Here is a 46,900-nt window from a genome sequence, read left to right as displayed (position 1 = left end):
CCGAGGGGCGCCCCCGTCGTGCATTCCCCCCGCCGGCCCGGGGTTTGGGGGCCCCGCGGCCCTGGGCCCCCGACGTGAACGCCCCCCCCCGTGCACCTCGCACGGGGCGGCTCTTCCGGTCCCTGGCGCGGGCGTCGAACCGGCCTGGCGTTTCCCTTGGTCCTGGCGCGGGCGAGTTGCCGCCCGGGCTCGCACCGGTCGGGTCGTGCGGACCGGCGGCGAGCGGTCCTCGGCACGGAGCCCGGTGCGCCTTCATCGTGAGCCGGTGATCCACGTCAGGTGACCTGGACCGGCGACCGGCGCGGGTTGGTCCCGCACCGGCCGACGTGCCGTGTACGCCAGGCCCGGGCGTCGCCCCGGGACGACGGGCGGCCCGATGCGCCTGTGTCAGCCCAGCAGGAGCGCCGCGGGGGCGGCCAGGGCGAGCGGCAGGGCGACGCCCGCCGTGAAGTGCACGAAGCGGGACGGGTAGTCGTAGGCGGCGACCCGGTGACCCACCACGGCGCACAGACCGGCCACCGCGCCCAGCAGCGCGCCCCTGAGCCCGTCGCCCACCAGCGCGCCCGCACCGGCCGCCACGGCGACCGCGAGGACCATGCCGGCCGCCGGCGGCTTGGCGACGACGGCGCGGACCAGGATCGCGGCGGCCACCGCGACGCCGCCGGTGGTCACCGCCTCCGGGGCGGCGGCGAGGTGCCCGGTGGCCAGGATGGCCAGCGCGGCGGCGGCGAGGGCCGCGGTGAGGCCGTACATCCGCTCGTCCGGCTCGGCGTGGCTGCGGAGCTGGAGGACCAGGGTGAGCAGGACCCACACGCCCAGCGTGCCGAGGACCGCGCCGGTGCCGTGCTCGCGGCCGACGGCCAGGACGGCGACGTCGGCGGCCAGCGCGCCGAGGAAGCCGAGGGCGATGCCCTGGCGGGCCGGCCACATGCCGTTCAGGCGGAACCAGCCGGCCGCGGTCAGGCCCTGGAGCACGACCAGCGGGAGCAGCAGCGCCCAGGTGCCGAGGGCCGCGCCCCCGGCCAGCAGCAGGGACAGCGCGGCGGTCAGCGCGGCGGGCTGGATGCCGGGGTCGATGATCGGGGAGCGGCCCTCGGCGCGGGCGCGCTGGGCGTCCGTCACACGGGTGTTGCCGCCGACGGTCGCGGGGCCGTAGCCCGCGAGGTCGGGACCGCCCTCGGAGGCGCCGCCTTGGGGGGCCCCGCCCTGGGAGGCGCCGGCCGGGGCCGCGCCGCCGGGCGCCGCCGAGGCGTGCCCCTGCTGGACGCCGTGCCCCGCCGACGGGTCCGCGGGCGCGGCGTGCGGGGCGGCGGCCTGCGGGGCCGGCGCCTGTGACGCCTGCGGCCCGGCCGGGGCGTGCGCGCCCGCCCGCGCGCCGTCGTACTGCCCCGGGTACCCGCCGCCGTACCCGCCGCCGTGCGTCCCGGGAGCCTCGGCGCCCGGCATCGGACCGCTGGAGTGCGGGTACGGGACCGCCGCGCCGGGCTGCGCCGCCGGCGGGAGGTACGCCGTGCGCGCGGCCTCCGGCTCGTGGGCGGGCGAGGCGCCGAGGTGCGGCTGCATCTGGGAGTCCCAGGTGTTGCCCTGCCATTGCTGGGTGGTCTCCGACGGCGACGGCGTCTGCGGGTAGCCGTCGCCGGGGCCGTGGTGCGGCCCCGGGTACGGCTGCTCGTACTGGTTGCTCATGCTGTGGGGGTCACCCTCCTGCGAACGGCGGGAGCACCTCGACCGTGCCGCCCGGAGCCAGCCGTACGGTGTCGTGCCCGCGGGTCCCCACGGGATCGCCGTCGATCAGGAACGAGCAGCGCCGCAGTACCTGGGTGAGTTCCCCGGGGTGCCGTGTGCGGACCGCGTCCAGCGCGTCGGCGAGGGTGTCCGCGTCGAAGGACTCCTCGGCGACGCCGGCCGCGGCCTTGGCGGCGGCCCAGTAGCGCACCGTGACCTGTGCCATACCGTTCCTCGGCTGAGTGAACTGATGTGTGAACACGGTCAGGCTAGCGGCCCCGGCGGGCGGCGTCGGCCAGCCAGGCCCCGAGCCGCCGGGCCAGTGCCTCGTCGACCGCGTTCTCCGCGTGGCCCATCCCCTCCTCGAGCCAGAACTCGGCGTGCCCCCCGGACGCCTCCACCAGCGAGCGCGGATGGTCGAGGGGGAAGTAGGGGTCGCTGTCCCCGTGCACCACCAGCAGCGGGACCGGAGCGATCAGCGGCGCCGACTCCACCGGTGAGGGCGGCACCGGGTCCCAGTCCCGGTGGTGGATGCGGGTGCGCAGGGCGAGCCGCCCGACGAGCCGGCCGGCCGGCCTCATCACCACCCAGTGCAGCCGCCGCATCGCGGCCGTCCCCCGGTAGTACCAGCGGGCCGGGCCGCTGACCGTCGCGACCGCGTCCACGCCGGCGTCGGGCAGGGCGGCGTGCCGCACCACCACCGAGCCGCCCAGGGAGAAGCCGGCCGTGGCGATCCGCCGGTGCCCCAGCTCCCGTGCCCAGGCGACCGCCGCGGCCAGGTCGAGGACTTCCTTGTCGCCCACGGTGGAGTGCCCGCCGGACGCGCCGTGGCCCCGGAAGGAGAAAGTGATCACCGCCGCGAAATGTGAAAAGGAACGCGCTATTCGCCGCACGTGGGGCCTGCTCAGATCTCCGGTGAATCCGTGCGCGATCACAATCACCGGGTGATCGGATTCCGCTCCCGGTGGATCGTATACAGCCGTGCCCGGCTCGTACGCGGCGTGGACGCTCACCCCGTCGGCCGTACGCAGAAAGGCTGTTCGGGGGTACCGCCGTTTTGTCTCAGCCTTCGGGACGTCACCCGAATCAGCCGTTTGACCTGCCCTGCCAGTGCTCATGTGGGTTATTCTGCTGGGCAGAGGACTCGGGCGACGCAGCCCCCGGGTCCTTTCGCGCATTAGAGCGAGCTGTATACGAGTCTGAAAGCGCAGGTGCACGGGACTTCTCCAGCACGACGCGGTGCGGCGAGAGGGCCCGGGGGCGACGGAGCCCGCCACGCGCCGCGATGCAGTGCCGCAAACGTCCTCGCGGGGACCCAGGAGGAACCAGACGTTATGGGCAAGCGAACCGTGCACCACCGGACCACCGACAGTGTGGAGAACCGATGAGCTCACTGCTGCTCCTCACCAACGCCCTCCAGCCGTCGACCGAGGTGCTGCCCGCCCTCGGCCTGCTGCTCCACCACGTGCGCGTCGCCCCCGCCGAGGGCCCCGCGCTGGTGAACGTGCCCAGCGCCGACGTCATCCTCGTCGACGGCCGCCGTGACCTCCCGCAGGTCCGCAGCCTGTGCCAGCTCCTGCGCTCCACCGGGCCCGGTTGTCCGCTGATCCTGATCGTCACCGAGGGCGGCCTGGCCGCCGTCACCGCCGACTGGGGCGTCGACGACGTCCTGCTGGACACCGCCGGCCCCGCCGAGGTGGAGGCCCGCCTGCGGCTCGCCGTCGGCCGCCTGCAGCTCACCGGCGACGACTCTCCCATGGAGATCCGCAACGGCGACCTCTCCGTCGACGAGGCCACCTACTCCGCCAAGCTCAAGGGCCGGGTCCTGGACCTCACCTTCAAGGAGTTCGAGCTCCTGAAGTACCTCGCCCAGCACCCCGGCCGGGTCTTCACCCGCGCCCAGCTGCTCCAGGAGGTCTGGGGCTACGACTACTTCGGCGGCACCCGGACGGTCGACGTCCACGTGCGGCGGCTGCGCGCGAAGCTCGGTCCGGAGCACGAATCCTTGATCGGGACTGTCCGCAATGTGGGCTACCGGTTCGTAACTCCTGAGAAGGGCGAACGTCCCGCCGAGGACGCCAAGCGCCCGGCCGCCTCCGGAACCCGCGACGCCCGCCCGGGTGCGAAGCGGGCCGAAACCGGACAGAGCGTCCCGGAAATGGCCGCCGACGCCTGACGCACAGGCCCCGCAGGCACCCGTCGGCCCGCTCCCGGCCCGCCGAGGGGTGGGTGCGGGGTCGACAGCAAAGCGTAGATGTCCTGCCCAGAGGTGTTTCCATACGCGTAGACTCCGCGCGTGGCCAAGGTGACTCGGGACGACGTGGCGCGACTGGCGGGTACCTCGACCGCCGTAGTCAGCTACGTCATCAACAACGGACCCCGGCCGGTCGCCCCGGCCACCCGCGAACGTGTGCTGGCCGCCATCGCGCAGCTCGGCTACCGGCCCGACAGGGTCGCGCAGGCCATGGCCTCGCGACGGACCGACCTGATAGGCCTCATCGTCCCGGACGCCCGCCAGCCCTTCTTCGGCGAGATGGCGCACGCGGTGGAACAGGCCGCCTCCGAGCGCGGAAAGATGGTCCTGGTCGGCAACACCGACTACGTGGCCGAGCGCGAGGTCCACTACCTGCGTGCCTTCCTCGGCATGCGGGTCTCCGGCCTGATCCTGGTCAGCCACGCCCTGAACGACCAGGCCGCCGCCGAGATCGAGGCCTGGGACGCCCGGGTCGTGCTGCTGCACGAGCGCCCCGAGGCGATCGACGACGTCGCGGTGGTCACCGACGACGTCGGCGGCGCCCGCGGGGCCGTGCGGCACCTGCTGGAGCACGGTCACCCCTACGTCGCCTGCATCGGCGGCACCGCCGAGACCCCCGAGGTCGGCGACCCGGTCTCCGACCACGTCGAGGGCTGGCGCCTGGCCATGGCCGACTTCGGTCTGACCACCGAGGGCCGCTGCTTCGAGGCCCCCTACAACCGCTACGACGCCTACCAGGTGGCGCTCGGGCTGCTCGCCGGCCCGGACCGCCCGCCGGCGATCTTCTGCTCCACCGACGACCAGGCCGTGGGCGTGCTGCGCGCCGCCCGCGAGCTGCGGATCGACGTGCCCGGCGAGCTGGCGGTGGTCGGCTTCGACGACATCAAGGAGGCGGCGCTCACCGACCCGCCCCTGACCACGGTCGCCACCGACCGCAAGGCGATGGCCCGCGCGGCGGTCGACCTGGTGCTGGACGACACCGTGCGGCTGCCGGGCAACGGCCACGACCGGCTGCGCATGGTCCCCGCCCACCTGGTGACCCGGCGCTCCTGCGGCTGCGACGAGGAACCGCGGCAGCTCTGACGGGCGTGCGCGAGGCTTGTCACAGCTGGTCGACAAGCTTCCCTGCCGAGCGGCCCACGGCGTTACCGTCGAATCCGAGTACTCCGCCGACCGTCCAGACGCCGTCCAGGTAGGGAGACCCGTAGGTGCGTGCCGTTCGAATACTTCTCGTCGTGGCGCTGCTGCTCGGCGGACTGCTGGTGGCCGCCGACCGGATCGCCGTGAACATCGCCGAGGACCGGACGGCGGAGGGGCTGAAGACCTCGCAGGGGCTCCGGGACACCCCCGAGGTCGCGATCCAGGGCTTCCCCTTCCTCACCCAGCTGGCCGACGGCGACCTGCACGACGTGCGGCTGTCCATCGCCGAGTTCCCGGTCGAGGGCTCCGACGGCAAGAAGATGACCGTCGAGGACCTCGACGCCCGGCTCCGTGGCGTCCGCCTGGACGGCGACCTCACGCCGTCGAAGGCGGCCCGGGTCAAGGGCGACCTGCTCGTCCGCTACGACGAGCTGCTGAAGGCCACCCGCACCGAGCCGCAGCGGGTCGCCCCCGGGCTGACCGCGGCGGTCGTGGGGCTCTCCGACGGCGGCCAGGGGCGGATCAAGGTCAAGGTGCAGCCGGCCCTGCTGGGGCAGAAGCTGCCGGCACTCGACGTGCTCGGGAAGGTCGCGGTGGAGGACGGGAAGCTGCGCGTGCGCGCCGCCTCGCTGCCCGACCTCGGCGTGAAGGTGCCCGAGGAGACGGTGCGGTCGGTGACCGACTTCGACCAGGCCCTGTCCGAGCTGCCGCCCGGCCTGCGGCTCGCCTCGGTCCGACCGGACGACGACGGCGTGCGGGTCACGGTGACCGGCAAGGACGTGGACCTCTCCACCTGGTAGGCGGCGCGTCCGGGGGTCCGTACAGCGAGACGGCCTGTCCGCCGCAGGGGCACCCAGGGCCCCAGGAGGCCCTGCCGAGCCCCTGCGGACAGCCTTGCGGTGGCAGATCGTCCATATGACGGACATTTACGTCTCAGGATGCGACACGCCGGTGACATGTCCGGTTCTCCCTCCTTAGGATCTGGGACATGAAGCGACAGGCGGATCTCACCAAGCGGCGGGCAGTGGACCTGTGCCGCGTGGCCGCCATGCTCTGTCGCACTTCCTGACGGGAGAGCTCTCCCGTTCCCCGCGGGCCCGCTCGGCGGGCCCCCTCGCGTGTGCCCGTGGCGACGAAGACGCACCGCGCCGCATCGTGCCCCGCGCGCCCGCACCCCTGTGTTCGCCAGCTTTCAGCTTCCCAGCCGACACCCCCGCAACTGCCCCGGAGGAGATGGAGCATGAGCCGCAACGACGTCCTGGTCGACGCCGACTGGGTCCAGGAGCACCTGGACGACCCGAACGTGGTGATCGTCGAGGTGGACGAGGACACCGCCGCCTACGACAAGAACCACATCCGCAACGCCATCAAGCTCGACTGGACGAAGGACCTCCAGGACCCGGTCCGCCGCGACTTCGTCGACCAAGAGGGCTTCGAGAAGCTGCTCTCCGCCAAGGGCGTCGGCAACGACTCGCTGGTGGTCCTCTACGGCGGCAACAACAACTGGTTCGCTTCCTACGCCTACTGGTACTTCAAGCTGTACGGTCACGAGAGCGTCAAGCTGCTCGACGGCGGCCGCAAGAAGTGGGAGCTGGACGCCCGCGAGCTGGTCGAAGAGGTCCCCGAGCGCGTCGAGACCCAGTACAAGGCCAAGCCGCAGAACACCGCGATCCGCGCCTTCCGCGACGACGTGCTGGCCGCGATCGGCAAGCAGAACCTGGTCGACGTCCGCTCGCCCGACGAGTTCTCCGGCAAGCTGCTCGCCCCGGCCCACCTGCCGCAGGAGCAGTCGCAGCGCGCCGGCCACGTGCCGACCGCCGCGAACATCCCGTGGTCGAAGAACGCCAACGACGACGGCACCTTCAAGTCCGACGACGAGCTGAAGGCGCTCTACACCGACGCCGACGTCGATCTCGCCAAGGACACCATCGCCTACTGCCGCATCGGTGAGCGCTCCGCGCTGACCTGGTTCGTGCTGCACGAGCTGCTGGGCGTGGAGAACGTGAAGAACTACGACGGTTCGTGGACCGAGTACGGCTCGCTGGTCGGCGTGCCGATCGAGCTCGGCCCCGGTAAGTGAGGACGGACGACCATGTGTGGAGCTAAGGCAGGCGGCCCCGACGCCGCCGTGCGGCCCGGCGAGACCACCATCCAGGGCCAGGTGCTGCACGAGGGCGAGCCGGTGACCGGCTACGTCCGGCTGCTGGACTCGACCGGCGAGTTCACCGCCGAGGTGCCCACCTCGGCCACCGGCCAGTTCCGGTTCTACGCCGCCGAGGGGACCTGGACCCTGCGGGCCCTGATCCCCGGCGGTCTGACCGCGGACCGCACCGTCGTCGCCCAGCAGGGCGGCCTGGCGGAGGTCGCCATCGCCGTCTGACGGCCGGCCGACCCTCTGTGCGACGCCCCTGGCGCCGTCGCGCCGCATGCCTACGCTGGAGGTATGTACGCGCGACGGCGCCACGCCTATTTCGTGCTGATGGGCATCTGCCTCGGCCTCTTCGTCCTGGCCTGGGGCGTGGTGCGGCTGTGGTCCGTGCCGGCGGCGGTGGCCATGTGCGTGGTGGCCATGGTGATTCCGCCCGTCGCGGCGGTGGTCGCCAACCGCCGGGGGCCGGACGACCGCTGGTGGGACGAGACCAGCGGCGACCGGCGGTCCGACGAGTGGTGGGACGAGCTGGACGACAAGCGACGGCGGCCGCCGCGCTGACCGGCGCGTCGGCCGGTCGGCGGTCGCGAGGCGGTCAGCAGGCGATCAGTAGACGAGGGCCTGGGTGTCCTCGCCCAGCGCCTCCTGAACGAACACCTGCGCGCCGGCGATGCGGACGCCCTTCAGCACGTCCGCCTCCGTGATCTCCCGGCGCGTCGCGCACTGCGAGCACAGGGTGACGGAGCCGCCGGCCAGGACCGCGTCCAGCAGGTCCGGCAGCGGGGCGGCGTGCGGCAGCTCGAACTCCGCCGCCCGGCCCGGCAGCGAGAACCACGCCGACTCGCCGGTCAGCCAGAGCGAGACCTCCACGCCGCTGGCGACCGCCACCGCCGCCACCGTGAACGCCTGGGAGCAGCGCTCGGGGGAGTCCGCGCCCGCGGTCACCTTGATCACCAGTTTTTTGGCCATGGCCGGATCGTAACCAAACTCGCTTGCAACCCTGAGGCCGGTCGAAGAGTCTTCCCGTTGGCATGCACGCGAAAACCTCGCGGAGGTGCCCCGAATCCTTACTGGGGGGACGACTCTCTTGTCACACGACACGCCGAGGGAACCCGAGGAGGCCGCACCCGCGCCGGGTGCGGCCCCCGGGGAGCCCCAGGCCACGCACACCGGCGGGCCCGCACCGGAGCCCGCCCCCGCGCCGGAGGCCCTGACCGCGGAGGCCACGCCTGCCGAGCCCACGCCCGTCGAGCCCGCGCTCGCGGAGACCGTGCTCGCGGAGACCGTGCCCGCCGCCGCGCCCGCCCCGCGCCGCAGGGGCCGCACCGCGATGCTGATCGCCGCCGCGGCCGTCCTCGGCCTGGTCGGCGGCACCTGCACCGGCTACCTGGTCCAGGCCGAGCGGGAGCCCACCAAGCTGCCCTCGCTGTCCCAGCCCGAGCTGAGGCAGGCCAAGGGCGAGGGCCCGGACCCGCTTCCGGCCGCCCAGGACCGCAAGGTGAGGACCGACGGCGACCTGCGCAAACTGCTCCTGAAGACGCCGAAGGGCAAGAAGGAGAAGGAGCGCGGGTGGATCGGCGTCGACGAGTTCTCCAGCTTCCACGACGACGACATGTCCTCGCTGCCGGACGAGCTGACCGACGAGTTCCGCCGGGCCGCGACCGTGACCTGGGAGGACACCGACACCCGCTGGGTGACCATCCGGCTCGTCCAGTTCCGCAACGAGTCGGCGCTCGGATCGGTCAGGGCACACCAGGGTCAGATGGGATTCGCCCACGAGGGCGCCCGCGAGTACCCCTTCCCGGGGGCCGAGGACGGCGCGGTCCTGGTGTTGAAGCCCGAGACCGAGCCCGGCTACATGACGTCGTACCAGGCGCACGCGACCGCCGTACGCGGTGACATCGCGCTCCAGATCTGGGTCAGCGACATCAGACCGGTCGGCAAGAAGATGGCCACGAAGCTGGCCGAGCAGCAGATGGAGCGGCTGTGACCGAGGCGAGGAACGAAGAGGCGCGGACCCCCGGAACCGGGGAGACCGCCGAGGGCGCCGGAACACCGGACGCCTCCGCGGCCGCGCCGCCGGAGACGCCGGTGACGGCCGAGACCCCTGAGACGGCGGAGACCTCCGAGACGGCGGGGACGCCGGTGACGGCGGAGAACCCGGCGAGCGCGGCGAAGCCGGCGAAGAAGCCCGGCCGGGGCCGCCGCATCGCGGCGCTCTCGGGCATCGCCCTGGTGACCGCCGCCGCGATCGGCGTGTCCGGCTTCACCTGGGCGACCGTGCGGGACGCCGACCGTGACCCGGGCAAGCCGGTCTGGAAGTACGCCAAGGCGCCGGACAGCAAGCCGGCGTCCGTCGAGGCCGACGGACTGCGCGGGATGCTGCTGCTCTGGGAGGACGACCTCTCCCAGGGGCCGGACATGGGCGAGTACGGCTCCGACGTCGAGCTCAACGGCAAGGAGGCCGCCGCACTCGCCAAGGAGAGCTTCGACGGGCTTCCCCGGAGCCAGCGCAGGCAGCTCGAGCGGGAGATCGACAAGCAGCGCGTCAAGGGCCTCGCGATGCGGAGCTTCACCGTGCAGGGCCGCCACGACGCCTACGTCACCGAGGTCGTCCTCACGCAGATGAGCAACGAGAAGGACGCCAAGTCCTCCGCCACGGGCCGGCGCCAGATCTTCGAGAGCATCAAGGACCTGGGGATCGCCACGTCCGGTCCCAAGGTCCCGGGGCACGCGAAGAACGCCCGCTGCTACGTGATCGAGGCGGACAAGAAGGGCCAGAACGAGTTCGTGCACTGCGTCGGCCACCAGGGCGAGGTGTCGGTCAGCCTCACCGCGTTCGCGCCCCGGCCGGTCGAGAAGAAGGACATCGCCGGACTCATGGGCAAGCAGTTGGACCGCATCGAGACCCCGGGGGAGGCGGTATGAGCGAGCAGACCGTCGATCAGACCGCACAGCCGCAGGAGCCGCAGCAGCCGACGCCGGTGGTGCCGCAGCAGTCCACCACGGAACCGCCCGCGCCGCCCACCGCGCCGCCCGCCGCGCCGCCCGCCGCGCCGCCCGCCGGGCAGCCCGCGGTGGTCGCCCCGCCGGCGCCCGTGACGGACTCCCCGGCCGCCTTCGCGCCGCCGGGGCCCGCCCTGCCGGCGGACGCCCCGGTCACCGGCGCCCCGCCGGCCGGCGCCGGCAATCCCTTCGCCGCCCCCCAGGTGGCGGCCGGCACCGAGCCGGCCAAGCCGGCCAGGGACCGGCGGCGGATGCTGCGGGCCGTGGGACGGTGGACGGCCGCCGTGGTGGTGTTCGCCGCCGTCGGCACCGGCGCCGCGTACGGCATCACGTCCATGGAGCGCACCGAGGTGCCGGGTCTGGCCACCGAGTCGGACGGCCGCTGGGACTATCCCGAACTGGTGCGACCGCCGCTGCCCGAGGGCAGCCCCGCCCCCTTCGCCGACGACAACCCGGCCGGCGCGCACCACGCCGACCTGCGCGAACTCCTGCTGCCGGCGCCCGAGGGCGCCACCGCGGTCAAGGAGCTGGCCGGCGACGAGAACGGCTGGCTGAAGAAGAAGACCTTCCTGGCCGCCTTCGAGAAGGACGGCCGGGAGGATCTGTCGCAGCTGCTCACCGACAACGGCCTGCGGCACATCGCCGCCCGGGGCTGGACCATGCCGGACGGCACCCGCACCGAGATCTACCTGCTCCACTTCAACACCGCCGAGCAGCTCGAGGTCGGTGTCTGGGACTCCATGGCCACGTACGGCGAACCCGGCTTCCTGCCCGCGGGCAGCGAGGCGTGGGAGGCCGACGAGGACTGGCCCGCCAAGGCGGCGGTCGCGGACGTCCCGCTGCTCGCCTACGTCGAGGCCGAGCCCTACGGCGACGAGCAGAGCCGGCACGCCTACCTGAACGCCGGCGACACCCTGGCCGTGATCACGCAGACCAGGAAGGGCACCGCCGCGGCGATCCCCTTCCAGCAGACGGCCGTGCTGCAGTCCCAGCTGCTGAGCTGACCACCGGGTGCGACCGCACCTCGCAGGAAGAGCCGGACCCCGGGCGCGTAAGCTGGGGTCCGGCTCTTGTGTACACCGCTATACCGCGCTCATCTGAGGAGCACCCGTGGAGATCTTCTTTTCGGCCCTGCTGGTTCTTGTCTGCCTCGGCGTTCTCGCCTTCGCTGGCCTGACCGTGAAGAAGCTGTACCAGGGCCAGCGCTGACCCGCGCCACGACCGACCCGTTCACGCCACTCGCGACGACGAAGAGCAACTCATGATCGAGATCCCGTCAGACCTTCACCCGGACCTCGTCCCGCTCGCCTTCCTGCTCGGCAACTGGGCCGGCGCGGGCGTGCACGACTTCCCCGGCTCGGAGAAGTGCAACTTCGGCCAGGAGGTCAGCTTCAGCCACGACGGCCGGGACTTCCTGGAGTACCGCTCCCACACCTGGGTGCTGGACAACGACGGGAACAAGGTCCGTCCGCTGGAGACCGAGTCCGGCTTCTGGCGGATCGACAAGGACCGCAACGTCGAGATCGTGATGACCCGCGACGACGGCGTGGTCGAGGTCTGGTACGGACAGATGGCCGACAAGAAGCCGCAGATCGACGTCGTCACCGACGCGGTCGCGCGGACCCGCGCCTCCGGGCCGTACAGCGGCGGCAAGCGCCTGTACGGCTACGTGAAGAGCGACCTGATGTGGGTCGGCGAGAAGCAGACCCCCGAGGTCGAGCTGCGCCCCTACATGTCGGCCCACCTGAAGAAGGTCGTCACGCCGGAGGAGGTCGAGCGCTGGGCCAAGGCCCTGCCCGACGATATGCCCGACGACGGCATCGCCTTCTTCAAGTGACTCGCTCCTCGGGCGGTCGCCCGAGCATTCTGGCCTTCCTCGCCGGGCTTCGTGCCGCTCTGCGGCTCGAGCTCGGTAGGGAATCCGTGGCTTCCTGCTTCATTGCGCTGTGCCGGGACACGTCCCGGTCTTCCCTGCGCTCGGCAGGCTGACGCCGCCAGTCCGGCGGCCGCTTTCACGTTCTTCGCGGCGTTGTGGTCGCGGTCGTGCACGGCACCGCAGGCCGGGCATGTCCACTCTCGGATGTGGAGGGGTTTGGGCCCGTCCAAGGCGCCACAGACCGAACAGGTCCGGCTGGTCGGCTCGTAACGACCGATCATGATCAGCGTGCGTCCGTACCGGGCGGCCTTGTAGGTCAGCATGCTGACGAATGAGCCCCAGCCCGCGTCCTGGATGGATTTGGCCAGCTTCGTACGCGCCAGTCCTACGACCGACAGGTCCTCCACAGCGATCGCTTGGTTCTCGCGAATCAGCCGTGTGGAGAGTTGGTGATGGAACTCGCGGCGCGCGTCTGCGACGGCCGCGTGGGCGCGCGCGACTTTCAGGCGGGCCTTCTCCCGGTTGCTCGAACCTCTCTGCTTGCGGGACAGTTCACGTTGCGCCTTCTTCAGTTTTTTCTCCGCACGGCGCAGAAGCCGGGGCGAGTCGATCTTCTCCCCGGTGGACAGAACTGCGAAATGCGTCAGGCCGAGATCGATGCCGATGCTCTGGTTGGTGGCGGGCATGCGTGCGGCGTCCACGGCGGGGTCGGTGTCGACGACGAACGACGCGGTGTATCGGCCGGCGCTGTCCTTGACCACGGTGACCGAGGAGGGCGTGGCAGGCAGGCTGCGGGACCATTTCACCTTCACCGGGCCGATCTTCGGCAGGTTGAGTCGTCCGGCCGCATCGATGCTCCAGGCAGCGTTCGCGGTGAACCGGATCGACTGTTTTGTGTCCTTCAGTGACTTCAGGCGCGGCGCACCGAGCTTGGGGCCCTTGCGTTTGCCGGAGCGGGAAGCGAAGAAGTTCCGGTAGGCCGTCTCAGCGTCTCGCAGGGACTGTTGGAGTACGACCGCGGACACCTCGCCCAGCCAGGAGCGCTCCGGGGTCCTCTTGGCCTGGGTGATCAGGCGGACCGACAACTCCCCGAGTGTCGGATAGGGCAGGCCATCCCTGCGAGCGCTCTCACGGGCGCGCACCGCGTCGTTGAACACCACGCGAGCACAGCCGAACGCCTTCGCCAGCGCGATCTGCTGGTGGCAGTCCGGGTACAACCTGAACGCGTAGCGCAGCTGCATGCCGGTGACCATACATACCGGGACGTTAGGTATATGCCGGAGATCGGAATTCTCCTTGCCGGACCTCGTCACGCGTGTTCGTCCTGGCATCGTGACCGCGTTCTGACGCATGTTGCTCGCCGGCTGTCTGGTCCGGGCAGGGGCCGCGAGGGGCGGGGCCTCCAACGCTGGGGCTCGCAGGCTTCGCGCGCGACCGTCCGCGGCGGCCGCTCGAATTTTCACCCTTCCAGTAGGTGGAGTCGTCCCGGCCCGACCTAGACTTTCGGTGTGGTGAGCACCGACTGGAAGACTGACCTGCGGCAGCGCGGCTACCGGCTGACCCCGCAGCGGCAACTCGTGCTCGAAGCGGTCGAGACACTTGAGCACGCGACCCCCGACGACATCCTCGGTGAAGTGAGGAGAACGGCGTCGGGGGTCAACATTTCCACCGTCTACCGGACCCTGGAGCTCCTGGAGGAGCTCGGCCTGGTCAGCCATGCCCATCTGGGGCACGGCGCCCCGACCTACCACCTCGCCGACCGGCACCAGCACCTGCACCTGGTCTGCCGGGACTGCGGCGAGGTGATCGAGGCGGACGTCGCGGTGGCGGAGGAGTTCACCGCCAAGCTCCGGGCGACCTTCGGGTTCGACACCGACATGAAGCACTTCGCGATCTTCGGGCGGTGCGAGCGGTGCGGCAAGGAACCGCCCTCCGCCGCGGGCCCCGCTCCCGCGCCCGAGGATCCCGCTGACCGAGACACGTAGGGTGAGTCGTATGAAGAGTCCCTTGCTGCTGTTGCCCGGCGCCGTCCCCGCCGAGGGTGTGGACGAAGGCGTCGCCGCGCACTACGGAGACCTGTTCCGCGAACAGCGGGCGCTGGCCGACGGCAGGGGCTTCGTGGACCTCTCGCACCGCGGCGTGGTCACCGTCACCGGGGACGACCGGCTGGCCTGGCTGCACCTGCTGCTCACCCAGCACGTCGAGCGGCTGCCCGCGCACCGGGCGACCGAGGCGCTGATCCTCTCCCCGCACGGGCACATCGAGCACGCCCTGTACCTGGTGGACGACGGCGCCACCACCTGGGCGCACGTCGAGCCGGGCACCCAGGAGGCGCTGATCGCCTACCTGGAGTCGATGAAGTTCTTCTACCGGGTGGAGGTCGCCGACCGCACCGCGGAGTACGCCCTCGTGCACCTGCCCGCCGGGTCGATCGCCGCCACCCCGGAGGGCGCCGTGGCCCGGGAGACGCCCTACGGGCGGGACCTCTTCCTGCCCCGTGAGCGGCTCGAGGAGTTCGCCGGGGCGAACGGACCGGCCGCGGGCCTCCTCGCGCTGGAGGCGCTGCGGGTCGAGCAGCACCGGCCGCGCCTGGGCTTCGAGACGGACCACCGGACCATCCCGCACGAGCTGGGCTGGCTGGAGAGCGCGGTGCACCTGCAGAAGGGCTGCTACCGCGGCCAGGAGACGGTGGCCCGCGTCCACAACCTGGGGAAGCCGCCGCGGCGGCTGGTCTTCCTGCACCTGGACGGCAGCGAGGTGCACCTGCCGCCGCCGGGGACGGAGATCCGCGACGCGGACGACGGCCCCGAGGGCCGCAAGCTGGGCTTCGTGACGACCTCGGTGCGCCACCACGAGCTGGGCCCGGTCGCCCTGGCCCTGGTGAAGCGCAGCGTGCCCGTGGACGCCCGGCTGCTGGCCGGGTCGACGGCGGCCGCCCAGGAGGTCGTGGTCGCGCCGTAGGGCCGCCCGCGCGGGCCCTACATCTCCAGCAGGACGGTGAAGGGGCCGTCGTTGGTGAGGGACACCCTCATCTCGGCCCCGAACCGGCCGGTCGCCACCGTCGCGCCGAGCGCGCGCAGCCGCGCGACCACCTCGTCCACCAGCGGTTCGGCCACCGGTCCGGGCGCCGCCGCGTTCCAGGTGGGCCGGCGACCCTTGCGGGCGTCCCCGTAAAGGGTGAACTGGCTGATCACCAGAAGCGGCGCGTCCACGTCGCTGCAGGACTTCTCCTCGTGCAGGATCCGCAGCGACCAGAGCTTGCGGGCCAGCTGGGCCGCCTTCTCCGGGGTGTCGTCGTGGGTGACCCCGACGAGGACGCACAGCCCCTCACCAGTGATCTCTCCGACCGTCTCGCCCTCGACGACGACGCTCGCGCCGTCCACCCGCTGTACCACCGCTCGCATGGGCCCCATCATGCCGTGCCGCCGAACGGTGGTTCCGCCCGGCCCCGGGAGGTTCGGACACCCCTCATCAGGGGACGATCATGGACACTCGCGCACATTGCGGCCACTTGGGGTGGCACGATGCAAGTCCACACGCCGGTCGCGGGCGACCAAGGAGATGCTGGAGCAGATGAGGACACCGGGAACGCACATCGGCGGTCGGGCGGCCGAGCGGGACGGGCAGGCGGTGGCGGGCCGCGCCTTCGCGCAGCGGACGCCCTCGCACGACATGGCGGCCGCCTCCGCGGCCTCGGCCCCGCAGGGCGCGGCCTGCGGGGCCGGCACGCCGCCGGCGCTCGCCCCGGTCGCCGGGCTGCCGATGGCCGAGATCCGCGCGCTGCGGCGCCGGGCGCTGGCCGAGGAGACGGACCTCAGCTACCTGCGGCGGCTGTTGCAGGGCCGGATCGACATCCTCCGCGCCGAGCTGGGCCGCCGGGGCCCGGGCGGCGGCGCCGGGCAGGGGCCGGCCGTCGAGCTGGGGCCGGTCATGGAGCGGCTGCCGGAGATCCTCCGGGACGCCCCCGCCCGCCACCCCTCGTCGGCCCGGCACGTCACCTTCTCCGCCCCGCGGAGCGAGGAGTACCGGCGGGAGGCGGCCGGGATGCTGGACGAGGTCGGCCTCTCCGACCTGGCCGCCCGGACCGACGTGGAGCTGCGGGTGGCCCTCGCCCGGCTGGTGCGGCACGAGCGCGGGGTGTCGTCGCGCCGCCAGGACCTGCAGCGCACCGCCGACGCGTGCGGGGCAGAGCTGGCGCGCAGGTACCGTGAAGGAGAGGCGCAGGTGGACGACCTGCTGCTCTGAGTCCTTCCGAAAGGCCCCGCACCGTGTCCGAGCCGACCTCCGAGCCGACCCGCGTCCTCGCCGACGACCGCCCCACCCCGGCCGCCGCCCGGGCCGACCGGGTCGATCCGGCGGACCAGGCGGACCGGGCCGACCATGCCTCCCGGGACGGCCGGTCGTCCCGGGACGACCGGGCCTTCGCCGCGGCGGCGCCGACCGCCCACGTCGCGGCCGCCCACGCTCCGGCCGCCCCCGCGCAGGCCGCTCACGCCACGGCCGCCCACGCGCAGGCCGCACCCCGCCCGGCCGCTCACGCCGTCGAGCCGGTGCCGCTGGCGGAGGTGGTGCGCTCGGGCTTCGTGGAGGGGCGGCACCGTGGGCACCTGGTGCTGCTGGCGCCGGACGGGTCGGTGGAGTTCGCGCTCGGTGATCCGGGTGTCGCCGTCTTCCCCCGGTCGTCCAACAAGCCCATGCAGGCCGCCGCCATCCTGCGGGCCGGGCTGGCGCTGAAGGGCGAGCGGCTGGCGATCGCGGCGGCCAGCCACTCCGGAGAAACGTTCCACCGCGAGCTGGTGCGCGAGATGCTCGCCGAGTTCCACCTGAGCGAGGAGCAGCTGGGCTGCCCCGTCGACCTGCCGCTGGACCCGGTGGAGGCGGAGGCGTACCTGGCCGCCGGAGGCGTCCGGGAGCGGGTCGCCATGAACTGCTCCGGCAAGCACACCGCCATGCTGGCCGCCTCCGCCCTCAACGGCTGGTCGTTGGAGGACTACCTCGACCCGGGGCACCCGCTGCAGCGGCTGGTGCACACGGCGGTCGAGGAGGCGGCGGGGGAGCCGGTGACCGCGGTGGGCACCGACGGTTGCGGCGCGCCCCTGATGGCGATCGGCCTGACCGGTCTGGCCCGGGCCTTCCGCTCCTTCGTGCTGGCGGAGCCGGGCAGCGCGGAGCGCCGGGTGGCGGACGCGATGCGGGCCCACCCGGAGTACGTGGCCGGAACCCGTCGTCCGGACACCTGGCTGATGCGCGAGGTGCCGGGAGCCCTGTCGAAGATGGGCGCCGAGGCCGTGCAGGCCGTGGCCCTGCCGGACGGGCGGGCGCTGGCGTTCAAGGTGGAGGACGGCGCGACGCGCGCGCTCGGTCCGGTGCTGGCGCGGGTGCTGCGCCTGGCGGGGGTCGACGCCCCCGTGCTGGACCGCATCGGCCACGCGCCGCTGCTGGGCGGCGGCCAGGAGGTCGGGGCGGTCCGCGCGGCCTTCTGAGGCCGGGCCGGGGCTTGCCGTCCGGCGAAGCGCTCGCCGTCCGGCGGTGTGCTCGGTGTGCGGCCCGTCGTGGGGGCCGCAGGGGCCCCGCCCGGTCGGGCGGGCGCCCTGCCGTGAACTCTGCCGGTCGGACCTCCTTCCTGCCCGGTACTCGCCGGCCGGTGGTGGACGGGACTGTGCTGGGTGGTGCATCCGTAGCGTGCTCTTCAGTTGTAGGAGTGCGCTCCCGGCTCCCCTCCGGAGAGGAACGCTGCCGTGATCTCCGGCTCTGACGCCAACCGCCCGGCTCCTGAGCCAGGTTGGAATAGTTGGCGACCAACTCATCTGTAGTTGTATCCATCTCGCCGGGCCGGGTAACCACCCTTGCGCGAACTCCCCGGAAATGGCGTGAAGTTGTACGCTTGCCGGGTCAGACCGCCGGCGAGGTGACGGTCACGGCGAGCACCACCGCACCCGCGGAGCTGCACGTCGGGCTGTTGGCCTTGTGGCCGACGGTGAGGAGAAGCAGGCCGACGAGACCGGCCGTGCCGTACCTCATCTCGACGTACCGCTCGACCATGACGACGGCGACGGCTGCGGCGAGGGCGGCGAGGGCGGGCACGGTGCCTCCAAGGGGTCTCGGTCTCGTGGGGCGGTGCGGTCTGTGGTTCGCTCCCGGTGATGGAAGTGGGGCCAACTCGGTCCAACTCTGCCAAGTGTGGAAGTTGGTTGGAGTTATGTCCAGTTGGCGGTTCGCGAAACCAACCTCCGTAATCTGCACGGAAGTTGTACCGTTTGGTCGTGACTCAGGAGAACGTGGCAGTGACTGGCAACAGGAGACTCTCGTCCCATGAGATCGCCGAGGTGCTGCGCGACCGGATCCAGGCCGGCGAGCTGAAGGCGGGCGACAGGCTGCCCACCCAGGCCGAGCTCGCCGAGGAGTTCGGCGTGGAGCGCGGCGCGGTGCGTCAGGCCCTGCGCACCCTGCAGGAGCTCGGCCTGCTCACCAACGTCAGCAAGGGGAGCCCGCCGCGGATCGCCGAGCGCCGCCCCGTCTCGGGCGAGCCGCGCCCGGCCATGGTCGGCCTCGCGCCCCGGCTGGTGCAGGCGTTCCAGGAGCCCGCGGTGCGGATCGACGCGGTCTGCCTGACCGCCGAGACGCTGATGCTGGCGCTCGCCGAGCCGCTGCGGCTGGTCCACGAGGGCCGGGTCCGGCCGGAGTCCATCGACGTGCGGATCCTGGTCCCCTCCCGGAACATCAACCTCGCCTTCCCGGTCCCGGTCGAGGGGCGCCGCAGGCGGGCCGACGGCGACGTCGAGCCGCCCGACCCGGTCCACGAGTGGTGGCTGGCGCAGCGCAACGCCCAGGGCCACGTCCTGCGCCACAACCTGCGGATGCTGCGCCACTCGCACGGCGTGGACGTCCGGGTCACCTTCCGGGCGCTGCCGTTCACCCCGCCGATGAAGCTCTACCTGCTCAACGGCTCCGAGGCGCTGATGGCCTACTACATGATCACCCGGCGGGAGGAGACGGTCGGGGAGAGCGAGGCGGTGGAGGTGTTCGACGGGATGAGCGCGGAGTCCCTGCTGTTCTCCTTCGAGCGCGCCGGGGCCTCGCGGGACGCGGCGTTCGTGGAACAGTCGCAGAAGTGGTTCGACGCCCTCTGGGCAACCATCACCACTGACCTGACACTGTCCTGATGGCCCCTCATGTGATGACTGCCGAGGCGGACCGCCTCGTCTCCCACGCCCGTGTCGTCCTGCTCGCCCTCGACGGACCCCTGTGCCGGCTCTTCGCCCCCGGCGGCGACGAGGAGCGGCTGCTCGCCGACGACCTGATCGCCTGGCTCGACGGCACCGGGGCGGGCGGCACGCTCCCGGCGGCCGTCCGCGCCGGCCGCGACCCCTACGAGGTCCTCGCGGCCGTGGCCGAGGGCCCCGACGAGGCGGTCGCGACCGCCTTGCGCGCACGCCTGACCGCGGCCGAACTCCGCGCCGTGCCGAAGGCGTCGCCCACGCCGTGGGCCGACCCGCTGGTGCGCACCTGGGCCTCGCTGGGCGTGCGCACCGCGGTGGTGACCCGCCACGACGCCGAGGCGGGGAGCCGTTACGTGGCCGGACGCGGGCTGACGGACGCGCTGCCCCGGGTGTGCGGCCGGGGGACCGGGCGCCGTGAGGAGTTCCGCTACACGCTGGCCGGGGCGCTCGCCTCGCTCGGCGCGGAGCGGGGGGACGCCCTGTTCGTCGGCGAGACCCCCGCCCACTTGGCCGCCGCCCGCGCGGCCGGCGTCCCCTTCCTCGGCCACGCCCGCAGCGCGGCCCGGGAGACCTCCCTGCTCGAGGCGGGCGCCCAGCACCTGGTCGGCTCCCTGAAGTTCGTCCTCGACGCCCTCCAGCCCTGCCCCGTCCCGGCCAGGGCGGACCACGGCGAGGCGTGAGCAGCGGGTGACGGCGCCGGTCGCCGGCGATGCTGTCCGGTCTCGGACAAATCCCGGTAGGGCGGACCCCTGAGCCGCGGTGCCCGGACTTGGGTCAGATGTGGAGTTCGGGCGGGAAGCCGGTCCAGCGCAGTTCTGTGGGCAGGTGCCGCATGTCGTTGTGGAACAGCACGGAGGACGGTCTGCCGGGCGCGTATCGGATGACCGTCAGGGCTGCGTTGCCGTGGTTGAGGCCCATCCAGCGCCACTCGGGTGCGTCTAGGGCAGCCCGGATCAGCCATCCGATGAGGAAGTTGTGGGTGACGACCAGTTCGTGGCGGGGGCGATCTCCGTCGACCGGACCTGTGAATGCTGTGAGCGCTTCCCGGGCCAGTGCTGGACCGCGGTCGCGCTCCTCGTCGGGAACCTGAGCGAGGAAGCTGAGCATGGCTTCGGCCGCATCCGGCGGCAGCTCCTCCTTCGTTGGCAGGTAGGGGACGTAGTCGCCGGCCAGTTCCGACTGGTGCAGGGGGACGGCGTCAAGCTGTGCGCCGATCAGCCGGGCCGTCTGCCGCGCCCGGGGCAGCGGGCCGTGGTGGATCGCCGAAAGCGGGGTGTTCCGGAGCCGTTCACCGAGCAGAACGGCCTGGCGCCGGCCGCCTTCCGTCAGGGTCGTCTCATCTTCCGACGCTTCACCGTGCCGGGCGAGGTAGAGGTATCGAGTGGCTGCGTTTGTCATGTCCCGGGTTTCCGTCGGCCATCAGTGATCTTGCGTGTCGGGATGGACGCGGACCTCGTTGTGCGTAGTTCCGTGGCGGCAGCGACTTTCTCCGACGGGCAGACGTGAACATGTTGATCAGCGCGACGCGCTCGGGGAATCCGGCCGCTGCCGGCAAGGGTCTCGGCTCGGCGGACGAGCCGGTGGTGGCGGTGGGCGAGGCCGGCCGGAGACGACTGGGACGTCAGCTCACTTGCCCGGAGATCTCCGAGACCGCCCGGTCATCACAGAGACAGGACAGACGCGTCAACTCGGTGCGCACGCACCGGTGTCGGCGTGAGGACACCGTCCCGAGAACGACGCGCAAGCCTGTTAGCAGGGCGCTTGCAAAAGTTAGCGCGAGGTGGCACGGTGTGGTCATGGCATCGCTCAACGTCGGTGGTCTCGGGGAGTATCTGCGCGAACAGCGGCGCAACGCCCAGCTGTCGTTGCGTCAACTCGCGGACGCCGCAGGGGTGTCGAACCCCTACCTGAGCCAGATCGAGCGAGGCCTGCGCAAGCCCAGCGCCGAGGTGCTCCAGCAGGTCGCCAAGGCCCTGCGGATCTCCGCCGAGACTCTCTACGTCCGGGCGGGCATCCTCGACGCCGAACGGGGCAGCGGCACTGCGGACGACGGGACGCACGGTCCGGACACCCGGGCCGTCATCTTCGCCGACCCCGTGCTCACCGAGCGGCAGAAGCAGGCGCTGGTCCAGATCTACGACGCGTTCCGCCACGAGAACGGCGCGGACGACGCGGCGGCAGGCGGACCTCGCCCGGCCGACGGCGGAGACACGCCACCGGCACCACCAGACTTCCAGAAGTAAGCGATCCGGGAAGGACCATCGTCATGGCCATCACCGACGACCTGCGCAAGACCCTCAGCGACCCGACGCCCCTCTACTTCGCCGCCGGCACCGCCGACCTGGCCCTGCGGCAGGCCCGGAAGGTGCCCGCCCTGGTCGAGCAGATCCGGGCGGAGGCCCCGGGCCGGATCGAGGCGGTCAAGGCCACCGACCCCGAGGCCGTGAAGGAGAAGGCCGTGGCCCGGGTGAAGGAGACCACCACGGTCGTCCAGGCCAAGGTCACCGAGGTCGTGTCCGGTCTGGAGCCCGACCTGAAGAAGCTCGGCGAGACCGCGCAGGGCCTGGCCCTGCGCGGCGTGGGCCGGGCGCTGGAGTACGCGGTCAAGGCCCGCGAGACCTACGAGCGGGTCGCCGAGCACGGCGAGCAGGCGGTCCGCGTCTGGCGCGGCGAGGCGGCGGACGGCATCGTCGACGCCGCCGCGGCGGTCGAGCCGCGGGCCTCCAAGCCGGCGTCCGCCGAGACCCCGGTGGCGCAGCCGCCCGCCTCCGCCGTCCCGCAGGACGAGCCGGCGCAGGCGAAGACCGACGCGGAGGCCGGTGAGGCCGGCGCCGCGGAGTCCGCCGGGAAGAAGGCCGCCCCGGCCAGGAAGGCCCCCGCCCGGCGCACGGCGAAGAAGTCCACGCCGCCCGCCGAGTGAGCGTCCCACGCGGCCGGCGCCTCGGCCGTGCGCGGTAAGGCCGGGCGCCCCCGGGGTGCCCGGCCCGCCCGCCGGGTAAGGGTCCACGGACAGCCGTAGGGAGCCACGGGCGGGAGACGAGTACCGTGGCTGACAGGACCTCCCCCAGGACCCGCTTCCGGGCCCGGGCGACCTGAGACTGGTGGTGGACGTTGTGCTGATGCAGGGCTTCAGCAACCTGATGTATCTGCTGAACCTGGCGCTGATCGTGTTCAGCGGGTTCGCGCTGGTGGACGCGGCGATCCGCCGCGAGGACGGCTACCGGGCCGCCGACAAGAAGACCAAGCCGTTCTGGCTGATCATCCTCGGACTCGCCTTCGTGGTGAACCTGATCTTCCCGATCCTGTCGTTCCTGCCGATCATCGGCCTGATCGCGACGATCGTGTACATGGTCGACGTGCGTCCCGCCCTGCGGAACCTCCCGGGCGGCGGGCGCAACCGCACCCGGGGCGGCTCCAGCAGCGACGGCCCCTACGGCCCGTACAACGGCGGCCGCTGACCCCCGCCGTCCGCCGCCCGCCCCACACGCACGCCCACGACGCCGGCCCGGCGTCGTGGGCGTCGTCGGTCGGTGGTCCACCCGGTGGGCGGCGCACCCGGGTGCCGGGTGCAGGGCGCGTCCGCGGACCCTCAGCCGCGCTCGAGGAGCAGGACGGCCACGTCGTCGGTGAGCTCGCCGCCGTTGAGCGAGCGGACCTCCGCCAGCGTCTCGCGCAGCAGGATCTCGCCGCTCAGACCGGCCGCCAGGTGGTGCCGGACCAGGTCCGCCATGCCGTCCTCGCCCAGCCGCTCGCCCTGGCCGCCGCCGTCCCGGCCCTCGATCAGGCCGTCGGTGTACAGCATCAGGCTCCAGGCGTCGCCCAGCCACATCTCGGTGCGCGGCCAGCGCGCGTCCGTCAGCAGACCGAGCGCCGGGCCGTTCTCCTCGTAGGGCAGCAGGTGGGCGCCCTCGCCCGGGCGGGCGATCAGCGGCGGCGGGTGACCCGCCAGGCACACTCCGGCGCTGCGCCCGTCCGGCGCGATGTCCACCTGGCAGAGGGTCGCGAAGGTCTCCTCGCTGTGCCGCTCGTGCTCCAGCACCTTCTGCAGGGTGGCCAGCAGGTCGTCGCCGCTGAGTCCGGCCAGGGTCAGGGCGCGCCAGGCGATGCGCAGCTCCACGCCGAGCGCCGCCTCGTCGGGACCGTGACCGGCCACGTCGCCGATCATCACGTGCACCGCCCCGTCCGGGGTGCGCACCGTGTCGTAGAAGTCGCCGCCCAGCAGGGCGCGCGAGCGGCCCGGCCGGTAGCGGGCCGCGAACCGCAGCAGGGAGCCGTCCAGGATGGGCGTGGGCAGCAGTCCCCGCTCCAGCCGGGCGTTCTCCTGGGCCCGCAGCCGGGACTCGGTCAGCCGCCGCTCCGCCGTGTCGGAACGCTTGCGCTCCACCGCGTAACGGATCGCGCGGCGCAGCAGCCGCCCGTCCAGCTCGTCACGGACCAGGTAGTCCTGGGCGCCGACACGGACCGCCTCGGGTCCGCGCCGCTCGGCGTCGCCCGAGCTGGTGAGGGCCAGCACCGCGTGCCGGGGCGCGATTCGCAGCACGTGCTTGAGCACGGCCAGCTCGTCCTCGGCCGCGCCGTCCTGCGACGGGGCGGTCCGGCCGGGGGCGGGGAGGTCGAGGTCGAGCAGGATGCAGTTCACGTCGTCGGTCAGCAGCCGCTCCGCCTCGGTGAGGTTGCGGGCGGTACGGACCCGCACGGGCCTGCCGTCGGAGCCGAGGAGTTCGGTCACGACGGCGGAGCCGCCCGGGTCGGCCTCGATCAGCAGCAGCGTCAGCTGCGCCGGGGCGGGGGCCTTCTCGGCCGCCGGGGCGCTGGACGCGGGATTGTCCGGCGAGGTGTGCTCCTCGTGGTTCGGGGCGGTGGGGTGCGGGTCGTCCGCCGACGGGTTCGCCGATGCCGCGGAGGGGGCGCCGCCGGCGGGCCCCAGGGGGCGCGGGGCCTCCTGGGCGGGAGCGCCGTACGCCCAGGCGCCTGAGTCCGGCGCCGGATCGCTCTCCACGGGCGGTACCGCCCGGGGACGCGGTATGTGCATCGACATGGGTTCGGTTTCCTTCCCTCCCCCCGAAGTGGCGGGACCGAGAGGGTTCGACGCCCGCCGAGTGGGGACCTTAGCGGCTCACCAGGGCACAACGGAATGCCGGACCGCCTGCGGGAAGCCGGGTCCGGCAGCGTCAAATGCCGCGTTCAGGAGCGCTTTCGGACGAGACGGCGGCCTCGGCGGGGATGACGAACGTCACGCGCCGAGGCCGCCGGCAGGCGGGAAGAGGTGGAATGCGTCACTCCGCTACTCCCGCACCGGAAGGGGGTGTTCCGGTGTGTCAGTCCTTCTTTCCGTCTTTCTGTCCTTCGCCCTTCTGCCCGCCGCTCCGCTGCCCTCCGGCCTGTGCGGCCTCTGTGCTCGGCTGCTTCGGGTCGGGCCGCACGACGCCCAGGATCGGCATGGTGCCCGCGCCGGCCACGGTCACCGAACGGCCGGGGCGCGGGGCGTGGATCATCAGGCCGTCGCCGACGTACATGGCTACGTGGGTGGCGTCGCTGTTGTAGATGATCAGGTCGCCCGGGCGCATCTGCTGGACGGGCACCCGGTGCAGCCGCCGCCACTGCTCCTGCGAGGTCCGCGGGATGCCGTAACCGGCCGCGGCCCACGCCTGCGAGGTCAGGCCCGAGCAGTCGAAGGAGTCGGGGCCCTCGGCGCCCCACACGTACGGCTTGCCCAACTGGCCGGAGGCGTAGGCGATGGCACGGCGGGCCGAGTCGGAGGTGGCGTCGTCGAGACCGGCGAGGATGCCGGAGCCCACCCAGGCGGCCTGGGACCGGCGGTCGGCCTCGGCCTCCAGCTCGGCGAGCCGCTCCCGCTCCTCCTTCTCCAGGCGGGACTCGAGCTCCTCCGCCTGCTTCACCTGCTTCTCGATCTTCTCGCGGGCCTTGTCCTTGGCCTTGCGCTGCTTCTCGAGCTTCTCGTACCGCGTGGAGGCTTCCCGCTCCAGCTTCTTGAGGTCTTCCTTGGTCTCCGTGAGGTCCGCGAGCACGCCCTTGGCGGCCTTCTCGCCCTCCCGCACGCGCCGGGCGCCGTCGAGGAAGTCCTCGGGGTCGTCGCTCAGCCAGAGCCGGGCCTCCGGGGGCAGCCCGGCTCCCCGGTACTGGGCGCGGGCGGCGGCCCCGGCCCGCTGACGCAGGTCGTCCAGCCGCTGCTGGACGTCGTAGATCTGGTCGGTGATCCCGGCGATCTCCCGGGACTGCTCCTTCGCCTTCTCCTCGGCCGCGTTGTACGCGTCGGTGGCGCGGGCCGCCTCGCGGTAGAGGGCGTCGAGCTGCTCGCGGACCGCCTCGAGTTGCGCGGTGCTGGCGGGAACGGGCGCGGGGTCGTTCGCCGCACTCGCGGCGGCCGGCACATGGGTGCCCGCGTATGCCACGCCCGGCGCGCCCACCGCGGTGATCGCGCAGACCAGCGCCACGGCCGCGACGATCAGCCCGCGGCGGCTCGGGCCGCGTCCGCCTCTTCCTCTGCCTGCTGCCATGGGTCGCCTCCCACCTGTCTTACCGTCGGTAACATCACTCGTCCCTGGGGGATGCTGCCATGCCGCACGGGCAAAGCGACAGAGGTCGTGCCGAGCCGGCCGGAGTCGGACATGCCGGCCGCCGCCTCGGCCGGCCCCCGGCCGCCCTCGGTCGCGACCGCCTTTCCCTTCTCGGGCGGACGCGCGTGACGATCCCTCAGGTGGTGTGACGAACAGTGCGAAGCGATCGTTCCCGGGGTGCGGGTCCGTTCGGGTGACGTTCCGTCAGGGGGAGCGGCGAGGGGCGGTGGCGCCGGCCGGGACCGCCGTGGCGGCGGCCCGGGCCGGACGTGAAGCGGCGTCACTCCGCCCAGGGCAGGACGATCCTGTCCTCGCCGCCGGGCAGCATCGCCCTGCCGCCGGCCGGCATGGCGACCAGCGCCTGGGCCGGTCCGCCCACCGCCGTGACCTGCCGCACCGAACCGGCGGGCAGCAGCACGGCCTGACCGGCCTTCGCCCGCTCCACGGCGCCCTCGATCTCCACCTGGAACTCGCCCGACAGCGGCATCCAGACCTGCTCGCGGTCGATCAGGTGCACCGGCGTCGCCGCCCCCTCGCCCAGCTCCACCCGCCAGGTGCTGAGCTCCTTGCTCCCCTGGCTCGGAGCCGCCAGCGCGAACATCGCCCCCGCGCCCGTCCTGGTCGTCCGCTGCTCGGTCTCGTCGATCACCGTCATGGAGTACCCCCTCGTGTCTGCGCGTCCGACGGACGCCGTCGTATGTAAAGCCCCTTTACTCACACCTTGAGTAAAGAAGCTTTACATACCTGTGTCAAGATGAATCGATGGAGACCACGCACGACCCGCTGGAGCGGACCGAGCTCACCTTCCTGCTCGGCATGGCGTTCCAGCTGGTCCTCACCGAGTTCGTGAGCCGGCTCGACGGCGCGGGCTACGACGACCTGCGCCCGATGCACGGCCTGGTCTTCCAGGCGCTGCGCGGTGCCGGCGCGACCAGCAGCGAGCTCGCCGAGACGCTCGGGGTCACCAAGCAGGCCGCCGGGCAGATCGTCGACGACCTGGAGAAGCGCGGCTACGTCGAACGCCGCCCGCACCCCGCGGGCGGCCGCCGCAAGCTGGTCGTCCTCACCGCCCGGGCGCAGGAGCACCTCGCGGTGGCGGGCCGGACCCTGCACGGACTCGAGGCCGAACTGGCCGCGCGGCTCCAGAAGTCGGGCCTGCGGCTCCCGCGCGCCGAACTCGCCGCCCTGGTGCGCGTCATGGCGGGCGACTCCCCGCCGCCGCTGCGCCCCCTGTGGTGAGCTGACCCCCGCCCCGGGGCTGCACACGAGGTGACCCGGCCCTCGCAGGGCGGGGCCGACGCCTGCGCGGGGCAGCGCGAAGCCCCCCGCCCGCCGGATCGGCGGACGGGGGGCCGGTGCGCAACGGCGGTCAGGGCGACGTCGGTGACGGCGGCCCCCGCCGCTAGCGCACGGAGAAGCCGAACCAGGCGTCGGTGTAGGCCGCGCCGACGTCCTTGGCGCCGAACGCGTACGCGTTCTTCGTGGACAGGCCGGCCGAGCCGCCACGCAGCAGCCAGACCGCGCCGTTCTCGCTGTTCTCGGCGGTCGTGCCGACGGCGAGGTCGCGGTAGCCGTTGCCGTTCATGTCCAGGAGCGCGGTGGAGACGCCGAACATGTCGCCGGCCTCGCCGACGCCGGGGATCCCGGCGGTGTCCTGGTTGACGGCCTTGGCCCCCGCGCCGGTGACGCCCGCGGCGCTGCCGGGCACCAGGACGACGGCGCCCGCGTCCTCGATCGTGCCGATGTCCTCGCCCGCGACGCCGAGCGCGATGTCGCCGTATCCGTCACCGGTCATGTCGGCGACCGAGACGGAGGAACCGAAGAGGTCGCCCTCCTCCTGGGCGCCGGGGATGCCGGGGGAGTCCTGGTCGAGGAGCACGGTCTTCGCCTCGGAGAGGCCGGTGGCCGAGCCGTAGGAGATCCGCACCTTGTCGGACCAGTCCTCGGCGCCGACCACGACATCGTCGTAGCCGTCGCCGTTGATGTCGCCGATGCCGGTACCGGCCGGGGTGCTCTGGGCCGAGTCGCCGGGCACCCAGCCGCGCTTGAAGCCGGTGGCGCCGCCACCCAGCAGCAGGCGGTTGCCCCAGGTGCCGTCACCGGTGTAGCGCCACTGGACGATGTCGTCGCGGCCGTCGCCGTTGACGTCGCCGACCTGGCCGGTCCTGATCGGACCGGTGATCGAGGCGGGACCGTCCTCGCAGGTGCCGGCGGGGTTGCAGGACATGTCCTCCTCCCCGTACCCCCACCACAGCGACTTGTCGAGGAGCGGCAGCACGGCCGCCGGGGCGCCGGCCCGGGTGACCGGGCCCTTCCACAGGGTCGCCGGGGCGCCCGCGGGGTCGTCGCCCCTGACCTCCTGCTGGGAGAACAGCGCCAGGTCGGCCTTGTGGTCGCCGTCGAAGTCGCCGATCTGCGGGGCGGCCCCGTACCCGGCGACCGCCGTGCCGCCGGTGAGCCCGGAGGTCGAGCCCCACAGGATCACCGACCCGGCGGTACCGCCGCCGATGATCAGGTCGCCGAAGCCGTCGCCGTCCAGGTCGCCCTTGGCGAAGGTGGAGCCGAAGCGCTGGCCGGCGGTGGCCGCGCCGGGGACGCCGCTGGTGGAGCGGCTCACGATCTTCTTCTTCGCGGTGTCGACGCCGGCGGACGACCCGTACATCACCGCGACGTAGCCGGCGCGGGCCGCGCCGGAGACGGTCGCGTTCGGCGCCCCGACGACGAGGTCGGCGTAGCCGTCGCGGTTGAAGTCGTCCTGGACCCCCACGGAGGGGGCGGGGGCGGCGTGGGCCGTCGCCGTGGTCAGCGACCAAGCGCCCAGGCCGCCGGCCAGCAGCGCCGCGGCGGCAAGGGGAGCGCCCAGTCGCGTGGAACGGGCGCCGCCTCGTGCTCGAGACATGGAGATGCCTTTCGGGTCGGTCGGTCGACGCGGGGCGCGAGACGCGCCGCGCGTTCAACCAGTCCGACACCGGTGGGCCCCGCCCGGTTGTACGCCTGAATGTCACGGTGCTGTCCCCGAACCGCAACCGCCCCGCACTCTTCGGCCAAGCTCCATAGGTGAGCCCTGGACCTGCACGGGATCCTAAACTGAGGGCTGACTAGACCACGGAGCCTCGGGACAACTGCCAAATGTGTCTTTCCAGGCCCCCGAGGTTCACCGCTATTTCGGGGCATGCATTGAGCGTTTTCAGCGCGGCCACCGATTGGGTGATGGCCTCGGTGACCGCAACGGACAGGGCTCCCGTGCCGTTGGGTGAGGTGTTCGAAGTCTCAACCTGCCGGTCCAGGAGCCCTGTTGGTTCCCTATCCTGCCGCACTCGACCTGCCTCATGCGCTGGTCGAGTGGGTCACGATGCTCATCGTCACCCGTGAGGGTGACCGACGCTGCAAGCTCCGCCCGCACCAGCGGGCCCTCGTCGCTCTCGCCTACCTGCGCAAGCACGACACCCTCGCCCAGATCGCCGCAGGGTTCGGCATATCCGTCGGCACGGCCCACGCCTACACCACCACGGTCGTGCGACTCCTCGCGGACCGGGCGCCGGGACTGCTCAAGCCCCTGCGCGAGCACGACCCCGAGTACGTGCTCCTGGACGGCACCCTCAGCGAGTGCGGCCGCCTGGGCGACGGACGCACCGACTACTCCCACAAGCATCGACGCCACGGCGTGAACGTGCAGGTCGTCACCGACCCCGAAGGCCGGCTGCTGTGGATCTCACCGGCACTGCCGGGCCGAGCCCACGACCTGACCGCCGCCCGCACCCACCGCATCATCCGGATCTGCGAACGCCAAGGCGTCCCGATCGTCGCCGACCGCGCCTACATCGGCGCCGGCTCCTGGGTCACCACCGCCATCCGCCGCCCGCCCAACAGAGAACTCACGCCAACCGAACGGACGCTGAACCGCGCACTCGCCCACGCCCGCGCTCCCGTCGAACGAGGCGTCGCCCGACTGAAGTCCTGGCGGATCTTCCGCCGCAGTCGCTGCAGCCCGAACCGCATGACGGTCATCGCTGCCGCGGTCCTCACCCTGGAGAGGCAACGCTGAAAACACTCATTGACACGCCTCCGGGCGATCCGTGTCCGTCTCATTTGAAGCGCTTTGACGCGGCAAGCGCCTCGTTGGTCTTCATTTTACGCAGATCTTCGCCATCGCGGACGTAATATTCGTCATCGAAGCTTGAAAGATCTGATTGCGCGGGAATCCTAATGATCACGTATGACCGCCCGGAGTAGGTGACGGTATCCACGTTAGCCAAGACAGCGCTCTTCAGCGGCTCGCTCACGGCGGAACCCTGAATGGCTCCCAAGATTTTACGCGTGTAATCGCTAAGGTGAAGCCCTAGAACTCGGCATTCACGGTCTACACCAACAAGTAGTTGACGTCCCATGCGAAGGGCAACGACGGAATCAAGCTGTTCAACTCGTTCAGCATCCTTATCGGTATCTGCTACGCCGAATACAACGTATCCATCCGCTTCGGGACCGACATTGGCGATGGCTGAGATGATTTTTGGCAGCTTTTCGAGAAATGTTTGGTTTATTTCGCGCCTACCGTACAGCGACGCTATTCCCTGCTTGAATTCGTAACGCGCACTTTCTATTGGCGCTCGTCTGATGATGTTAGGAAACTCAATCTCCATGGCGGGGCCGTGAGTGAGAGCTGGTCGCGGTGCCCTGGCGAAGTGCTTCTCTAGGAGGCCACGAACAATATCGATGTTCTCCTGGCGTTGCTGCTCGGTAGTTGTATTTCTACTAGGGGTCAGTTTAGCAGATACTTTTCGAATAGCGGCAAATGCCGCTTTGGGGTCGGCGAGTTGCTTCTGCTGCCTGACCATGAGGTCATAGAACGCCATAAATATTGCATAGAAGGGCGTTTTGGCGGAAGTGAAGCTACTAGTGCTGACGTGCGACCTGAAGGCTCCGCTGACCCCCGGTCGCTCGGACTCGACCATGGTTTTCATGGCGCCGAGTACATCCTTGACGTCGTTAGCCAGGGTCTCGGTGCCGTAAGCGTTTAGATCGATTGCGAGCGAGTAGCTCTCAGGCGTAGTCGGGTCAAAGTATTTATCGAGCACATCAGAACTGACGCTAAAGGTGTTACCCCGCACGACTGAAATGCAAATATCTGCCAGAAGTTGTTCATCTTCACTTTGCTGGAGTTGGCGCGGATTCAGAACCCCCAAACTGCACCAAAAGGTCTCCTCTGCTGCAATTCCATACCCTAGTCTTTCGCGTGCAGAATCGATTGAAACAACTGGCATCTTAGTAAGTGGAAGTACGTCGGGTGAGCCATCGTATCTGAAGTCGGAGGCGAGTCTCCTTACCATTCGAACAAAGTCGCTGACGACACCTGCCTGTCGTTTTTCTTGGGCGCTGAGTTGGCGGCCGCCTGAGTTAATGCGCCGGAACACTTCGGTGACTTGCGTGTCCTCTTTCGAGTCGAAGATGGTTACCGCGAGCTGATAGTCGAGCAAGTCGGCGCATTTGCGCGCTGGAAGGAGAGCAGGATCTCCCGGTTCGGCTTCGAATGCGCCAGCCTCGGCAAACTGCCGAGCTCGCGAGAATTCCGCAAGATCGAAGAAGTGCTTTTCTTCGCCGGCCGGAATGGCATACTTGTGTTCAATGTAGCCAAAGATTGCGTCCAGTCTCTGCATGCCGTCAATGATCTCGAAGTCGCCGTCCACAGTTTCAGCGAAAAGAAACAGCGGGATCGGAAATCCCTTTAGGATGCTGTCAATCAAATGGACCTTCTCGTCCACTCCCCAGACGAGTTTTCTTTGGTAGTTCCGATTCACGATAAGCTTCTCGCCTCTGTAAAGGCTGTATGCCTCTTGAATTGACATGCCTCGGGGAGTAATGGACATTTGCGAACCTCCTGTTGATCACGCTTGGTGGCGTGTTGGGTGTTACACCTACCTAATTGCGCATCAAGCAAGTGACGGATGTTTGATATTGTCGGAATTTGTGCACTCTGTCTCCGGCGTCCAGTTGCCCGACCCCTGTGAGCGAGGCATGGGACGCCAGTAGCCCTGCAGCCGGGGGGGCCGTTGTACCCCCGTGCCTAACAGTCGTTAACGGACACGAATAGCTGTGACTGCCGTCTTGGAAGGCGGATGTGCTCCCGATCGTCGAGGCAGGAGGGCGGGATGTGACGACCCGTCCCACGAGGTGGTGCTCGTCGACTGCGGGCCCGTGAGACGGATGTGATCCGAGCCGTGCGAAAGGTGACCGGGCTGAGTTTGTGGCACAGCCGGGTGCTGGCACGCCGAGTGCCCGTCACCCTCCTTGAGGGGGTGTCCGCGCACAGGGCCCGGCCCGCCGTCGCCGTGCTCCGGAGGGCCGGCGCCGGGGTGGAGTGGAGACAGGAGTCGGAGCCCGGAGAGCGCAACGCTCCTCTGCCTTGACGGCCCGGAGACGCCCCGAGGCAGCGAAAAGCCCCCTGCCTTGCGGGAAAGCCGCAGGCAGGGGGCTTACGCGCGTCCGGTTACTTCTTCTTGCCCTGGTTCTTCACGGCCTCGATGGCGGCCTTGGCGGCATCCGGGTCGAGGTAGGTGCCGTGCGGGACGACGGGCTTGAACTCGGCGTCGAGTTCGTAGGCGAGGGGGATGCCGGTGGGGATGTTGAGGCCGGCGATGTCGGCGTCGGAGATGCCGTCGAGGTGCTTCACCAGCGCGCGCAGCGAGTTGCCGTGGGCGGCGACCAGGACGGTGCGGCCGGTCAGCAGGTCGGGGACGATGCTGTCGTACCAGTACGGCATCATCCGGTGGACGACGTCCTTCAGGCACTCCGTCTGCGGGCGCAGCTCCGGCGGGATCGTCGCGTAGCGGGCGTCGTCGTACTGCGACCACTCGGCGTCGGCCTCGAGGACCGGCGGCGGGGTGTCGTAGGAGCGGCGCCACTGCATGAACTGCTCCTCGCCGAACTGCTCGAGGATCTCCGCCTTGTTCTTGCCCTGCAGGGCGCCGTAGTGGCGCTCGTTCAGGCGCCAGCTGCGGTGGACGGGGATCCAGTGCCGGTCGGCGGAGGTCAGGGAGAGCTGGGCGGTGCGGATGGCACGCTTCTGGAGGGACGTGTGCACGACGTCGGGGAGGAGCCCGGCGTCCTTCATCAGCTCGCCGCCGCGGATCGCCTCCTTCTCGCCCTTGTCGGTCAGGTCCACGTCCACCCAGCCGGTGAACAGGTTCTTGGCGTTCCACTCGCTCTCGCCGTGGCGGAGGAGGATCAGCTTGTACGGTGCGTCGGCCATGGCACCCAGCGTAATCGGAGCGCGGCGGGGGTCGCGCGGGCGTCCAGTATTCGGTGGCTCCCGCCCGACGTGCGGAAGTAACATGCACTGTCCGTCTGCGCCGCTTACGGCAGTCCTGTGGAGGCCGCCTTGTCCGTCGTCTCGCCGAGACGTGCCCTGAGGGAGACCGTCTCCGGTCTCCCGTCGGCCTTCTGGTGGCTGTGGGTCAGCACCCTGGTCAACCGCCTGGGCGCCTTCGTGGCCACCTTCCTGGCGCTCTACCTGACGCTGGAGCGCGGTTACTCCGCCTCCTACACGGGTCTGGTGGCCGCGCTGCACGGGCTCGGCGGAGTGATCTCCTCGGTCGGCGCGGGGGTGATGACCGATCGCCTCGGCCGCCGGTCCACCATGCTGATCGCGCAGCTGTCCACGGCGGCGTCGGTGGCGCTGCTCGGCTTCGTCAGCGACCCGGTGAGCATCGCGGCCGTCGCGTTCCTGGTCGGCATGGCGTCGAACGCCTCGCGGCCGGCGGTGCAGGCGATGATGGCGGACATCGTGCGGCCCGAGGACCGGGTGCGGGCCTACTCGCTCAACTACTGGGCCATCAACCTCGGCTTCGCCGTCTCCGCGGCGGGCGCCGGGTTCGTCGCGCAGGTCAGCTACCGGGCGGGCTTCCTCGTCGAGGCGATGATGACGCTGGCCTGCGCCGTGGTGGTGTTCGTGAAGCTGCCCGAGTCGCGGCCCGATCCCTCCCTCGACGCTGCGGCGGCCGACGGCAAGGGCGGCGGGCCGCGGGTGGGGCTCGGCACGGTGCTGCGCGACGGGCGGTTCATGTCGCTCGTCGGGCTGTCGTTCGTGGTCGCGCTGATCTTCCAGCAGGGGTACGTGGGCCTGCCCGTCGCGATGGGCAGGCAGGGGTTCAGCCCGGCGGAGTACGGCCTGGCCATCGCGGTCAACGGCGTGCTGATCGTCGCCGCGCAGCTGCCGGTCACCCGGCTCATCCAGCACCGCGACCCGCGCCGGCTGCTGGCGGTCGCCGCGCTGCTGGCGGGCTACGGGTTCGCGCTGACCGCCTTCGCCGGGACGCTGGGGACGCTGGTGCTCACCGTGTGCGTGTGGACCTTCGCCGAGATGCTGAACGCGCCGACGCAGTCCAGCCTGGTGGTCCGGCTCTCGCCGGTGGAGGGGCGCGGGCGGTACCAGGGGATCTACACGATGTCCTGGTCGCTGGCGGCACTCGTCGCCCCGCTGGCCGCGGGCGTGGTGATCGACGGGTACGGCGCGAACTGGCTGTGGGGCGGCTGCGCGGTGCTGGGCACGGTGGCGGCGGCCGGGTACGTGCTGCTGACGCGGAACCTGCCGCCGGAGGCGGAGGTCACCGTTCCGGTCGGCGGCCTGCCGAAGCCGGTGACCGAGGCCGCCTGACCCGCGCCGCCTGGCGGGGCGGCCTGACCCGCGCCGCCTGGCCGGGGTGGCCTGATCCGCGCCGCTTGGCCGGGGTGGCCTGATCCGCGCCGCTTGGCCGGGGTGGCCTGATCCGTGCTGCCTGCCCGGGGCCGCCTGACCCGCGCTGCCTGCCCGAGGCGGCCTGATCCGCGCCGCCTGCCCGGGGCGGACGTGCCGGAGCCGCCCGAGGGCGGTCACCGCGGCCGCCCGCTCAGGTGCCGTGCAGCATGGCCTCGGCGATCTCCCGGACCCGCGCGAGGGTGATGCCCTCGCGCTGCTCCACCGCCAGCGGATGGTCGGTCGGCTCCAGTTCGACGTACGGCCGGCGGCCCACCTCACGGGTGTGGACGTTGGTGCGGAGGTTGAGGGTGGTGGGGGAGTAGAGGGGCAGCGAGGTGTTCAGCCAGCCGAAGTACGGTGGCTCCGCCTCCCGCCCGGGGGTCTCCCACAACTCGTCCGAGCGCCGGAAGTTCTGGGCGCTGAGCGAGACCCAGACACCCCACTCGAAGACCTCGCCCGTGGGCACGGCGCTGTCGCGCACGGGGATCTCGATCAGGCCCTTCACGAAGAAGTGCTCGCCCTTGATCACGCACTGGTCGGGGGAGAGCACACTGTCCTCGCGCTCGGCGTAGCGCTGATCCCAGACGTCGGGCGCCTCGGTGGAGTAACCCATGGGGAGGCCTGCGTGGTGCTCGCCGCACTGCGAGCAGACGAAGCCGGGTTCCTCGTGTGTCATGACCCGAGAGTAATGGCCCCCTCGGACGGCCACCGCCGAACCGCCGGACCCGCCGCGCCCCGGCGTCCCCTCGCCGCCCGCCACCCGTGACGTTCCGTTCCGCGCGCCGCGCCCCCGTGGCACCCTGTCAGCGAGTCCAGGAGGTCCGCATGTCCCTTACGTCGTCCGGTGACCGTCTCCGTGTCCGTCCCGCCCGTGCCGACGAGGCGCCCGCGCTGAGCGAGCTGGCGCTGCGCTCCAAGGGGCACTGGGGGTACGACGCCGCCTTCCTCACCGCCTGCCGTGACGAACTGACGCTGAAGCCCGAGGACCTGACGCCGGGCAACGCGACCGTCGCGGAGGACGGGACCGGGCGGGTGCTGGGCTTCGTGCTGATCGACGGGGCGCCGCCCCGGGGCCGGCTCGACATGCTCTTCGTCGACCCGTCCGCCATCGGATCGGGCGTCGGCCGACGGCTGTACGCGGAAGGGCTGGCCACCGCCCGCCGCCTCGGGATGCGCAGCCTCGCCATCGACGCCGACCCGAACGCCGAGCCGTTCTACCGGGCGATGGGCGCCCGCGTCGTCGGCACGGTTCCGTCGGGGTCGGTCGCGGGCCGGGTGCTGCCCCTGATGGAGGCGGACGTCCCGCGCGACGATGCGCCACACGCCTCCGCCGTCCCCGCCGGCTCCCTGCCCCGGTGAGCGTCGCCGGCCTCCGGGCGCCGGCCATGGCGGGGCCGAGCGACCCGCCCCTGCGCCCGCTGCCGCCCGGCGTCGCGGAACTGCTGACCGCCCTGGACTGCCCGCCGCGGCTGGCGGCGCACCTGCGCGCCGTGCACGACGTCGCGCACACGCTGGTGGACGGGACCGAGCGGCGGCTGCCCGCCGGGTCGCTCGACCGCGAGGCGGTGCTCTTCGGCGCGGCGACCCACGACGTCGGCAAGACGCTGCACCGGGCCGAGCTGTCCGGCCCGGGCTCGGCCCACGAGGACGCCGGGCAGGCGCTGCTGCTCGCCCGGGGCGTCGACCCCGCGCTGGCCCGGTTCGCCGCCACCCACGCCTCGTGGACGGCGGCGGACGTCGCTCTGGAGGACCTGCTGGTGTCGCTCGCCGACAAGGCGTGGAAGAACAAGCGGGTGCCTGATCTGGAGGACCTGGTCGTGGCCCGGCCGGCGGCGGCGAGCAGCCGGGCGGCCTGGGAGGAGTTCGGCGACCTCGACGACCTGCTCACCGAGCTCGGCGAGGACGCCGACCGCCGCCTGGCGTTCCAGGCGTCGTTCCCGGTCGACGGCTGACGCGACCGACGAGTCGACGGCTGACGAGACCGTCGAGTCGACGGCTGACGAGACCGGCGAAGGGGGAGCCGGGAGGCGCCTGCCGACCGGCGCCCCGCGGGTCACTCCTTGTCGAGCAGGTGCGCGAAGGCGTCCAGGTTGCGGGTGGACTCGCCGCGGGAGACCCGCCAGGCGTACTCCTTGCGGATCGAGGACGCGAACCCCATCTCCAGCAGCGTGTTGAAGGCGCCGTCGGCGGCCTCCAGGACCTGGCCGAGGAGGCGGTCGATCCCGTCCGCGGTGACCGAGGCCAGCGGCAGGCGGGCCGTGACGTACACGTCGCCGTGCGGGTCCACCGCGTAGGAGACGCCGTACAGCTTGAGGTTGCGCTCCAGCAGCCAGCGGTGGACGCCCGCCTCGTTCTCGTCCGGGTGGCGGATGACGAAGGCGTTCAGCGAGAGGGAGTGCCGGCCGGCGATCAGCGAGACCGTGGTGGAGAGCTTCCGCGTCCCGGGCAGCTTCACGACGTAGTTGCCGGGCTCCGGGGACTCCCACTCCAGCTCGGCGTCCCGCAGGAACGCCTCGATCACCTCGCGTGCGTCAGCCATGGGCCGAGCGTACGCGACGGCGGTGGGTGTGCAGGGCGGCCGAGTACACCTCGGTGGTCGCCGCGGCGGCCCGGTCCCAGCCGAACTCCTGGGCGTGCCGAGCGGCACGCTCACCGAGGCGGGCGGTCAGCGCCGGCTCGTCGGCGAAGCGCCGCAGCACCGCCGCGTAGTCGGCGGGGTCGTGGCCGCGCACCAGGAAGCCGGTCCCGCCGTCGCGCACCGCGACCGGAAGGCCGCCCACCGCGGCGGCCAGCACCGGCGTGCCGGTGGCCTGCGCCTCGATGGCGACCAGGCCGAACGACTCGCTGTAGGAGGGCATCACCAGCACCGACGCCGCCCGGAACCAGTCCGCGAGCCGGTCCTGCCCCACCGGCGGGTGGAAGCGCACCACGTCGTTCAGGCCGAGGCGCGACGACAGCTTCTGCAGCCGTTCCGGCTTGGCGAGGCCGCTGCCGCTGGGGCCGCCGACCACCGGCACCACCAGCCGCGAGCGCAGGTCGGGGCGCTGCTCCAGCAGCACCGCCACCGCGCGCAGCAGCACGTCGGGCGCCTTCAACGGCTGTATCCGCCCGGCGAAGAGGGGGATCAGGGCGTCCTGCGGCAGGCCCAGGCGGGCGCGGGCGGCGGCCCGGCCGTCGGCCGGGCGGAAGCGGTCCAGGTTGACGCCGGGGTGCACGATCTCGACCTTCGCGGGGTCTGCCTCGTAGTGGCGGACCAGGTCGGCGGCCTCGTCGGCGGTGTTGGCGATCAGCCGGTCGGCGGCGTTCACGATCTGCGTCTCGCCGATCACGCGGGCCGGCGGCTCGGGCGTGTCGCCCTGGGCGAGCGAGGCGTTCTTCACCTTGGCCATGGTGTGCATGGCGTGCACCAGCGGCACGCCCCAGCGCTGGGCGGCCAGCCAGCCGACGTGCCCGGAGAGCCAGTAGTGGGAGTGGACCAGGTCGTAGTGGCCGGGGCGGTGGCCCGCCCAGGCCTGCATCACGCCGTGGGTGAAGGCGCACAGCTGGGCCGGCAGGTCCTCCTTGGCCAGGCCCTCGTACGGGCCCGCGTCCACGTGCCGCACCAGCACGCCGGGTGCCAGCTCCACGGCCGGCGGCAGGGAGGCGGAGGTGGCGCGGGTGAAGACCTCCACCTCGACGCCCTGCGCGGCGAGGCGGCGGGCGAGCTCGACGATGTACACGTTCATCCCGCCCGCGTCGCCCGTGCCGGGCTGGTGCAGCGGGGAGGTGTGGACGGAGAGCATGGCGACGCGGCGCGCTCGGCGTGGTACGCCCGGCAGCCTCAGCCGCGGCGGCGACGCCGGGGAGAGACGCCCGAGCCTGGTGACGTACTGGCTCACGTGGCAGTCCTCCAGGTGTGTCGGGCAGGGGTGACGGGTGGGGACGCGGCCTCGACCCCTCCAGAGGCGAGAACACCGGCGGGACGCCCGCCATTTCGGCTTTGCCAAAACGTTACGCCGTGTGGCCGGGAGATGAACGGCGCGTTCCGGCCCCACCAGCGCTTTCGTACCCTCGTAGACATGACTCCCCGCGCGACGACCCGCCCCGTGGGAACGGTGACGCGCGGGACGACCAACCCCAACCGGCTCCGCCGCATGGACCGCTGGATCGCGGCCGTGCACGGGGCCGAGCTGCGGCGCGCGCAGGGCCCCGTCGCCGTCGACCTGGGCTACGGCGCGGCGCCGTGGACCGCGGTCGAACTGCTCGGCCGGCTGCGGACCGCCGCACCCCGCACCCGGGTGGTCGGCATCGAGATCGACCCGGCCCGGGTCGCGGCCGCCCGCCCCTACGAGCGGGAGGGGCTGGAGTTCCGGCACGGGGGCTTCGAGGTGCCGCTGCCCGCGCCGCCGCAACTGATCAGGGCCGCCAACGTGCTGCGCCAGTACGACGAGGACCAGGTCGCCCAGGTCTGGTCACGGCTGTGCGCCCGCCTCGCCGCTGCGGGCCCGCACGGCTCGCGGGGCGGGCTGCTGGTGGAGGGCACCTGCGACGAGATCGGACGCCGCCACGTGTGGGTCGCCCTCGGCCCCGAGGGCCCGCGGACGGTCACCTTCGCGGCCCGGCTGGCCTCCCTGGACCGCCCGTCGGACCTGGCGGAACGCCTCCCGAAGGCCCTGATCCACCGGAACGTGCCGGGAGAGCCGGTGCACGCGTTCCTCCGTGACTTCGACCGCGCCTGGGCGGCCGCGGCGCCGTACGCCTCCTACGGGGCCCGCCAGCGGTGGATCCGCGCGGTGCGGGACCTGACCGCGGACTGGCCGGTGACGGACGGGCCCGCGCGGTGGCGCCAGGGCGAGATCACGGTGGCCTGGGAGGCGCTCGCCCCGCGCGGCGGCTGACCTCCGGACGCCGGTCCGGGCGTCGGAGGGACAGCGGCGCCGCGGGGGCGAGGGCGTCGGACGGACAGCGGGACCGCGGGGGCACGCGCGTCAGACGGACAGCGGGACCGCGTGGATCTCGTCCGCCCTGTGCCCGGCGCGCTCGTGCACGCGCTGCACGGCCTCGGCCGAGGGGCCGCTGGACAGGCAGTACACCGTGCCGGAGTCCGGGTCGGCCCAGGCTCCCTCGAAGTGCACGTCCTCGGCCTTCTCCAGGGCGAGGTCGGCCGCGTGGGCCTCCTCGAGCTCGGGTCCGGTGATGCCGGTCATGTTCCGGTGGACATCCATGAAGCGGGCCATGGCTGCGCACCTTCTTCCTGTCGAGTGCGTCCGGTTCCCCTCTCCCCATCGTCCGCCTCCGCCGGGGTCACGACAAACGGCGGGACGGCGGCGTGCGGTAAGAGCACGGACGGCTGGGACCACGGACGGACGCCGGGCCCGCACGGAGGTGCGCGGGCCCGGCGTCCGGGTGTCTCGTGGCGTCAGCCGCACTGACAGGGGCCGCCGGACTGGCAGCCGCAGCCGCAGCCGGAGCCGCAGCCGCAGGCCGCCAGCAGTGGCAGCGCGCGTGGGGCCGGCGCCTCCTCGGTGTCGGCGGCGCGGGTCGGGTCGTCGTCCGTACGGGGGGCCTCGGGCATCTCGGTCCATCCCTCCAGTGGCGTCCAGCAGGACCGTCCAACGGTGTCGCCCCATTGCACCGCCGCGGCGCACGGCGCATCAACGGCGCACGGATGCGCCGGGGCGGGCCGGGCGCGGAACGGGCCCGCCCGGTGGCGGCCGCGGCCGGCCCGCGCCCGGCCCCCGTTACGCGCCGCCCTCCGCCGGAAGGTCGCCCGGGTGCTCACCGGTCACCAGGAACACCACCCGCCGCGCCGCGGACACCGCGTGGTCGGCGAACCGCTCGTAGTAGCGGCCCAGCAGGGTCACGTCGACCGCCGTCTCGATGCCGTGCTGCCACTTGTCGTCCATCAGGTGCTGGAACAGGGCGCGGTGCAGGGTGTCCATGGCGTCGTCGTCCTGCTCCAGCTGGAGCGCCAGCCGGACGTCCTCGGTGGCCAGCACCTGGGCGGTCTTCGCCATCAGCCGCTGGGCGAGCTGTCCCATCTCCAGGACGGTGGCGTGCAGGTCGGAGGGGACCGCCTTCTGCGGGTAGCGCAGCCGCGCCAGCTTGGCCACGTGCTTGGCCAGGTCGCCGGACCGCTCCAGGTCGGCGGAGATCCGCAGCGAGGTCACCACCCTCCGCAGGTCGGTGGCCACCGGCTGCTGGCGGGCCAGCAGGGCGATGGCCCGGGCCTCCAGGTCGTGCTGGGTCTCGTCGACCGCGCGGTCCGACTCGATCACCCGCTCAGCGAGCGACAGGTCGGCGTCGAGTATCGACGCGGTCGCCCGCCCCATCGCCGAGCCGACCGTACGGGCCATCTCCGCCAGGTCCTCGCCGATCGAGTCGAGTTCCTCGTGGTACGCGTCACGCATCCGTGCTTCCTTTCCGATGACGAACGGTCCCGGGCGGATCCCGGGGTGCCCCGGGCGGGCCGGACTCGAAGGTGGTGCCAGGTGCCGTCCGTCCGTCCTTCCCGCCCGGCGTCCGGTGAAGCCACTGTCGCCCGCCGCCCCTGCCGTACCGGTCCCCTCCGGTGAACCGACACGGACCGGAAGGTGAACTCTGGGCGACCAGTGCGCCAGGTCTCCCTCCGGAGGCTGCGGAGCACCCCCCGCCCCCGCCTAACCTGGAGGCATGGACGTAGACGCGGCGGTCGCCGCAGCGGCGGCGATAGCCGGTGTGCTCACCGGCGTGGTCGCCATGCTGGCGTTCCGCTGGAGCGAGAGCGACCTGGAACGCCCCTCCCGCGCAGCCGACCGGGCCGAGGCCGCGCTGCCCCGCGGGGTGGACACCGTGCTGTCGGTGCTCCGCTCCTCGGCGGTGGTGCTCGACGAGGCCGACGCGGTGGTGAAGGCCAGCTCCGCCGCCTACGCGCTGGGTCTGGTCCGCGGCGGCCGGCTCGCCGTCGAGCCGATGCTCCAGATGGCCCGGGACACCCGCCGGGACGGCGAGATACGCCAGGTCGAACTGGAACTCCCCCGGCGCGGCGCCGGCCGGGCGGAACCGCTGGCGGTGTCCGCCCGGGTGGCCCCGCTGGGGTCGCGCCTGGTCATGCTGCTGGTGGAGGACCTCACCGAGGCCCGCCGGATCGAGGCGGTGCGGCGTGACTTCGTCGCCAACGTGTCGCACGAGCTGAAGACCCCGGTGGGAGCGCTCTCCCTGCTGTCGGAGGCCGTGATGGACGCCTCCGACGACCCCGAGGCGGTCGAGCGGTTCGCCGGCCGGATGCAGATCGAGGCCACCCGCCTGACCAACCTGGTGCAGGAGCTGATCGACCTCTCCCGCATCCAGAACGACGACCCGCTGGAGTACGCCGAGCCGGTCAGGGTCGAGGCGCTCGTCGACGAGGCGATGGACCGCTGCCGCCAGCAGGCCGGCTCCAAGCACATCACCATGGCCGCGGCCGGCGCCGAGGGACTGTACGTCTGGGGCAACCGCGGCCAGCTCGTCGGCGCCCTGGGCAACCTCGTGGAGAACGCCGTCAACTACTCCCCGGCCCAGACCAAGGTCGGCATCGCGGTCCGCCGGGTCGCCGACGCGAGCGGCGACATGGTCGAGATCGCCGTCACCGACCAGGGCATCGGGATCTCCGACCGGGACCGGGACCGCATCTTCGAGCGCTTCTACCGGGTCGACCCGGCCCGCTCCCGGGCCACCGGCGGCACGGGCCTTGGCCTGGCGATCGTCAAGCACGTGGTCGCCTCGCACGGCGGCGAGGTCACCGTGTGGAGCACCGAGGGCCAGGGCTCCACCTTCACCGTCCGGCTGCCCGAGGCCGCCGCCGCACGCGACCGCGGCCGCCGCGACGGTTCCACCCTCGACCCCGGCCGGCTCACCCCCGGCCCGCCCGCCGCCGCCCCGCCCGCCACCGGCGCGCAGGGCGCCGACCGGTTCACCGCGGGCCCGCAGGCCGGTGCCGCGCCGGCCGCTCCCACCGCCACCGGGTCCACCGCCGTGCCCGCCGCTTCGCCCGATCCGCTTCCCGCTCCCGCTCCCGCTCCGGAGGTCCGCCCGTGACCCGTGTGCTCGTCGTCGAGGACGAGGAGTCCTTCTCCGACGTCCTGTCGTACATGCTCCGCAAGGAGGGCTTCGAGGTCGCCGTCGCGGCGACCGGCCCCGACGGCCTCGACGAGTTCGAGCGCAACGGAGCGGATCTGGTCCTGCTGGACCTGATGCTGCCCGGGCTGCCGGGCACCGAGGTCTGCCGTCAGCTGCGCAACCGCTCCAACGTCCCGGTGATCATGGTCACCGCCAAGGACAGCGAGATCGACAAGGTCGTCGGCCTGGAGATAGGCGCGGACGACTACGTCACCAAGCCGTTCTCCTCGCGCGAGCTGGTCGCCCGCATCCGCGCCGTGCTGCGCAGACGCGGGGAGCCCGAGGAGGCCACCCCCGCCGCGCTGGAGGCGGGCCCGGTCCGCATGGACGTCGACCGTCACGTGGTGACCGTGGACGGCGCGAAGGTGGACCTCCCGCTCAAGGAGTTCGACCTGCTGGAGATGCTGCTGCGCAACGCGGGCCGGGTGCTGACCCGCATGCAGCTGATCGACCGGGTCTGGGGCGCCGACTACGTGGGCGACACCAAGACCCTGGACGTCCACGTCAAGCGGCTGCGCGCCAAGATCGAGCCGGACCCGGGTGCGCCCAGGTACCTGGTCACGGTCCGCGGCCTCGGCTACAAGTTCGAGCCGTAGACCGGCCCGCCCCCGGACAGCGGAAAGGGGCGGCTCCCCCCGGGGGGAGCCGCCCCTTTCGCGTGCCGTGCGGGTGTCAGTGACCGGCGCCGGACGCCGACTGCTCGGCGGACGGCTCGGCCTCGCCCTGGGACGCGTCGAGGTCCCCGGGCTCGGAGGCCGAGGCGGACGCGGAGGAGGACGGCTCGCCCGAGGGACCGGCCGCGCTCGGAACGGCCGAGGGGCCCCAGTCCGCGAACTGGTTCTCGGCCGGGAGCACCAGGGCGTCCAGGGAGACGTTCCCGGTCTCGCTGAAGGCGAAGGTCACGCGCTGGACGTCGCCGTCGCGGACCGCCTCACGGCCGCCGGGGATCGTGGCGACGGCGGCGGCGTTCTTGCCGCCGATCACCACCCGGCCGCCCGCCGGGACCTTCACCTGGCTGCCCTTGTCGGCCTTGAGGTCCACGGTCGGGCCACCGGGCAGGGTGATGGAGTCGAGCGTCTGGTCGGTCTGCCCGTCGTTGAAGACGGTCGCCATCACGGCGGCCGGGCCGGTGGCCTCCGGGTCGGACTGGGTGAGGACGGCGACGTTCTGGACCTTGATGTGGCCGACGGTGACGTCCGCGAGGTCCGGCTTGATCTGGAGGGTCTCGGCGTGGTTGCCGGCGCCGCAGGCGGCGAGCGAGGCGATCGAGAACGCGATGGCGGCGGCGGCGAGGGCGCCGCGTCGAAGGCTGCTGCTCACGGCGGCGGCAACTCCTTGAACGTGGGCGGAGCGGGACGGCGCGGACGCCGCTCCCCTGGGTCTGTGTAGCGCACCAAGATTACCGAGCCCGTTGTTCCCGGCCGCACCCGACCCACCCTGTGCGAACAGCACATGCACACGGCGTGATCCCGCCCTTCGCGCACACAGGAACTTCACCGGTCCGCTTGACGTTCATCACAACGCGATGTTCTTCCGGTCGCGGAAGCGGCGCCGAACCCCCGCCGCACGTCCCGGAAACACCGCTCCCCGGTTCAGCATTCGCATAACTGCGGGGCGTTATTTCCGCAGGCCCAAATGGCGTCCGTGAAAATCGATCAGGTGGTCACTCGGCCGGCCGGTGATCAATTCCGGATAGCCCCGGGGAGCTCGGCGGGAGGCGCCCGGTCCGCTCGAACGGAGTAGCGGAGATCGTTCACTTGGAATCGGACATTCTGGGGCGTAACGTCGTTGTCGCGAGGCCGCGAAGGGGTGTAACGTCCGCGTTTCGCACGGCCGTGATCCCCCCTCCGACCTGCGAATACCCCCTTCCGTTCCCCTTCCGAAGCATGTACCCGCAGGAGTTGTCAAGCCCCGAGATATGCCCTGACCTGCGAAAACGCCATTCAGAACACGCCCAATCCGTGTTACCCTGGATAGCCACGGAAGGGGTACCTGTCACATGACGTTCAAGGTTGGCGACACCGTGGTCTATCCCCATCACGGGGCCGCGCTGATCGAGGCCATCGAAACTCGCCAGATCAAAGGCGTGGACAAGACCTACTTGGTGCTGAAGGTCGCTCAGGGCGATCTGACGGTGCGTGTGCCCGCGGACAATGCGGAGTTCGTAGGCGTGCGCGACGTGGTCGGTCAGGATGGGCTGGACCGGGTCTTCGAGGTGCTGCGCGCGCCGTACGCCGAGGAGCCCACGAACTGGTCGCGCCGTTACAAGGCAAACCTGGAGAAGCTGGCCTCCGGCGATGTCATCAAGGTCGCCGAGGTCGTCCGCGACCTGTGGCGTCGCGAGCGCGAGCGCGGCCTGTCCGCCGGTGAGAAGCGCATGCTCGCCAAGGCCCGCCAGATCCTGGTGAGCGAACTGGCTCTCGCGGAGAACACCAACGAGGACAAGGCCGAGGCCCTGCTCGACGAGGTGCTCGCCTCCTGATGTTCCCCCGGTCGTGCCGGAGCGGTTACGCCGAGCGCGACCGGACGTAGGACACTTGCTGCCGTGGTGCCCGATGATGCGAAAGCATTGCCGGGCGCCGCGGCATGTCCGTACCCGGAAGTGGTCCGTACCGGCCGGGTGTCACGGAAGGGCCCGGTCGGCGGCGGAGCATCCGGTTCGCCAAGCCCATACCCATCCGGGTGGAGCACACAAACCTGACAGGAACCGATGTCCGACGCAGCTTTCCCCCGAGAAGAGCGCCCCTCCCCTTCCGCGGCCCACGCCGCCGTCGTGATCCCGGCCGCCGGCCGCGGCGTACGCCTGGGCCCCGGCGCCCCCAAGGCGCTGCGCACGCTCGGGGGCACCCCGATGCTGATCCACGCGGTGCGCGCGATGGCGGCGTCCCGTCATGTCTCCCTGGTCGTGCTGGTGGCGCCGCCCGAGGGCGTCGCCGAGGTGCGGTCGCTGCTCGACTCCCACTCCCTGCCCGAGCGGACCGACTTCCTGGTCGTGCCGGGCGGTGCGACCCGGCAGGAGTCCGTGCGGCTCGGCCTCCAGGCCCTGCCCGCCGGCTCCGAGGTGGTCCTGGTCCACGACGCGGCCAGGCCGCTGGTCCCGGTGGAGACCGTGGACGCGGTGATCGAGGCGGTCCGCGACGGCGCCGTCGCCGTGGTGCCCGCGCTGCCGCTGGCCGACACCGTCAAGGAGGTCGAGCCGGCCGAGGTGACCGGGACGCCCGAGCCCGTGGTCGCCACCCCGGTGCGGGCCCGGCTGCGCGCCGTGCAGACCCCGCAGGGCTTCGACCGCGCCGTGCTGACCCGCGCGCACCAGGAGGTCGAGGGCGAGGTGACCGATGACGCGAGCATGGTCGAGCGGCTCGGCCTCGGCGTCGTCACGGTGCCCGGGCACGAGGAGGCGTTCAAGGTGACCCGCCCGCTGGACCTGGTCCTGGCCGAGGCGGTCCTGGCCCGCAGGAGGCGCAACGATGGCTTCTGACCAGGCCGTTCCCCGGCAGGACCTGCCCTACCCGCTGCCCCGGGTGGGCATCGGCACCGACATCCACGCCTTCGAGGAGGGCCGCGAACTGTGGTGCGCGGGCCTGCTCTGGGAGGGCGAGGGCCCCGGGCTCGCCGGGCACTCCGACGCCGACGTGGTCGCGCACGCCGCCTGCAACGCGCTCTTCTCCGCCGCCGGGCTCGGTGACCTCGGGCAGCACTTCGGCACCTCCCGCCCCGAGTGGTCCGGCGCCTCCGGCGTCACGCTGCTCACCGAGGCGGCCCGCATCGTGCGCGAGGCGGGCTTCGTGATCGGCAACGTCGCCGTGCAGGTCGTCGGCCCCCGCCCCAAGATCGGCAAACGGCGCGAGGAGGCGCAGAAGATCCTCTCCGCGGCGGCGGGCGCGCCGGTCTCCGTCTCCGGCGCGACCACCGACGGACTCGGCTTCCCCGGCAGGGACGAGGGCCTGACGGCGGTGGCCACCGCCCTGGTCGTGGAGGCCCCCGCGGTGGGGCCCCCCGTGGGGCGCACCCCCCGGGGGCGGGTGTTTAGCAGTGGGGGGGTGGCAGGGGCGCACCCCCCCGACAAGTGAGGGGTGTAGAAGTGTATTATAAAAAAAAGAAGAGGC

General features: G+C 72.1%; 52 protein-coding genes and 1 pseudogene. 32 read left to right on the top strand and 21 right to left on the bottom strand.

The window, feature by feature from the left end; genetic code table 11:
• Positions 1 to 387: 387 nt before the first annotated feature.
• The 3 genes from ACFRAV_RS11375 to ACFRAV_RS11365 are packed head-to-tail and all read right to left on the bottom strand — an operon-like array spanning position 388 to position 2,843.
• Positions 388 to 1,686 carry a hypothetical protein gene (locus ACFRAV_RS11375; RefSeq protein WP_382553862.1) on the bottom strand — a complete coding sequence of 433 codons (1,299 nt, stop codon included), beginning with the start codon at positions 1,684 to 1,686 and terminating at the stop codon, positions 388 to 390.
• 10 nt (positions 1,687 to 1,696) lie between these two features.
• A complete protein-coding gene (locus ACFRAV_RS11370; RefSeq protein ID WP_108951876.1) occupies positions 1,697 to 1,951 on the bottom strand; it encodes a MoaD/ThiS family protein in 255 nt (84 codons plus the stop codon).
• 43 nt (positions 1,952 to 1,994) lie between these two features.
• A complete protein-coding gene (locus tag ACFRAV_RS11365; protein ID WP_382553858.1) occupies positions 1,995 to 2,843 on the bottom strand; it encodes an alpha/beta hydrolase in 849 nt (282 codons plus the stop codon).
• A gap of 266 nt (positions 2,844 to 3,109) precedes the next feature.
• Between ACFRAV_RS11365 and ACFRAV_RS11360 the strand changes: the two genes are divergently transcribed.
• The 7 genes from ACFRAV_RS11360 to ACFRAV_RS11330 all read left to right on the top strand — a co-directional run bounded on the left by ACFRAV_RS11360 (position 3,110) and on the right by ACFRAV_RS11330 (position 7,829).
• Entirely contained in the window at positions 3,110 to 3,901 is a 792-nt protein-coding gene (locus tag ACFRAV_RS11360; protein WP_382553856.1) for a response regulator transcription factor, read from the top strand.
• A gap of 120 nt (positions 3,902 to 4,021) precedes the next feature.
• Entirely contained in the window at positions 4,022 to 5,062 is a 1,041-nt protein-coding gene (locus tag ACFRAV_RS11355) for a LacI family DNA-binding transcriptional regulator (RefSeq protein ID WP_382553853.1), read from the top strand.
• A 125-nt stretch (positions 5,063 to 5,187) separates the two neighbouring features.
• The gene (locus ACFRAV_RS11350; protein WP_382553850.1) at positions 5,188 to 5,919 is read left to right on the top strand and encodes a DUF2993 domain-containing protein; all 732 of its coding nucleotides are present in this window, start codon (positions 5,188 to 5,190) and stop codon (positions 5,917 to 5,919) included.
• A 188-nt stretch (positions 5,920 to 6,107) separates the two neighbouring features.
• The gene (locus ACFRAV_RS11345) at positions 6,108 to 6,188 is read left to right on the top strand and encodes a putative leader peptide (RefSeq protein WP_350240574.1); all 81 of its coding nucleotides are present in this window, start codon (positions 6,108 to 6,110) and stop codon (positions 6,186 to 6,188) included.
• A 171-nt stretch (positions 6,189 to 6,359) separates the two neighbouring features.
• Entirely contained in the window at positions 6,360 to 7,199 is an 840-nt protein-coding gene (locus ACFRAV_RS11340; protein WP_382553847.1) for a sulfurtransferase, read from the top strand.
• Between the two features lie 12 nt (positions 7,200 to 7,211).
• A complete protein-coding gene (locus ACFRAV_RS11335; RefSeq protein WP_351112875.1) occupies positions 7,212 to 7,499 on the top strand; it encodes a DUF1416 domain-containing protein in 288 nt (95 codons plus the stop codon).
• Positions 7,500 to 7,562: 63 nt separating this feature from the next.
• Positions 7,563 to 7,829, top strand: a complete 267-nt coding sequence (locus tag ACFRAV_RS11330) for a DUF3099 domain-containing protein (protein ID WP_382553844.1) — start codon at positions 7,563 to 7,565, stop codon at positions 7,827 to 7,829.
• Positions 7,830 to 7,874: 45 nt separating this feature from the next.
• Here ACFRAV_RS11330 and ACFRAV_RS11325 read toward each other — a convergent pair whose 3' ends face one another.
• Positions 7,875 to 8,237, bottom strand: a complete 363-nt coding sequence (locus tag ACFRAV_RS11325; RefSeq protein WP_382553841.1) for a DsrE family protein — start codon at positions 8,235 to 8,237, stop codon at positions 7,875 to 7,877.
• A gap of 118 nt (positions 8,238 to 8,355) precedes the next feature.
• On the opposite strand from ACFRAV_RS11325, the gene ACFRAV_RS11320 reads away from it, so the two are divergent.
• From ACFRAV_RS11320 to ACFRAV_RS11305, 4 genes are all read left to right on the top strand, one after another.
• Positions 8,356 to 9,258, top strand: coding sequence for a hypothetical protein (locus ACFRAV_RS11320; protein WP_382553838.1), 903 nt, complete (start codon positions 8,356 to 8,358; stop codon positions 9,256 to 9,258).
• Positions 9,255 to 10,196: a hypothetical protein gene (locus tag ACFRAV_RS11315; RefSeq protein WP_382553835.1), complete on the top strand. Its 942-nt coding sequence runs from the start codon at positions 9,255 to 9,257 to the stop codon at positions 10,194 to 10,196. Before ACFRAV_RS11320 ends, ACFRAV_RS11315 begins: the two co-directional genes overlap by 4 nt.
• Positions 10,193 to 11,278 carry a hypothetical protein gene (locus ACFRAV_RS11310; RefSeq protein ID WP_382553833.1) on the top strand — a complete coding sequence of 362 codons (1,086 nt, stop codon included), beginning with the start codon at positions 10,193 to 10,195 and terminating at the stop codon, positions 11,276 to 11,278. The genes ACFRAV_RS11315 and ACFRAV_RS11310 overlap by 4 nt, the downstream gene beginning before the upstream one ends.
• A gap of 257 nt (positions 11,279 to 11,535) precedes the next feature.
• Complete coding sequence (locus tag ACFRAV_RS11305) at positions 11,536 to 12,111, top strand: FABP family protein (RefSeq protein ID WP_382553831.1); 576 nt, start codon at positions 11,536 to 11,538, stop codon at positions 12,109 to 12,111.
• Here the strand turns inward: ACFRAV_RS11305 and ACFRAV_RS11300 are convergent.
• Entirely contained in the window at positions 12,003 to 13,391 is a 1,389-nt protein-coding gene (locus ACFRAV_RS11300; protein WP_382553829.1) for an RNA-guided endonuclease InsQ/TnpB family protein, read from the bottom strand. The genes ACFRAV_RS11305 and ACFRAV_RS11300 overlap by 109 nt on opposite strands.
• Before the next feature lie 267 nt (positions 13,392 to 13,658).
• Here ACFRAV_RS11300 and ACFRAV_RS11295 point away from each other — a divergent pair, with 267 nt between their 5' ends.
• Together ACFRAV_RS11295 and ACFRAV_RS11290 are read left to right on the top strand one after the other, a co-directional pair.
• Complete coding sequence (locus ACFRAV_RS11295; protein ID WP_382553826.1) at positions 13,659 to 14,135, top strand: Fur family transcriptional regulator; 477 nt, start codon at positions 13,659 to 13,661, stop codon at positions 14,133 to 14,135.
• Between the two features lie 10 nt (positions 14,136 to 14,145).
• Positions 14,146 to 15,111: a YgfZ/GcvT domain-containing protein gene (locus ACFRAV_RS11290; protein ID WP_382553825.1), complete on the top strand. Its 966-nt coding sequence runs from the start codon at positions 14,146 to 14,148 to the stop codon at positions 15,109 to 15,111.
• Positions 15,112 to 15,128: 17 nt separating this feature from the next.
• On the opposite strand, the gene dtd is transcribed toward ACFRAV_RS11290, so the two are convergent.
• Positions 15,129 to 15,554 carry a D-aminoacyl-tRNA deacylase gene (gene dtd / locus ACFRAV_RS11285; RefSeq protein ID WP_382553822.1) on the bottom strand — a complete coding sequence of 142 codons (426 nt, stop codon included), beginning with the start codon at positions 15,552 to 15,554 and terminating at the stop codon, positions 15,129 to 15,131.
• Positions 15,555 to 15,711: 157 nt separating this feature from the next.
• On the opposite strand from dtd, the gene ACFRAV_RS11280 reads away from it, so the two are divergent.
• Together ACFRAV_RS11280 and ACFRAV_RS11275 are read left to right on the top strand one after the other, a co-directional pair.
• Complete coding sequence (locus ACFRAV_RS11280; protein ID WP_382553819.1) at positions 15,712 to 16,395, top strand: aerial mycelium formation protein; 684 nt, start codon at positions 15,712 to 15,714, stop codon at positions 16,393 to 16,395.
• A gap of 305 nt (positions 16,396 to 16,700) precedes the next feature.
• Entirely contained in the window at positions 16,701 to 17,633 is a 933-nt protein-coding gene (locus tag ACFRAV_RS11275) for an asparaginase (protein WP_382553877.1), read from the top strand.
• 409 nt (positions 17,634 to 18,042) lie between these two features.
• On the opposite strand, the gene ACFRAV_RS11270 is transcribed toward ACFRAV_RS11275, so the two are convergent.
• Positions 18,043 to 18,234, bottom strand: a complete 192-nt coding sequence (locus ACFRAV_RS11270; protein ID WP_351112897.1) for a hypothetical protein — start codon at positions 18,232 to 18,234, stop codon at positions 18,043 to 18,045.
• A 173-nt stretch (positions 18,235 to 18,407) separates the two neighbouring features.
• Between ACFRAV_RS11270 and ACFRAV_RS11265 the strand changes: the two genes are divergently transcribed.
• The gene (locus ACFRAV_RS11265) at positions 18,408 to 19,313 is read left to right on the top strand and encodes a winged helix-turn-helix domain-containing protein (RefSeq protein WP_382553817.1); all 906 of its coding nucleotides are present in this window, start codon (positions 18,408 to 18,410) and stop codon (positions 19,311 to 19,313) included.
• On the top strand, positions 19,313 to 20,050 hold the full coding sequence (locus ACFRAV_RS11260; protein ID WP_382553814.1) for an HAD family hydrolase: 738 nt from the start codon (positions 19,313 to 19,315) through the stop codon (positions 20,048 to 20,050). Before ACFRAV_RS11265 ends, ACFRAV_RS11260 begins: the two co-directional genes overlap by 1 nt.
• A 94-nt stretch (positions 20,051 to 20,144) precedes the next feature.
• On the opposite strand, the gene ACFRAV_RS11255 is transcribed toward ACFRAV_RS11260, so the two are convergent.
• Complete coding sequence (locus ACFRAV_RS11255; protein WP_382553813.1) at positions 20,145 to 20,768, bottom strand: histidine phosphatase family protein; 624 nt, start codon at positions 20,766 to 20,768, stop codon at positions 20,145 to 20,147.
• A gap of 398 nt (positions 20,769 to 21,166) precedes the next feature.
• Between ACFRAV_RS11255 and ACFRAV_RS11250 the strand changes: the two genes are divergently transcribed.
• The 3 genes from ACFRAV_RS11250 (at position 21,167) to ACFRAV_RS11240 (ending at position 22,828) form a co-directional block, all read left to right on the top strand.
• Positions 21,167 to 21,613, top strand: a complete 447-nt coding sequence (locus ACFRAV_RS11250) for a helix-turn-helix domain-containing protein (protein ID WP_382553811.1) — start codon at positions 21,167 to 21,169, stop codon at positions 21,611 to 21,613.
• A gap of 23 nt (positions 21,614 to 21,636) precedes the next feature.
• Positions 21,637 to 22,290 carry a hypothetical protein gene (locus ACFRAV_RS11245; RefSeq protein ID WP_382553807.1) on the top strand — a complete coding sequence of 218 codons (654 nt, stop codon included), beginning with the start codon at positions 21,637 to 21,639 and terminating at the stop codon, positions 22,288 to 22,290.
• A gap of 181 nt (positions 22,291 to 22,471) precedes the next feature.
• Positions 22,472 to 22,828, top strand: coding sequence for a DUF2516 family protein (locus ACFRAV_RS11240; protein WP_351112907.1), 357 nt, complete (start codon positions 22,472 to 22,474; stop codon positions 22,826 to 22,828).
• A 131-nt stretch (positions 22,829 to 22,959) separates the two neighbouring features.
• Here ACFRAV_RS11240 and ACFRAV_RS11235 read toward each other — a convergent pair whose 3' ends face one another.
• From ACFRAV_RS11235 to ACFRAV_RS11225, 3 genes are all read right to left on the bottom strand, one after another.
• Positions 22,960 to 24,408 (bottom strand): PP2C family protein-serine/threonine phosphatase, encoded by a 1,449-nt coding sequence (locus ACFRAV_RS11235; protein ID WP_382553805.1) that lies wholly within the window; start codon positions 24,406 to 24,408, stop codon positions 22,960 to 22,962.
• Between the two features lie 280 nt (positions 24,409 to 24,688).
• Positions 24,689 to 25,888 (bottom strand): NlpC/P60 family protein, encoded by a 1,200-nt coding sequence (locus ACFRAV_RS11230; protein ID WP_382553804.1) that lies wholly within the window; start codon positions 25,886 to 25,888, stop codon positions 24,689 to 24,691.
• Between the two features lie 340 nt (positions 25,889 to 26,228).
• Positions 26,229 to 26,603, bottom strand: a complete 375-nt coding sequence (locus tag ACFRAV_RS11225) for a cupin domain-containing protein (RefSeq protein WP_382553802.1) — start codon at positions 26,601 to 26,603, stop codon at positions 26,229 to 26,231.
• Positions 26,604 to 26,710: 107 nt separating this feature from the next.
• Here ACFRAV_RS11225 and ACFRAV_RS11220 point away from each other — a divergent pair, with 107 nt between their 5' ends.
• Positions 26,711 to 27,187, top strand: coding sequence for a MarR family winged helix-turn-helix transcriptional regulator (locus ACFRAV_RS11220; RefSeq protein WP_382553799.1), 477 nt, complete (start codon positions 26,711 to 26,713; stop codon positions 27,185 to 27,187).
• Between the two features lie 163 nt (positions 27,188 to 27,350).
• On the opposite strand, the gene ACFRAV_RS11215 is transcribed toward ACFRAV_RS11220, so the two are convergent.
• Positions 27,351 to 28,847 (bottom strand): FG-GAP-like repeat-containing protein, encoded by a 1,497-nt coding sequence (locus ACFRAV_RS11215; RefSeq protein WP_382553797.1) that lies wholly within the window; start codon positions 28,845 to 28,847, stop codon positions 27,351 to 27,353.
• A 396-nt stretch (positions 28,848 to 29,243) separates the two neighbouring features.
• On the opposite strand from ACFRAV_RS11215, the gene ACFRAV_RS11210 reads away from it, so the two are divergent.
• On the top strand, positions 29,244 to 29,993 hold the full coding sequence (locus tag ACFRAV_RS11210) for a transposase family protein (RefSeq protein WP_382553796.1): 750 nt from the start codon (positions 29,244 to 29,246) through the stop codon (positions 29,991 to 29,993).
• Positions 29,994 to 30,033: 40 nt separating this feature from the next.
• Here the strand turns inward: ACFRAV_RS11210 and ACFRAV_RS11205 are convergent, their stop codons facing one another.
• Complete coding sequence (locus ACFRAV_RS11205) at positions 30,034 to 31,812, bottom strand: DUF262 domain-containing protein (RefSeq protein ID WP_382553794.1); 1,779 nt, start codon at positions 31,810 to 31,812, stop codon at positions 30,034 to 30,036.
• Between the two features lie 339 nt (positions 31,813 to 32,151).
• Between ACFRAV_RS11205 and ACFRAV_RS11200 the strand changes: the two genes are divergently transcribed.
• Positions 32,152 to 32,352: a ribosomal protein L7/L12 gene (locus tag ACFRAV_RS11200; protein WP_382553792.1), complete on the top strand. Its 201-nt coding sequence runs from the start codon at positions 32,152 to 32,154 to the stop codon at positions 32,350 to 32,352.
• Positions 32,353 to 32,432: 80 nt separating this feature from the next.
• Here the strand turns inward: ACFRAV_RS11200 and ACFRAV_RS11195 are convergent, their stop codons facing one another.
• Positions 32,433 to 33,194, bottom strand: a complete 762-nt coding sequence (locus tag ACFRAV_RS11195; RefSeq protein WP_382553790.1) for a phosphoglyceromutase — start codon at positions 33,192 to 33,194, stop codon at positions 32,433 to 32,435.
• Between the two features lie 129 nt (positions 33,195 to 33,323).
• Here ACFRAV_RS11195 and ACFRAV_RS11190 point away from each other — a divergent pair, with 129 nt between their 5' ends.
• The gene (locus ACFRAV_RS11190; RefSeq protein WP_382553787.1) at positions 33,324 to 34,598 is read left to right on the top strand and encodes an MDR family MFS transporter; all 1,275 of its coding nucleotides are present in this window, start codon (positions 33,324 to 33,326) and stop codon (positions 34,596 to 34,598) included.
• Positions 34,599 to 34,830: 232 nt separating this feature from the next.
• On the opposite strand, the gene ACFRAV_RS11185 is transcribed toward ACFRAV_RS11190, so the two are convergent.
• Complete coding sequence (locus tag ACFRAV_RS11185; RefSeq protein ID WP_382553876.1) at positions 34,831 to 35,292, bottom strand: DUF2199 domain-containing protein; 462 nt, start codon at positions 35,290 to 35,292, stop codon at positions 34,831 to 34,833.
• 212 nt (positions 35,293 to 35,504) lie between these two features.
• Between ACFRAV_RS11185 and ACFRAV_RS11180 the strand changes: the two genes are divergently transcribed.
• Both ACFRAV_RS11180 and ACFRAV_RS11175 read left to right on the top strand, forming a co-directional pair.
• Positions 35,505 to 36,038, top strand: a complete 534-nt coding sequence (locus tag ACFRAV_RS11180) for a GNAT family N-acetyltransferase (protein ID WP_382553786.1) — start codon at positions 35,505 to 35,507, stop codon at positions 36,036 to 36,038.
• Positions 36,039 to 36,064: 26 nt separating this feature from the next.
• On the top strand, positions 36,065 to 36,631 hold the full coding sequence (locus ACFRAV_RS11175) for an HD domain-containing protein (protein WP_382553873.1): 567 nt from the start codon (positions 36,065 to 36,067) through the stop codon (positions 36,629 to 36,631).
• Between the two features lie 101 nt (positions 36,632 to 36,732).
• Here the strand turns inward: ACFRAV_RS11175 and ACFRAV_RS11170 are convergent, their stop codons facing one another.
• Together ACFRAV_RS11170 and mshA are read right to left on the bottom strand one after the other, a co-directional pair.
• A complete protein-coding gene (locus ACFRAV_RS11170; RefSeq protein ID WP_351112931.1) occupies positions 36,733 to 37,218 on the bottom strand; it encodes a YbjN domain-containing protein in 486 nt (161 codons plus the stop codon).
• Positions 37,211 to 38,557 (bottom strand): D-inositol-3-phosphate glycosyltransferase, encoded by a 1,347-nt coding sequence (mshA, locus tag ACFRAV_RS11165; RefSeq protein WP_382553784.1) that lies wholly within the window; start codon positions 38,555 to 38,557, stop codon positions 37,211 to 37,213. The genes ACFRAV_RS11170 and mshA overlap by 8 nt, the downstream gene beginning before the upstream one ends.
• 180 nt (positions 38,558 to 38,737) lie before the next feature.
• On the opposite strand from mshA, the gene ACFRAV_RS11160 reads away from it, so the two are divergent.
• Positions 38,738 to 39,556, top strand: a complete 819-nt coding sequence (locus ACFRAV_RS11160; RefSeq protein ID WP_382553781.1) for a class I SAM-dependent methyltransferase — start codon at positions 38,738 to 38,740, stop codon at positions 39,554 to 39,556.
• Between the two features lie 90 nt (positions 39,557 to 39,646).
• Here ACFRAV_RS11160 and ACFRAV_RS11155 read toward each other — a convergent pair whose 3' ends face one another.
• The 3 genes from ACFRAV_RS11155 to phoU form a co-directional block, all read right to left on the bottom strand.
• Positions 39,647 to 39,895: an SCO4226 family nickel-binding protein gene (locus tag ACFRAV_RS11155; RefSeq protein WP_382553780.1), complete on the bottom strand. Its 249-nt coding sequence runs from the start codon at positions 39,893 to 39,895 to the stop codon at positions 39,647 to 39,649.
• Positions 39,896 to 40,077: 182 nt separating this feature from the next.
• On the bottom strand, positions 40,078 to 40,233 hold the full coding sequence (locus ACFRAV_RS11150; protein ID WP_351112939.1) for a hypothetical protein: 156 nt from the start codon (positions 40,231 to 40,233) through the stop codon (positions 40,078 to 40,080).
• 166 nt (positions 40,234 to 40,399) lie between these two features.
• Entirely contained in the window at positions 40,400 to 41,068 is a 669-nt protein-coding gene (gene phoU / locus ACFRAV_RS11145) for a phosphate signaling complex protein PhoU (RefSeq protein ID WP_382553778.1), read from the bottom strand.
• A gap of 262 nt (positions 41,069 to 41,330) precedes the next feature.
• Between phoU and ACFRAV_RS11140 the strand changes: the two genes are divergently transcribed.
• On the top strand, positions 41,331 to 42,713 hold the full coding sequence (locus ACFRAV_RS11140) for a sensor histidine kinase (protein WP_382553776.1): 1,383 nt from the start codon (positions 41,331 to 41,333) through the stop codon (positions 42,711 to 42,713).
• Positions 42,710 to 43,390, top strand: a complete 681-nt coding sequence (locus ACFRAV_RS11135) for a response regulator transcription factor (protein ID WP_108951838.1) — start codon at positions 42,710 to 42,712, stop codon at positions 43,388 to 43,390. Before ACFRAV_RS11140 ends, ACFRAV_RS11135 begins: the two co-directional genes overlap by 4 nt.
• 76 nt (positions 43,391 to 43,466) lie before the next feature.
• Here ACFRAV_RS11135 and ACFRAV_RS11130 read toward each other — a convergent pair whose 3' ends face one another.
• Entirely contained in the window at positions 43,467 to 44,114 is a 648-nt protein-coding gene (locus tag ACFRAV_RS11130; RefSeq protein ID WP_382553774.1) for a DUF461 domain-containing protein, read from the bottom strand.
• A gap of 679 nt (positions 44,115 to 44,793) precedes the next feature.
• On the opposite strand from ACFRAV_RS11130, the gene ACFRAV_RS11125 reads away from it, so the two are divergent.
• The 3 genes and pseudogenes from ACFRAV_RS11125 to ispF form a co-directional block, all read left to right on the top strand.
• On the top strand, positions 44,794 to 45,276 hold the full coding sequence (locus ACFRAV_RS11125; protein ID WP_003953493.1) for a CarD family transcriptional regulator: 483 nt from the start codon (positions 44,794 to 44,796) through the stop codon (positions 45,274 to 45,276).
• A gap of 228 nt (positions 45,277 to 45,504) precedes the next feature.
• Entirely contained in the window at positions 45,505 to 46,272 is a 768-nt protein-coding gene (ispD, locus tag ACFRAV_RS11120) for a 2-C-methyl-D-erythritol 4-phosphate cytidylyltransferase (RefSeq protein WP_382553772.1), read from the top strand.
• Positions 46,262 to 46,771: pseudogene (ispF, locus tag ACFRAV_RS11115) on the top strand (2-C-methyl-D-erythritol 2,4-cyclodiphosphate synthase); the annotation flags it as partial. The gene ispD and the pseudogene ispF, both read left to right, overlap by 11 nt.
• Between the last annotated feature and the right edge of the window lie 129 nt (positions 46,772 to 46,900).

Source organism: Streptomyces sp. NPDC056600 (assembly GCF_042792855.1).
Lineage (GTDB): Bacteria > Actinomycetota > Actinomycetes > Streptomycetales > Streptomycetaceae > Streptomyces.
This window is presented reverse-complemented; position numbering and strand designations above follow the sequence as displayed.

Excerpts from the sequence above, each read along its gene's own strand:
- ACFRAV_RS11360 (WP_382553856.1), top strand. The coding sequence starts at position 3,110 with ATGAGCTCACTGCTGCTCCTCACCAACGCCCTCCAGCCGTCGACCGAG.
- ACFRAV_RS11280 (WP_382553819.1), top strand. The coding sequence starts at position 15,712 with ATGCTGGAGCAGATGAGGACACCGGGAACGCACATCGGCGGTCGGGCG.
- ACFRAV_RS11290 (WP_382553825.1), top strand. The coding sequence starts at position 14,146 with ATGAAGAGTCCCTTGCTGCTGTTGCCCGGCGCCGTCCCCGCCGAGGGT.
- ACFRAV_RS11180 (WP_382553786.1), top strand. The coding sequence starts at position 35,505 with ATGTCCCTTACGTCGTCCGGTGACCGTCTCCGTGTCCGTCCCGCCCGT.
- phoU (WP_382553778.1), bottom strand. The coding sequence starts at position 41,068 with ATGCGTGACGCGTACCACGAGGAACTCGACTCGATCGGCGAGGACCTG.
- ACFRAV_RS11305 (WP_382553831.1), top strand. The coding sequence starts at position 11,536 with ATGATCGAGATCCCGTCAGACCTTCACCCGGACCTCGTCCCGCTCGCC.
- ACFRAV_RS11300 (WP_382553829.1), bottom strand. The coding sequence starts at position 13,391 with ATGCAGCTGCGCTACGCGTTCAGGTTGTACCCGGACTGCCACCAGCAG.
- ACFRAV_RS11235 (WP_382553805.1), bottom strand. The coding sequence starts at position 24,408 with ATGTCGATGCACATACCGCGTCCCCGGGCGGTACCGCCCGTGGAGAGC.
- ACFRAV_RS11205 (WP_382553794.1), bottom strand. The coding sequence starts at position 31,812 with ATGTCCATTACTCCCCGAGGCATGTCAATTCAAGAGGCATACAGCCTT.
- ACFRAV_RS11150 (WP_351112939.1), bottom strand. The coding sequence starts at position 40,233 with ATGCCCGAGGCCCCCCGTACGGACGACGACCCGACCCGCGCCGCCGAC.
- ACFRAV_RS11170 (WP_351112931.1), bottom strand. The coding sequence starts at position 37,218 with ATGGCTGACGCACGCGAGGTGATCGAGGCGTTCCTGCGGGACGCCGAG.
- ACFRAV_RS11330 (WP_382553844.1), top strand. The coding sequence starts at position 7,563 with ATGTACGCGCGACGGCGCCACGCCTATTTCGTGCTGATGGGCATCTGC.
- ACFRAV_RS11345 (WP_350240574.1), top strand. The coding sequence starts at position 6,108 with ATGAAGCGACAGGCGGATCTCACCAAGCGGCGGGCAGTGGACCTGTGC.
- ACFRAV_RS11365 (WP_382553858.1), bottom strand. The coding sequence starts at position 2,843 with ATGAGCACTGGCAGGGCAGGTCAAACGGCTGATTCGGGTGACGTCCCG.
- ACFRAV_RS11335 (WP_351112875.1), top strand. The coding sequence starts at position 7,212 with ATGTGTGGAGCTAAGGCAGGCGGCCCCGACGCCGCCGTGCGGCCCGGC.
- ACFRAV_RS11225 (WP_382553802.1), bottom strand. The coding sequence starts at position 26,603 with ATGACGGTGATCGACGAGACCGAGCAGCGGACGACCAGGACGGGCGCG.
- ACFRAV_RS11215 (WP_382553797.1), bottom strand. The coding sequence starts at position 28,847 with ATGTCTCGAGCACGAGGCGGCGCCCGTTCCACGCGACTGGGCGCTCCC.
- dtd (WP_382553822.1), bottom strand. The coding sequence starts at position 15,554 with ATGCGAGCGGTGGTACAGCGGGTGGACGGCGCGAGCGTCGTCGTCGAG.
- ACFRAV_RS11310 (WP_382553833.1), top strand. The coding sequence starts at position 10,193 with ATGAGCGAGCAGACCGTCGATCAGACCGCACAGCCGCAGGAGCCGCAG.
- ACFRAV_RS11220 (WP_382553799.1), top strand. The coding sequence starts at position 26,711 with ATGGAGACCACGCACGACCCGCTGGAGCGGACCGAGCTCACCTTCCTG.
- ACFRAV_RS11185 (WP_382553876.1), bottom strand. The coding sequence starts at position 35,292 with ATGGGTTACTCCACCGAGGCGCCCGACGTCTGGGATCAGCGCTACGCC.
- ACFRAV_RS11340 (WP_382553847.1), top strand. The coding sequence starts at position 6,360 with ATGAGCCGCAACGACGTCCTGGTCGACGCCGACTGGGTCCAGGAGCAC.
- ACFRAV_RS11375 (WP_382553862.1), bottom strand. The coding sequence starts at position 1,686 with ATGAGCAACCAGTACGAGCAGCCGTACCCGGGGCCGCACCACGGCCCC.
- ACFRAV_RS11140 (WP_382553776.1), top strand. The coding sequence starts at position 41,331 with ATGGACGTAGACGCGGCGGTCGCCGCAGCGGCGGCGATAGCCGGTGTG.
- ACFRAV_RS11325 (WP_382553841.1), bottom strand. The coding sequence starts at position 8,237 with ATGGCCAAAAAACTGGTGATCAAGGTGACCGCGGGCGCGGACTCCCCC.
- ACFRAV_RS11175 (WP_382553873.1), top strand. The coding sequence starts at position 36,065 with ATGGCGGGGCCGAGCGACCCGCCCCTGCGCCCGCTGCCGCCCGGCGTC.
- ACFRAV_RS11125 (WP_003953493.1), top strand. The coding sequence starts at position 44,794 with ATGACGTTCAAGGTTGGCGACACCGTGGTCTATCCCCATCACGGGGCC.
- ACFRAV_RS11250 (WP_382553811.1), top strand. The coding sequence starts at position 21,167 with ATGGCATCGCTCAACGTCGGTGGTCTCGGGGAGTATCTGCGCGAACAG.
- ACFRAV_RS11195 (WP_382553790.1), bottom strand. The coding sequence starts at position 33,194 with ATGGCCGACGCACCGTACAAGCTGATCCTCCTCCGCCACGGCGAGAGC.
- ACFRAV_RS11160 (WP_382553781.1), top strand. The coding sequence starts at position 38,738 with ATGACTCCCCGCGCGACGACCCGCCCCGTGGGAACGGTGACGCGCGGG.
- ACFRAV_RS11245 (WP_382553807.1), top strand. The coding sequence starts at position 21,637 with ATGGCCATCACCGACGACCTGCGCAAGACCCTCAGCGACCCGACGCCC.
- ACFRAV_RS11230 (WP_382553804.1), bottom strand. The coding sequence starts at position 25,888 with ATGGCAGCAGGCAGAGGAAGAGGCGGACGCGGCCCGAGCCGCCGCGGG.
- ACFRAV_RS11370 (WP_108951876.1), bottom strand. The coding sequence starts at position 1,951 with ATGGCACAGGTCACGGTGCGCTACTGGGCCGCCGCCAAGGCCGCGGCC.
- ispD (WP_382553772.1), top strand. The coding sequence starts at position 45,505 with ATGTCCGACGCAGCTTTCCCCCGAGAAGAGCGCCCCTCCCCTTCCGCG.
- ACFRAV_RS11260 (WP_382553814.1), top strand. The coding sequence starts at position 19,313 with ATGGCCCCTCATGTGATGACTGCCGAGGCGGACCGCCTCGTCTCCCAC.
- ACFRAV_RS11255 (WP_382553813.1), bottom strand. The coding sequence starts at position 20,768 with ATGACAAACGCAGCCACTCGATACCTCTACCTCGCCCGGCACGGTGAA.
- ACFRAV_RS11155 (WP_382553780.1), bottom strand. The coding sequence starts at position 39,895 with ATGGCCCGCTTCATGGATGTCCACCGGAACATGACCGGCATCACCGGA.